This window comes from Aeromicrobium sp. PE09-221 (genome assembly GCF_002174305.1).
Lineage (GTDB): Bacteria > Actinomycetota > Actinomycetes > Propionibacteriales > Nocardioidaceae > Aeromicrobium.
This window is the reverse complement of sequence record NZ_MIJB01000016.1, coordinates 1-55637: the sequence shown is the minus strand read 5'-3', so window position 1 is coordinate 55637 and position 55637 is coordinate 1. Positions and strand designations below refer to the sequence as shown.

General features: G+C 68.4%; 56 protein-coding genes (1 of these 56 running past the window's edge). 18 read left to right on the top strand and 38 right to left on the bottom strand.

Annotated features, from left to right (window positions below; genetic code table 11):
• Window positions 1-863, bottom strand: partial view of an NAD(P)/FAD-dependent oxidoreductase gene (locus BHE97_RS09065; protein WP_087623714.1) — the 5' portion only. It extends 553 nt beyond the left edge of the window; only the first 863 of its 1416 coding nucleotides appear in the window; it begins with the start codon at window positions 861-863; its stop codon lies off the left edge, out of view.
• An 83-nt stretch (window positions 864-946) separates the two neighbouring features.
• Between BHE97_RS09065 and BHE97_RS09060 the strand changes: the two genes are divergently transcribed.
• The gene (locus BHE97_RS09060) at window positions 947-1147 is read left to right on the top strand and encodes a hypothetical protein (protein ID WP_140400070.1); all 201 of its coding nucleotides are present in this window, start codon (window positions 947-949) and stop codon (window positions 1145-1147) included.
• Window positions 1147-1458 (top strand): hypothetical protein, encoded by a 312-nt coding sequence (locus BHE97_RS09055; RefSeq protein ID WP_236757604.1) that lies wholly within the window; start codon window positions 1147-1149, stop codon window positions 1456-1458. The genes BHE97_RS09060 and BHE97_RS09055 overlap by 1 nt, the downstream gene beginning before the upstream one ends.
• Here the strand turns inward: BHE97_RS09055 and BHE97_RS09050 are convergent.
• Complete coding sequence (locus tag BHE97_RS09050) at window positions 1442-2704, bottom strand: cytochrome P450 (RefSeq protein ID WP_087623712.1); 1263 nt, start codon at window positions 2702-2704, stop codon at window positions 1442-1444. The genes BHE97_RS09055 and BHE97_RS09050 overlap by 17 nt on opposite strands.
• A gap of 152 nt (window positions 2705-2856) precedes the next feature.
• Here BHE97_RS09050 and BHE97_RS09045 point away from each other — a divergent pair, with 152 nt between their 5' ends.
• The 3 genes from BHE97_RS09045 (at window position 2857) to BHE97_RS09035 (ending at window position 5133) form a co-directional block, all read left to right on the top strand.
• Complete coding sequence (locus tag BHE97_RS09045) at window positions 2857-3810, top strand: iron-containing redox enzyme family protein (protein ID WP_087623711.1); 954 nt, start codon at window positions 2857-2859, stop codon at window positions 3808-3810.
• Entirely contained in the window at window positions 3794-4012 is a 219-nt protein-coding gene (locus BHE97_RS09040) for a CDGSH iron-sulfur domain-containing protein (RefSeq protein WP_087623710.1), read from the top strand. The genes BHE97_RS09045 and BHE97_RS09040 overlap by 17 nt, the downstream gene beginning before the upstream one ends.
• Before the next feature lie 119 nt (window positions 4013-4131).
• Complete coding sequence (locus BHE97_RS09035) at window positions 4132-5133, top strand: NAD-dependent epimerase/dehydratase family protein (protein ID WP_087623709.1); 1002 nt, start codon at window positions 4132-4134, stop codon at window positions 5131-5133.
• Window positions 5134-5193: 60 nt separating this feature from the next.
• Here BHE97_RS09035 and BHE97_RS09030 read toward each other — a convergent pair whose 3' ends face one another.
• A complete protein-coding gene (locus tag BHE97_RS09030) occupies window positions 5194-6381 on the bottom strand; it encodes an alcohol dehydrogenase catalytic domain-containing protein (protein ID WP_087623708.1) in 1188 nt (395 codons plus the stop codon).
• Between the two features lie 144 nt (window positions 6382-6525).
• On the opposite strand from BHE97_RS09030, the gene BHE97_RS09025 reads away from it, so the two are divergent.
• Complete coding sequence (locus tag BHE97_RS09025; protein WP_087623707.1) at window positions 6526-7011, top strand: hypothetical protein; 486 nt, start codon at window positions 6526-6528, stop codon at window positions 7009-7011.
• 97 nt (window positions 7012-7108) lie between these two features.
• Window positions 7109-7855, top strand: coding sequence for a flavodoxin family protein (locus tag BHE97_RS09020; protein WP_236757603.1), 747 nt, complete (start codon window positions 7109-7111; stop codon window positions 7853-7855).
• A 167-nt stretch (window positions 7856-8022) separates the two neighbouring features.
• Here the strand turns inward: BHE97_RS09020 and BHE97_RS09015 are convergent, their stop codons facing one another.
• Both BHE97_RS09015 and nrdR read right to left on the bottom strand, forming a co-directional pair.
• Window positions 8023-10935 carry a vitamin B12-dependent ribonucleotide reductase gene (locus tag BHE97_RS09015; protein WP_087623706.1) on the bottom strand — a complete coding sequence of 971 codons (2913 nt, stop codon included), beginning with the start codon at window positions 10933-10935 and terminating at the stop codon, window positions 8023-8025.
• 51 nt (window positions 10936-10986) lie between these two features.
• Window positions 10987-11493, bottom strand: coding sequence for a transcriptional regulator NrdR (nrdR, locus tag BHE97_RS09010; RefSeq protein WP_087623705.1), 507 nt, complete (start codon window positions 11491-11493; stop codon window positions 10987-10989).
• A gap of 345 nt (window positions 11494-11838) precedes the next feature.
• On the opposite strand from nrdR, the gene BHE97_RS09005 reads away from it, so the two are divergent.
• A complete protein-coding gene (locus BHE97_RS09005; protein ID WP_087623704.1) occupies window positions 11839-13023 on the top strand; it encodes a DUF6596 domain-containing protein in 1185 nt (394 codons plus the stop codon).
• A gap of 54 nt (window positions 13024-13077) precedes the next feature.
• Here BHE97_RS09005 and BHE97_RS09000 read toward each other — a convergent pair whose 3' ends face one another.
• The 3 genes from BHE97_RS09000 to BHE97_RS08990 form a co-directional block, all read right to left on the bottom strand.
• Window positions 13078-13473, bottom strand: a complete 396-nt coding sequence (locus tag BHE97_RS09000; protein WP_170931353.1) for a LysM domain-containing protein — start codon at window positions 13471-13473, stop codon at window positions 13078-13080.
• A gap of 273 nt (window positions 13474-13746) precedes the next feature.
• A complete protein-coding gene (locus tag BHE97_RS08995) occupies window positions 13747-14316 on the bottom strand; it encodes an NTP transferase domain-containing protein (RefSeq protein ID WP_170931352.1) in 570 nt (189 codons plus the stop codon).
• 22 nt (window positions 14317-14338) lie between these two features.
• On the bottom strand, window positions 14339-14695 hold the full coding sequence (locus BHE97_RS08990; protein ID WP_087623701.1) for a cupin domain-containing protein: 357 nt from the start codon (window positions 14693-14695) through the stop codon (window positions 14339-14341).
• Between the two features lie 147 nt (window positions 14696-14842).
• Between BHE97_RS08990 and BHE97_RS08985 the strand changes: the two genes are divergently transcribed.
• Window positions 14843-15799: a YihY/virulence factor BrkB family protein gene (locus tag BHE97_RS08985; RefSeq protein WP_087623700.1), complete on the top strand. Its 957-nt coding sequence runs from the start codon at window positions 14843-14845 to the stop codon at window positions 15797-15799.
• Window positions 15800-15851: 52 nt separating this feature from the next.
• Entirely contained in the window at window positions 15852-16562 is a 711-nt protein-coding gene (lexA, locus tag BHE97_RS08980) for a transcriptional repressor LexA (RefSeq protein ID WP_087623699.1), read from the top strand.
• Window positions 16563-16738: 176 nt separating this feature from the next.
• On the opposite strand, the gene galE is transcribed toward lexA, so the two are convergent.
• The 5 genes from galE to miaA all read right to left on the bottom strand — a co-directional run bounded on the left by galE (window position 16739) and on the right by miaA (window position 23058).
• Window positions 16739-17695, bottom strand: a complete 957-nt coding sequence (gene galE, locus BHE97_RS08975; protein WP_087623698.1) for a UDP-glucose 4-epimerase GalE — start codon at window positions 17693-17695, stop codon at window positions 16739-16741.
• A 25-nt stretch (window positions 17696-17720) separates the two neighbouring features.
• Entirely contained in the window at window positions 17721-19658 is a 1938-nt protein-coding gene (locus tag BHE97_RS08970; RefSeq protein WP_087623697.1) for an ATP-dependent DNA helicase, read from the bottom strand.
• An 85-nt stretch (window positions 19659-19743) separates the two neighbouring features.
• Window positions 19744-21144, bottom strand: a complete 1401-nt coding sequence (gene hflX / locus BHE97_RS08965) for a GTPase HflX (RefSeq protein WP_087623696.1) — start codon at window positions 21142-21144, stop codon at window positions 19744-19746.
• Between the two features lie 156 nt (window positions 21145-21300).
• On the bottom strand, window positions 21301-22125 hold the full coding sequence (gene dapF, locus BHE97_RS08960; protein ID WP_087623695.1) for a diaminopimelate epimerase: 825 nt from the start codon (window positions 22123-22125) through the stop codon (window positions 21301-21303).
• Window positions 22126-22137: 12 nt separating this feature from the next.
• Window positions 22138-23058 carry a tRNA (adenosine(37)-N6)-dimethylallyltransferase MiaA gene (miaA, locus tag BHE97_RS08955; protein WP_170931351.1) on the bottom strand — a complete coding sequence of 307 codons (921 nt, stop codon included), beginning with the start codon at window positions 23056-23058 and terminating at the stop codon, window positions 22138-22140.
• A gap of 61 nt (window positions 23059-23119) precedes the next feature.
• On the opposite strand from miaA, the gene BHE97_RS08950 reads away from it, so the two are divergent.
• Entirely contained in the window at window positions 23120-23395 is a 276-nt protein-coding gene (locus BHE97_RS08950) for an antitoxin (protein ID WP_236757602.1), read from the top strand.
• A gap of 129 nt (window positions 23396-23524) precedes the next feature.
• Complete coding sequence (locus BHE97_RS08945) at window positions 23525-24160, top strand: hypothetical protein (RefSeq protein WP_140400067.1); 636 nt, start codon at window positions 23525-23527, stop codon at window positions 24158-24160.
• A gap of 152 nt (window positions 24161-24312) precedes the next feature.
• On the opposite strand, the gene lgt is transcribed toward BHE97_RS08945, so the two are convergent.
• From lgt to trpC, 4 genes are read right to left on the bottom strand one after another with little or no spacing between them, the layout of a single operon-like run.
• Window positions 24313-25182, bottom strand: a complete 870-nt coding sequence (gene lgt / locus BHE97_RS08940; RefSeq protein ID WP_087623692.1) for a prolipoprotein diacylglyceryl transferase — start codon at window positions 25180-25182, stop codon at window positions 24313-24315.
• The gene (gene trpA, locus BHE97_RS08935; protein WP_087623691.1) at window positions 25179-25973 is read right to left on the bottom strand and encodes a tryptophan synthase subunit alpha; all 795 of its coding nucleotides are present in this window, start codon (window positions 25971-25973) and stop codon (window positions 25179-25181) included. The genes lgt and trpA overlap by 4 nt, the downstream gene beginning before the upstream one ends.
• Window positions 25970-27205 carry a tryptophan synthase subunit beta gene (gene trpB, locus BHE97_RS08930; protein WP_087623690.1) on the bottom strand — a complete coding sequence of 412 codons (1236 nt, stop codon included), beginning with the start codon at window positions 27203-27205 and terminating at the stop codon, window positions 25970-25972. Before trpB ends, trpA begins: the two co-directional genes overlap by 4 nt.
• A 40-nt stretch (window positions 27206-27245) precedes the next feature.
• Window positions 27246-28061, bottom strand: a complete 816-nt coding sequence (trpC, locus tag BHE97_RS08925; RefSeq protein ID WP_087623750.1) for an indole-3-glycerol phosphate synthase TrpC — start codon at window positions 28059-28061, stop codon at window positions 27246-27248.
• A gap of 330 nt (window positions 28062-28391) precedes the next feature.
• Between trpC and BHE97_RS20685 the strand changes: the two genes are divergently transcribed.
• Window positions 28392-28625: a DUF4190 domain-containing protein gene (locus BHE97_RS20685; RefSeq protein ID WP_236757601.1), complete on the top strand. Its 234-nt coding sequence runs from the start codon at window positions 28392-28394 to the stop codon at window positions 28623-28625.
• A gap of 54 nt (window positions 28626-28679) precedes the next feature.
• On the opposite strand, the gene BHE97_RS08915 is transcribed toward BHE97_RS20685, so the two are convergent.
• The 8 genes from BHE97_RS08915 to hisF form a co-directional block, all read right to left on the bottom strand.
• Window positions 28680-29102 (bottom strand): DUF2752 domain-containing protein, encoded by a 423-nt coding sequence (locus BHE97_RS08915; protein WP_170931350.1) that lies wholly within the window; start codon window positions 29100-29102, stop codon window positions 28680-28682.
• Window positions 29103-29189: 87 nt separating this feature from the next.
• On the bottom strand, window positions 29190-29693 hold the full coding sequence (locus tag BHE97_RS08910) for an RDD family protein (RefSeq protein WP_087623687.1): 504 nt from the start codon (window positions 29691-29693) through the stop codon (window positions 29190-29192).
• Window positions 29693-29893, bottom strand: coding sequence for an HGxxPAAW family protein (locus BHE97_RS08905; RefSeq protein WP_087623686.1), 201 nt, complete (start codon window positions 29891-29893; stop codon window positions 29693-29695). Before BHE97_RS08905 ends, BHE97_RS08910 begins: the two co-directional genes overlap by 1 nt.
• A 42-nt stretch (window positions 29894-29935) precedes the next feature.
• Entirely contained in the window at window positions 29936-30508 is a 573-nt protein-coding gene (locus BHE97_RS08900) for a Trp biosynthesis-associated membrane protein (protein ID WP_087623685.1), read from the bottom strand.
• Entirely contained in the window at window positions 30505-30858 is a 354-nt protein-coding gene (gene hisI, locus BHE97_RS08895; protein ID WP_087623684.1) for a phosphoribosyl-AMP cyclohydrolase, read from the bottom strand. Before hisI ends, BHE97_RS08900 begins: the two co-directional genes overlap by 4 nt.
• Window positions 30859-30987: 129 nt before the next feature.
• A complete protein-coding gene (locus BHE97_RS08890; RefSeq protein ID WP_201791387.1) occupies window positions 30988-32760 on the bottom strand; it encodes an ABC transporter ATP-binding protein in 1773 nt (590 codons plus the stop codon).
• On the bottom strand, window positions 32753-34576 hold the full coding sequence (locus BHE97_RS08885) for an ABC transporter ATP-binding protein (RefSeq protein WP_170931348.1): 1824 nt from the start codon (window positions 34574-34576) through the stop codon (window positions 32753-32755). Before BHE97_RS08885 ends, BHE97_RS08890 begins: the two co-directional genes overlap by 8 nt.
• A complete protein-coding gene (hisF, locus tag BHE97_RS08880; RefSeq protein WP_087623681.1) occupies window positions 34566-35327 on the bottom strand; it encodes an imidazole glycerol phosphate synthase subunit HisF in 762 nt (253 codons plus the stop codon). The genes BHE97_RS08885 and hisF overlap by 11 nt, the downstream gene beginning before the upstream one ends.
• 33 nt (window positions 35328-35360) lie before the next feature.
• Here hisF and BHE97_RS08875 point away from each other — a divergent pair, with 33 nt between their 5' ends.
• A complete protein-coding gene (locus tag BHE97_RS08875; protein WP_087623680.1) occupies window positions 35361-35978 on the top strand; it encodes a hypothetical protein in 618 nt (205 codons plus the stop codon).
• 119 nt (window positions 35979-36097) lie between these two features.
• Here BHE97_RS08875 and priA read toward each other — a convergent pair whose 3' ends face one another.
• Window positions 36098-36844, bottom strand: a complete 747-nt coding sequence (priA, locus tag BHE97_RS08870) for a bifunctional 1-(5-phosphoribosyl)-5-((5-phosphoribosylamino)methylideneamino)imidazole-4-carboxamide isomerase/phosphoribosylanthranilate isomerase PriA (protein ID WP_201791386.1) — start codon at window positions 36842-36844, stop codon at window positions 36098-36100.
• Between the two features lie 112 nt (window positions 36845-36956).
• Here priA and BHE97_RS08865 point away from each other — a divergent pair, with 112 nt between their 5' ends.
• Window positions 36957-37601, top strand: a complete 645-nt coding sequence (locus BHE97_RS08865; RefSeq protein ID WP_236757600.1) for a YitT family protein — start codon at window positions 36957-36959, stop codon at window positions 37599-37601.
• Between the two features lie 15 nt (window positions 37602-37616).
• Here the strand turns inward: BHE97_RS08865 and hisH are convergent, their stop codons facing one another.
• From hisH to hisD, 4 genes are all read right to left on the bottom strand, one after another.
• On the bottom strand, window positions 37617-38258 hold the full coding sequence (gene hisH, locus BHE97_RS08860; protein ID WP_170931347.1) for an imidazole glycerol phosphate synthase subunit HisH: 642 nt from the start codon (window positions 38256-38258) through the stop codon (window positions 37617-37619).
• 64 nt (window positions 38259-38322) lie between these two features.
• Window positions 38323-38925, bottom strand: coding sequence for an imidazoleglycerol-phosphate dehydratase HisB (gene hisB / locus BHE97_RS08855; RefSeq protein WP_087623678.1), 603 nt, complete (start codon window positions 38923-38925; stop codon window positions 38323-38325).
• The gene (locus tag BHE97_RS08850) at window positions 38922-40001 is read right to left on the bottom strand and encodes a histidinol-phosphate transaminase (protein WP_236757599.1); all 1080 of its coding nucleotides are present in this window, start codon (window positions 39999-40001) and stop codon (window positions 38922-38924) included. The genes hisB and BHE97_RS08850 overlap by 4 nt, the downstream gene beginning before the upstream one ends.
• A 1-nt stretch (window position 40002) precedes the next feature.
• A complete protein-coding gene (gene hisD / locus BHE97_RS20385) occupies window positions 40003-41295 on the bottom strand; it encodes a histidinol dehydrogenase (protein WP_236757613.1) in 1293 nt (430 codons plus the stop codon).
• A gap of 103 nt (window positions 41296-41398) precedes the next feature.
• Between hisD and ybaK the strand changes: the two genes are divergently transcribed.
• On the top strand, window positions 41399-41887 hold the full coding sequence (gene ybaK, locus BHE97_RS08845; protein ID WP_087623676.1) for a Cys-tRNA(Pro) deacylase: 489 nt from the start codon (window positions 41399-41401) through the stop codon (window positions 41885-41887).
• Here the strand turns inward: ybaK and BHE97_RS08840 are convergent.
• The 5 genes from BHE97_RS08840 to BHE97_RS08820 form a co-directional block, all read right to left on the bottom strand.
• Window positions 41831-42370 carry a hypothetical protein gene (locus BHE97_RS08840; protein WP_087623675.1) on the bottom strand — a complete coding sequence of 180 codons (540 nt, stop codon included), beginning with the start codon at window positions 42368-42370 and terminating at the stop codon, window positions 41831-41833. The genes ybaK and BHE97_RS08840 overlap by 57 nt on opposite strands.
• The gene (dnaE, locus tag BHE97_RS08835; RefSeq protein WP_087623674.1) at window positions 42367-45906 is read right to left on the bottom strand and encodes a DNA polymerase III subunit alpha; all 3540 of its coding nucleotides are present in this window, start codon (window positions 45904-45906) and stop codon (window positions 42367-42369) included. The genes BHE97_RS08840 and dnaE overlap by 4 nt, the downstream gene beginning before the upstream one ends.
• A 128-nt stretch (window positions 45907-46034) precedes the next feature.
• Window positions 46035-46838, bottom strand: coding sequence for an ABC transporter permease (locus tag BHE97_RS08830; RefSeq protein WP_087623673.1), 804 nt, complete (start codon window positions 46836-46838; stop codon window positions 46035-46037).
• Window positions 46835-47818, bottom strand: a complete 984-nt coding sequence (locus tag BHE97_RS08825; RefSeq protein ID WP_087623672.1) for an ATP-binding cassette domain-containing protein — start codon at window positions 47816-47818, stop codon at window positions 46835-46837. Before BHE97_RS08825 ends, BHE97_RS08830 begins: the two co-directional genes overlap by 4 nt.
• A gap of 72 nt (window positions 47819-47890) precedes the next feature.
• Window positions 47891-49114, bottom strand: a complete 1224-nt coding sequence (locus tag BHE97_RS08820) for a pyridoxal phosphate-dependent aminotransferase (protein ID WP_087623671.1) — start codon at window positions 49112-49114, stop codon at window positions 47891-47893.
• 155 nt (window positions 49115-49269) lie between these two features.
• On the opposite strand from BHE97_RS08820, the gene BHE97_RS08815 reads away from it, so the two are divergent.
• Window positions 49270-50244, top strand: coding sequence for a hypothetical protein (locus BHE97_RS08815; RefSeq protein ID WP_087623670.1), 975 nt, complete (start codon window positions 49270-49272; stop codon window positions 50242-50244).
• 78 nt (window positions 50245-50322) lie between these two features.
• Here BHE97_RS08815 and BHE97_RS08810 read toward each other — a convergent pair whose 3' ends face one another.
• Genes BHE97_RS08810 through BHE97_RS08800 form a run of 3 tightly spaced genes read right to left on the bottom strand, consistent with a single transcriptional unit; the run spans window position 50323 to window position 52233 of the window.
• The gene (locus BHE97_RS08810; RefSeq protein ID WP_087623669.1) at window positions 50323-51249 is read right to left on the bottom strand and encodes an RluA family pseudouridine synthase; all 927 of its coding nucleotides are present in this window, start codon (window positions 51247-51249) and stop codon (window positions 50323-50325) included.
• Window positions 51250-51277: 28 nt separating this feature from the next.
• Window positions 51278-51781, bottom strand: coding sequence for a signal peptidase II (locus tag BHE97_RS08805; protein WP_236757598.1), 504 nt, complete (start codon window positions 51779-51781; stop codon window positions 51278-51280).
• A gap of 50 nt (window positions 51782-51831) precedes the next feature.
• On the bottom strand, window positions 51832-52233 hold the full coding sequence (locus BHE97_RS08800) for a TraR/DksA C4-type zinc finger protein (RefSeq protein ID WP_087623747.1): 402 nt from the start codon (window positions 52231-52233) through the stop codon (window positions 51832-51834).
• Between the two features lie 61 nt (window positions 52234-52294).
• Here BHE97_RS08800 and ileS point away from each other — a divergent pair, with 61 nt between their 5' ends.
• Window positions 52295-55462 carry an isoleucine--tRNA ligase gene (ileS, locus tag BHE97_RS08795; protein WP_201791384.1) on the top strand — a complete coding sequence of 1056 codons (3168 nt, stop codon included), beginning with the start codon at window positions 52295-52297 and terminating at the stop codon, window positions 55460-55462.
• The last annotated feature ends 175 nt before the right edge of the window (window positions 55463-55637 follow it).

Sequence of the window (55637 nt, the reverse complement as noted above, 5' to 3'; positions counted from 1 at the left end):
AGCTGGAAGACCCCCGGTCCGTGCCGGAACCGGCGATAGGCCCGAGCCACCCGAGGACGCTGGACTCCACGCAACAGGTCGGCGGCGGCCCCTGGGGAGGTGTCGAGCATCCTGATGTCGTAGTCGGCGAGTTCGGCGGCGTCGGTGACTGTCACGCCGGTCTCCACCTTGCCGCCGTAGATGTGCAGCAGCTCGATCATCGCGGCGGCGATGGAGGCCGACCCCCCGACCGCAACCGGCCAGCCGAAGCGATGCGCGGCGGCACCGAGCGCCGTGCCGATCGCCGATGACATCGGCGATCCCAGCGGCCGGAAGGCATGGGCGGCGACCCCACCCCACAGGGCCCGGGCCTCCTCGGTGCGGAAGCATCGCGCCACCCAGGTGGCCGGGGCAACCGCCTGCAGGCCGAACCTCCCGAGAGCCAGCGGATGGCGCGGGACGTGCGTCATAGGCTGGAGGAACTCCTCGGCGATGGCATCGAAATGCCGGGTCAGCGGGCCGAAGATCCGCGCATAGGACGCACCATCAGGTCCGAGTCCGTCGGCGGTCTCGGCCACCGACCGCAGCACCGCACCGCCCCGCCCCGCGTCGAGCGGATGGGCGTACTGCACCTCGGGCCAAGCCCACTCCACCCCATGGGCGGTGAGGTCGAAGCGGCGGGCGAAGACCGTGTCGAGGGCCAGCGGATGGAAGCCCGAGCACTCGTCGTGCAGGAGCCCGGGCAGCGTGGCCTCGATCGTCCTGGTACCGCCACCAGGCACATCGGACGCTTCCAGGACCGTCACGTCTAGGCCCTCCGCCGCGAGGGTAACGGCGGCGGCGAGCCCATTGGGCCCGCTCCCGACGACGACAGCCTTGGCCATGCACTCACCCTAGGCGGTCTCCGTGTCCGGGGTCGAGCGGTCGTCAGGGCACGAGGGCGATCTTCAGACGTCCCGGTGCCGGGGTGGCCATGGTCTCCCACCAGTTCTCGCAGATCCCCTATCTCGGCGTCAGATTCGTCGCCCTGAGCGATGACCGGGCCGAGAGCTATCTGGCCTTCGGCACGCGCGTCGGTGAGACCCTCCCCTCGATCCGTCAATTGCGTGAGATCTCCCTCGGCGTCTCGCAGGATCTCTATCCCGCCGCACATGGCGCTGAGGGTTGATGACGGTCTTCGGTGGTGTGGCAGAGCGGCCGAGCGGGTACGTCCCCGACGACGCGATATCGACACGGGAGGTCCCCATGGGCATCTGCGACACCTGCGGCAACGAGTACGACAAGACCTTCACCGTCAGGCGCGGCGAGGAGACGGGCACCTTCGACAGCTTCGAGTGCGCCGTCTCGGCGATGGCACCGGTGTGCGGACACTGCGGCTGCCGGGTGTTGGGTCACGGGGTGGAGGCGGCCGGCGTGGTCTACTGCTGTGCCAGCTGCGCGCGGCGCTCGGCCGACGCCGATCTCAGCGATCGGGCGTGACGTCACGGGCCGGCGCGGTCCCCGCGGTGACCTGGACGCGGCACGCCGGCTGTGGCGGCATGCGCCGCACGCCGAGCGGCGGGCCGAGCACCGTCGCCGGCAGCGCCGCCACGGGTCCGGCCAGGGCGGCGAGGATCGCGAGCGTCACATCCTCGCCTGGACACCGGTGCCCCTCATACCGACTTCCTCCCCCTTGAGGAACCAGGTTGTAGGGCGTGACCGGCGTGATCCTGAAGCGGGTCGGGTCGAATACCTCGGGATCGCGCCAGGTCCGCGGGTCATGGTTCGTGCCCCACACATCCAGCACGAGAAGGGTCCCCGCGGGGATCGTGACATCGTCCCAGCGCAGATCCTCGACCACGCGCGTCGCGAGGAACGGAACGAAGGGATAGGTGCGCCGCACCTCCTGGGCCATCTCGAAGGCCGTGACCTCGCCGGAGAGGATCTCGGCTCGCAGCGCGGGGACCGTGTCGACAGCGCGAACCAGACCGTCGACGAGCCAGCTGACGGCCACGATCGGCCGCAGCAGATTGATGACCTCCACAGCGGCGGTATGGGCGGGCAGGAGCACGCCGTCCTCGTCCGTGTGGCGGGCGATCACCTCGAGCGGAGTCTGCCCCCCGGGGTGCGAACGACGTGCCTCCTCGACGAGAGCGGTGATCCAGGCATCGGTCCGGCGCCGCGCGCGGCGCGCCCTGGCCTGGCGGACGGTGAAGGCGCCGAAGCCGTCGACCATGTCGAGCATGTCGCGAGCCCGCCGTTCACGGTCGTCGTAGGGCAGCTGGACCCCTACCCACGAGCAAGCGGCCTCCAGCAACAGGGGTGCTGTCCGCGCGACCAGGTCGACCTCGCCTCGCCAGCGCGCGGCCTCCTCGCTCCATCGGCGGGCGGCCCCGTCCGCTACCTCGGCGACGGCTGCCGCGCCGAGGATGTCGTTGAACATCTGTTTGCGGTGGGCATGAGCGGAGCCGTCCAGCATGTGCACGGGACCCTCGCCGAACAGGGGACCCACCAGCCCGGTCGGCAGGGCGGAGGAGCGTCGGGTCGCATCGGTCTCGTAGAAGAACTCGGCCGCATCGGCACCACGGACGACCGTGATCTCCTCGTGCAGCAGTCGTGTGGAGATCACCGATGTGTCCCGGCGCCGACGCAGGTTCTCCCAGAAGAGGTAGCCGTCACGGCGCAGTCCCGCGACATGCGCGAGGGCTCCCGGCAGGGCGGTCAAGGTCGAGATGCGGTCGCTCATGTCCCTCAGGTGCCCCGGTGGAAGCCGATTGAACACCCCTGTTTCATCCTCGGGCGATCGGGGTACACGCTCCGTATGCGACGTACGACCGTCTTCCAGCAGTCCCGGTCCGGCGGCCGGGGCCTCCCCCTGTTCCCCGACGACGGCATGCCATGCTCCTGCCCACGCCACGCGGGGCGCTGAGCCGGTGGGTCGTCGGTGCGCTCCGCAACGGCGGTCCCGGTACGAGCGCGCCCGATGCCGAGCACCTCGATGACGAACAGCTCGCGCTGTGGATGCTCTACGAACTGCACTACCGCGGTTTCGACGATGCGCGCGAGGATGCCGAGTGGGATCCGGTACTGTTGGCGGCCCGCGCACGCGTGGAGCGCGACTTCGAGGCCCGGCTGCGCGCTCGTGTTTCATGGCCGGCGAGCGATGATCCGGTCTCGGCATCGATCGAACGGCTGATCGAGCAGGACGACGCGCCGTCGCTCGCGCGCTTCGTGCAGCGACGAGCCTCCGTCGAGCACGTACGAACGCTGCTGCGCCATCGCTCGATCTATCACCTGAAGGAGTCCGATCCCGTGGCGTGGGTGATCCCCAGGCTGGAGGCCGGGCCCAAGGCGCCGTTGGCGGCTCTGCAGTACGACGAGTACGGCGATGGCGATCCCCGGCGCCTGCACCATGAGCTCTTCGCCCGCGCGCTGGAGGCCGTGGGCCTGCGCAGCGAGTACGGCGCGTATGTGGATGAGGCGCCCTGGCAGATCCTGGAACTCAACAACGCGATGTCCCTCTTCGGCCTCCACCGGCGGTTGCGGGCAGCCGCCATCGGACATCTCGCCGCCTTCGAGGCCACCAGTTCGCTGCCGTCGCAGGCGATGGCCCGGGGCCTGCGACGCCTGGGCTTTCCCGAGCCGGCAGCGGCCTACTACGACGAACACGTCGAGGCCGACGCCGTCCACGAGCAACTCGCCCTCCGACTCATCGCCGATGTCCTCGTCGACGAGGAGCCCGGCCAGCGCGATCAGGTGATCTTCGGCGCAGCGACCTGTCTTGACCTGGAGGGACGGTACGCGCGCCACGTGATCGGCGGGCAGGAGGAACGCGATGATCCAGCGGCCTGACGGGAGTGATCCGGACATCCTGCTGTGTCCGAACGGACCGATGATCATGCGGGGACACCATGTGATCCGCACCGAAGAGGGCGACGAGGTGGAGACCGAACGGCCGTTCAGCGCCGTCTGCCGTTGTGGCGGGACGGCACGGCCGCCATGGTGCGACGGCACCCACAAGGTGCTGGCCCGCGGGCCGTCGCGTCTTCGTTGAGGAGTCGATCGGTCCTCGCCGATTCACCGGGCCCGCACGGGGCACCACCATGACATGAGTCTGTTGCAGCCCACCTTCACCGCCTGTCGCCTCGACGCCGTGCTCGAACGGTGGCCGCGATGAGGACGGCCGTCATCGGCGCCACCGGGAATGTCGGATCGGCGGTCGTCCGCGAACTGGCCGCTCGCGGGCACGATGTCGTCGGCATCGCGCGTCGTCGCCCGGACGTCCCCGCGGGAGGCTCCGTCACCTGGCGAGACGCGGACGTCTCGCAGGACGACCTCGCCCCCCTCCTCGATGGTGCCGACGCCGTCGTCCACCTGGCATGGATGTTCCAGCCCACCCACCGGCCGGAGATCACCTGGCGCGCGAATGCGGTCGGCACCCGCCGAGTGCTGGACGCCGTCGCGCTGGCCGGTGTCGAACGTGTCGTCGTCGCCTCCTCCGTCGCCGCGTACTCGCCCTGTCGTGGCGATGAGCGGGTCGACGAGCGCTGGCGGACCGATGGCGCCTCGAGCGCCGCCTACTCCCGCGAGAAGGCCTACACCGAGCGCGTCCTCGACGCCTTCGAGGAGGCACGACCCGACACAGCCGTGGTGCGCCTGCGCCCCGCCTTCGTCTTCCAGCGATCCGCCGGGAGCGAGCAGCGGCGCATCTTCGCCGGGCCGCTGGTGCGCCCTCGGCTCCTGGACCCGCGCTGGATCCCGGCGCTGCCGGTCCCTCGCGGCCTCCGCCTGCAGGCCGTGCACGCCGGTGACCTGGACAAGGCCTACGCCGAAGCGGTCGAAAGACCCGTCCGGGGTGCCTTCAACATCGCCGCGGACGATGTCGTGGACCGGCACGCCCTGGGCCGCATCCTCAGTGCCCGCACCGTCGAGGTCCCGTCCCGCCCGGTCCGAGCCCTGCTCGATGCCGCCTGGCGCGCCCGTCTGGTGCGCGCACCGGGCGACCTCTTCGACGCCCTGATGTCGCTTCCGCTGATGTCCAGCGAGCGAGCGCGCCGCGAACTGGACTGGCGGCCTCGCCACAGCGCGGCCCAGGCCATCACCGAGATGCTCGAAGGAGCGCGCGCCGGGCGCGGCTCGGGAATGCCACCGCTTCATCCCGACGGTGGCAGCTGACAGCTCGAAGCGGCGGAGGCCCGGCGGCCGGCCGGATCACCGACCGGCCGTCGTGGGTCCCTACTGGCCGAAGGGGTGGAACAGCACCTTGACGGCACCCTCCGCCTTGCGCTGGAAGATGTCATAGGCGTGCGGTGCCTGGGCGAGGTCGAGATGATGGGTCGCGAAGGATGCCAGTCCGAGCGGATCGGCGGAGTCCTCGGTCAGCGGCAGGAGATCGTCCACCCAGCGCCGGACATTCGCCTGGCCCATCCGCACCGTCAACTGCCGATCGAACATGCTCTGCAGCGACATCGGATCCATCGTGCCCGCGTACACGCCCGAGAGGGAGACGGTGCCCCCGCGCCGGACCAGTGACAGCGACAGGTTGAGCGCACCCATCCGGTCCACGCTGACCCGCGTCATCGCGGCCCTCGCCAGCGGCGCCGGCAAGTGTCCGACGAGCTTCTGCGCCGTCTCCGCGATACCCGATCCGTGCGCCTCCATGCCCACGGCATCGATGACGCCGTCGGCACCGCGACCGTCTGTTGCAGCCTGGACGACATCGACCGGGTCGACGCGGTCGATATCGGCCACCTCGATTCCCCGGTCCCGCAACCGGGCCAGTCGCTCGGGCACACGGTCGAAGCCGATCACCCGGATACCCTCCCGGGTCGCCAACCGGGCCGCCATGTCGCCGATCGGACCCAGGCCCACGATGGCCAGTGTCTGATCGGCGCCGACCCCGGCGTACCGCACCGCCTGCCACGCTGTGGGCATCACATCGGACAGGTACACGTACCGCTCGTCGGGGAGGTCGCCGGAGACCACGATCGGGCCGTAGTCGGCGTGGGGCACCCGTAGGTACTCGGCCTGTCCGCCCGGAACGCTGCCGTAGAGCCGACTGTAGCCGAACAGCGCTGCTCCCATCCCCTCCTCACGCACCTGCGTGACCTCGCACTGCGTCTGCAGGCCCCGCTCGCACATGAAGCAGTGCCCGCAGGCGATCTGGAAGGGCGCCACTACCCGGTCGCCGAGATCGACACCGGTCACATCGGGGCTCTTCTCCACAACGACGCCCATCGTCTCGTGCCCGAGGACATCGCCCGGTGTCATGAAGGGACCGAGGACCTCGTACAGGTGCAGGTCCGAACCGCACAGGCCGGTGGTCGTGACCTTCACGATGATCTCCCCCGCCCCACGCAGGGTCGGATCGGGGACCTCGTCCACGCGGACATCGCGGCGTCCCTGCCAGGTGACGGCCCTCATCGGCGGCCACCCTCGGGGCTCGTGCTGTCGATCATGTGCATCGTCGACTCCTCTCGTAGATTGGGGGGTACGTACCCAGTTCGGCAGCGACCCATTCACCAGACATCTCATGGGGTACACCACAGGAGTCGAGAGGAAACACCCGTGAATCCACTGAGTCACTATCTTCGTATCCATCTGGTCGGCGCCGCCGCCGGGATCGAGCTGGCCGCCCGAGGCCGCCAGCAGCTCGATCCCGCAACCCGAGCGATGATGGCCGAGCTACGGGAGGAGCTGAAGGCCGAGCAGCGCGAGCTACGCGAATTCGCCCGGCGCACTGACACGACCATCCCGACGATCGGGATGACCCTCGCCCAGGTGGGCGAGCGGCTCGGGAGGCTGAAGCCGAACGGGAGTCTCGTGCGCCGCACGCCACTGACGGATCTCGTCGACCTGGAGGCGATGCGCGATGCCGTCGCCGGGAAGATCGCCGGCTGGCAGGCGCTGATCGCCGCGGGTGACGAGAGGCTCGACACCGCACGTCTCGAGGAGCTTCTGGAGCTTGGTGAACGCCAGCACGACCGCCTGACCGAGGCGCACGCCCGGGCGGCTCACCGCGCGTTGAGCTGGCGTCAAAGCCCTCCTCACTGATCGTAGGGGCCGGCACTCGCAGCTCGGAGCAGTCACCGAGTGCATCGGCCGCGAAAGGGCACAGCGCAGGACCGAACGCGCACCGCGAGTGGTCCTCGTGCTGTCGCGCGTCGACCACCAGCGGCACGTCCTCGACCAGCAGCGACAGCCGTTGCAGCTCGGCGGCGCACTACCCTTGCCGGTCCGCATCGCCGTACCCGGACCGGCTGAGCCGGACGCGGGTGTGAACGTCGCCCGCACGGGGTACGCCGACTCCATGAGAGCCGTATTCGTCAACTGCACGCTCAAGGCCTCGCCGGAAGCCTCGAACACCGCCCAGCTGGCCGGGATCGTGGCCTCTGCACTGCGCGAACAGGGCGTCGAGATCACCGAGTTCCGTCTGGCCGATCTGCGTCTGGACCACGGCGTGGAGACGCGGCTGTCGAGCGAGGACGAGTGGCCGCGCGTGCACGATGCCATCGTGGAGTCACAGATCCTCGTCGTCGCCACCCCCACGTGGGTCGGCCGACCGTCCTCCTACGCCCAGCAACTACTGGAGCGCCTCGACGCGATGATCGCCGAGACCGGACCGGACGGCGAGCCGATCGCCTACGGCAAGGTCGCGGGCGTCGTGGTCACCGGGAATGAGGACGGTGCGCACCATGTCATCAGCGAGGTGAGTGGCGCGCTCGTGGACATCGGCTTCACCATCCCCGGCCAGGCCTGGACCTACTGGAATCGCGGGCCCGGTCCCGGTCCGGAGTACCACGAGACCGACGAAGGCCACGAGTGGTCGGCGCAGACCGGACGCACCATGGCGACCCGGCTCGCGCAGGTCGCCCGCGCCCTCGCCGCCGTCCGCTGATCACGAAGCAGGAAGGACTTACTTCAGATCCTTCTCAGTCTCGCCGAGACAGCACCTGAGAGGACCGACGGTCGTCATCAGCAGATTCACGAGCCGACGCCGGGCACGACGGCAGCCATCCCGTGATGACCGCCGTCGTGCCCATCTGGCCTGCGCCGCTGGCAGATTCAGCTGCAGCCGCTGGTGCTGCCGCAGCCCTCGCAGACATGGCACGAACCGGCGGGACGCATCTTGGTGCCGCAGGTCATGCACAGCGGACTGTCGATCGCGCCCCCGGTGATCTCCTCGAGGAGCTCGGCGGAGGTATGCGCCGAACTCGGAGCCGGCTTGGCCGACCCGACCTGGAGCTTCGCCGAGGCTGTATCCACATCGGACTCCGCCGAGACCTCCCGGGCCACCTGGGTCTCGGCGACAGGCCTGGACTCGTTGACCAACTCGGCGGCCGTGCTGCCGTCACCCTCGACGGGCTCATACGAACCGGTGTCGAGGTAGCGCTGACGCTCATCGGCCGAGTAGATGCCCAACGCCGAGCGCGTGTCGAAGTCCAGGTAGTCCAGCGCCAGCCGGCGGAAGACGTAGTCCATGATCGACTGCGCCATCCGGACATCGGAGTCGTCGGTCAGTCCGGCCGGCTCGAACTTGAGGTTCGTGAACTTGCTGACGAAGGTTTCCAGCGGAACGCCGTACTGCAGGCCGATCGAGACTGCGATGCTGAACGCATCCATCACGCCAGCGAGGGTCGAGCCCTGCTTGCCGAGCTTGAGGAACAATTCGCCCAGGTCACCGTTCTCGTGAGCACCGGAGGTCATGTACCCCTCGGCACCGCCGACGCTGAAGCTCGTCGTGATCGACTGGCGCTTCTTGGGCAGACGACGACGGATCGGCTTCTCGACCACGACGGTCTTGACCTCGACCTCCGCCTGCGCGGACGCCGATGTCGCCTTGTCCTGCGCCTTCTGGCTGGACAGCGGCTGACCGACCTTGCAGTTGTCACGGTAGACCGCCAGTGCCTTCAGACCGAGCTTCCAGCCCTGGAAGTAGATATCCGCGATGTCCTCGACGGTCGCGGTCTCGGGCAGGTTGACGGTCTTGCTGATCGCGCCGGACAGGAAGGGCTGAGCCGCCGCCATCATCCGGACGTGGCCCATGGGCTTGATGGCCCGCTCGCCGACCGCGCAGTCGAAGACCTCGTAGTGCTCGGGACGCAGACCCGGGGCATCGACGACGTGGCCGTGCTCGGCGATGTATTCGACGATCGCCTCGATGGTCTCGCCGGTGTACCCGAGACGCTTGAGCGCGACCGGGATGGTCTGGTTGACGACCTGCAACGAACCGCCGCCGACGAGCTTCTTGAACTTGACCAGCGAAAAGTCCGGCTCGATACCGGTCGTGTCGCAGTCCATCATGAAGCCGATCGTGCCGGTGGGCGCCAGCACCGAAGCCTGGGCGTTACGCCAGCCGCTCTTCTCACCGATCTTGAGGTTGTCGGCCCACTGCTTGGTGGCTTCCTTCTGCACCGCGATGTCCATGGCGTGCTTGGTGCGGATGTCGTCATTGGCGGCGAGGTGCTTGCGCATGACCCGCTGATGCGGCTCGGCATTGGCGGCATAACCCTCATAGGGACCCACCACGCCGGCGAGCTCGGCGCTGCGACGGTACGAGGTACCGGTCATCAGCGAGGTGATCGACGCCGCCAGCGCGCGGCCGCCATCGGAGTCGTAGGCCAGACCCGAGGCCATCAGGAGGGCGCCGAGGTTGGCGTAGCCGATGCCGAGCTGACGGAACTTGCGCGTGGTGTCGCCGATGGCCTCGGTCGGGAAGTCCGCGAAGGTGATCGAGATGTCCATCGCGGTGATGATCAGCTCGACGCTCTTCACGAAGTTCTCCACCGCGAAGGAGCCGTCCTCGTTCAGGAACTTCAACAGGTTCAGGCTGGCGAGGTTGCAGCTGGAGTTGTCCAGGTGCATGTACTCGCTGCACGGATTGGAGGCGGTGATGCGGCCCGACTCCGGGGTCGTGTGCCAGTCGTTGATGGTGGAGTCGTACTGGATGCCGGGATCGGCGCAGGCCCACGCGGCCTTGGCGATCTTCTCCCACAGCTCGCGAGCATCGACGCTCTCGATCACCTCGCCATCGGTGCGGCTCGTCAGACCGAAGGCCGTGTTGTTCTCGACCGCCTCCATGTACTCATCGCTCACCCGCACCGAGTTGTTGGCGTTCTGGTACTGGACGCTGGTGATGTCGCTGCCGCCGAGGTCCATGTCGAAGCCTGCGTCGCGCAGCACGCGGATCTTCTCCTCCTCGCGCTCCTTGGTCTCGACGAACTCGACGATATCGGGGTGGTCGACGTCCAGCACGACCATCTTGGCCGCCCGACGCGTGGCGCCGCCGGACTTGATCGTGCCGGCCGAGGCGTCGGCGCCGCGCATGAAGGAGACGGGACCGGAGGCGGTGCCGCCGGAGGAGCGCAGCAGCTCCTTGCTGGAGCGGATACGCGACAGGTTGAGGCCGGCTCCCGATCCTCCCTTGAAGATCAGGCCCTCCTCGCGGTACCAGTTGAGGATCGAGTCCATCGAGTCGTCGACAGCCAGGATGAAGCAGGCGCTCACCTGCTGCGGGCTGGAGGTGCCCACGTTGAACCACACCGGGGAGTTGAAGCTGAAGACCTGGTGAAGGAGCATATAGGTCAGCTCGTGCTCGAAGATCTCCGCATCGGCGTCGGAGGCGAAGTAACCGTTCTCCTTGCCGGCCTTGGCGTAGGTGAGCACCACGCGGTCGAGCAGCTGCTTGAGGCTGGACTCGCGCTGCTCGGTGCCGACGGCCCCGCGGAAGTACTTGGTGGTGACGATCGTGGAGGCGTTGACACTCCAGAAGTCAGGGAACTCCACGCCGCGCTGCTCGAAGACGTTCTCGCCGGTCTTCCAGTTGGTCTGCACCACATCGCGGCGCTCCCAGGTGACCTCGTCGTAGGGGTGCACACCCTCGGTGGTGTAGACCCGCTGCACCGTCAGGCCCTTGCTGGCCTGCTTGCGGGACCCGCCTCGTGCGGATCCTCGGCTGTTGCTGACCGTCTCCGTCATGCCTTGCGCTCCTGTTTCAACTGGTGGTGCTTCAACTGGTGTGGTGGTGTGTCAGTTCGGCCGTTCGGCGCCGGGTGCCGACCGGGCCGTCTCCTCGGCGAGCTCACCGTCGGTGGCGGCGGCGAGCAGGGTGGCGATCTCGGCGACGAAATCGTCGGCGGAGTCGAAGTCCTTGTAGACGCTCGCGAACCGCAGATAGGCGACCTCGTCGAGGGCCCGCAGCGGCTCCAGAACGGCGAGGCCGATCTCATGGGCCGGAATCTCCGCCGAGCCGCTGGCCCGGAGGGCGTCCTCGACCTGCTGGCCCAAACACGCCAGATCGTCGGCGGAGACCGGGCGCCCCTTGCAGGCTTTGGCCACCCCGGCGACGGCCTTGTCGCGGGCGAAGGGTTCGGTGGCTCCAGACTTCTTGCGCACCGTCAACTGCATCTGCTCCATCGTGGTGAAGCGCTTGTCGCAGGCCGAGCAGGCGCGGCGCCGGCGGATGGCGCCGCCGTCATCGGAGACACGGCTGTCCAGGACCCGGGTGTCATCGTTCTTGCAGAACGGACAACGCATCGCAGGACTCCTCTCGCTGTGGACGGCATGGTGGACACGGATGTGGAAAACTGACGGATCTGTGGGAAACGCCGATCGGCCTGTGGGTCTATATGTGGAGAACTACACGAGTGTAAGTACTACATCTTGTGTTTAGCCTACGTCGCGCGACGGGCTCATGCAAACAGCCTGACGGCCGGGTCTGACAGTCTGCGTTTGCGCAGGTCAGGGGGCCTCCGGGTGCGGCGCTCCGGCGTGTCGGCCAAGATCGAGTCGACCACGCCACCTGCGGGCGCGCCCCGACACCGAGAGGACTCGCATGAGCACCGTGTCACCCGAGCCCGCCCTCCAGGTCGACGCCCTCGCATGACCACCCTCGTCGAACGACGGATCGTCCGGACGTTCCGCGCCGTCCAGGCCGCGGCGGCGGCCTCGGTGTTGCACGACAGCGGCGGCGATCTGGACCTCGCCGAGACCGCCACAGACGCGGCCTTCGCCGCGGCGTCCGAGACGTGGCAGCGCGATGGCATCCCCGAGCGCCCGGATCACTGGGTGCTCGACACGGCCCGTCGCGCGGCACACGATCGCCTGGGCCGCACCGATGCTCCCCCGCCCGCGGCGCCGGCGACGGACGCCACAGAGGATCATCGGCTGGCGCTGGCCTTCACATGCTGCCATCCCGCCCTCCACCTGCCGGCTCGCGTCGCCCTCGCCTTGCGCTTCTGCGCCGGCCTCTCCCTCACGGAGATCGCGCACGCCTTCGGCGTGACCGAAGCCACGATGCGCCACCGCCTCGACCTGGCGAAGCGACCGATCACCCGGGGCGACATCCCCTTCGCTCTCCCGGCAGCCGGGGACCTGGACGACCGGCTCGACGCCGTCCTGGCCGTGCTCTATCTGATCTTCAACGAGGGCTACGTCGGATCGCGCAGCGCGACACTGACCGGCGACGACCTCTCCGGCGAGGCCATCGGACTGACCCGGACACTGCTGTCGCAGCTGCCCGACCGCGATGACATCCGCGGCCTGCTCGCGCTCATGCTCTTCATCCGTTCCCGCCGGCACGCGCGTATCGGCCTGCACGGGGATCTCATCGCACTCCCTCGCCAGGACCGCGAGCTGTGGGAGTCCGACATGATCGCCGAGGCCGCATTCCTCCTACACCAGGCGCGCCGCTCGCACCGACTGTCGCGCTACACGGTGGAGGCCGAGATCCAGGCCCTTCACGCCGCGACCATCGACGGTACACCGGCCGACTGGCGGGCTGTGCTGGAACACTACGACACCTTGCGCCTGATCGCCCCGGGGCCTTCGGTCGACCTCAACCGGGCCGTGGCGCTCGCGGAGGTCGAGGGGCCGGCCGTCGCACTGGAGATCGTGGACGGCCTGCCCGACGACTCGCATCTGTGGCACGCCGTTCGAGCCGATCTGCTCGAACGACTCGGGCGGATCGAGGAGGCCAGGCATCAGTGGCGACTGGGAGCCATGCGCGCCGAACCCGGGGCCGAGCAGGCCTATATGACCACCCATACGATCCGTCGCCCGATATGACGAACCCGCCGCCCGCCCTTCCCCGGGGCGTGGCGGCGGGTTCGGCGCCACGCGTCAGTCCGCGTAGACCGGGACGGCGAGCGACGTGCCCATCTGCAGGCCGCTCGCATTGGGGAGAGCATTGAGCCGCACGATCTCATCGACCGTGGCCCGCACGTCGCCCCCTGGGTTGGCCTCGGCCGCGATGCTCCACAAGGTCTGACCGGGCTGGACCTGCACCGTGGTGGTCGCGACGGGGGCGGAGTCGCTCGTGGCGGCGACAGAGGCCCCCATGGCGATCGCGCCGAGCGCCAGGACCAGGCTCGCCGCGACGAACACGACGACACGTCCGCGACGGGTGAGCCGCACCGGGGCGGACCGCTCGGGGGCCACCGGAGCGGGAACCGCCCTCAGGTGACGCTGCGGGCGCGGGGCGGTCAGGGCGAGATCCTGGTAGGCGATGGTGCTCATGATGTCCTCCGTGGGGAAGCCGAGGTCAAGGTCTGATGTGTCCGACCGAACCTCGTTCGGCGATGCCATTCGAGACGAACATCCGTTCGATCGAACACATGAGCGACTATACGCGAGCCCACTGACAAAACAAGCACCGATCGAACATCTGATCGAAATCCCGCACTGCGCACGGTCGACTCGCACCCCCTGACCGGACCGCCGAGTGGCGCATATCTCCCCATTCCAGGGGATATGCACCACTCGCGAGCGACCTAGCACCGCTCGCACGAATCAGCGCGTCTCCAGGTCGGCGGGCGTGTCGATATCGCGCACCACCTCATCGCCGACCGGCACGCGCTGGGGCTCGAGCACACCCAGCACCCGGCGCAGTGCCTGGTCGCGATGGTCGCCGAGGAGGGAGCCCCGCAGCTCGGCGGTACGCCATCGCGAGGCGAGCCACTGCTCTGCCCCCGAGCCGTCGACCAGGACGGTCCCGATACGTGGGCTCGGAAGGGAGACCAGATGGCGGGCGACCAGGGCCGCATGCCGCAGGTCCACCGCCAGGAGGAGCACCTCGTCGCCCTCCAGGTGCTCGATCGCCGCGGCCAGTGCGGCGACCGGTCCGCCGTACGCGGGCTTCTCTCTGACCTGGATGATCCCCTTCCATTCGTCCCGGGGTGGCCCCACGACGACGATGTCGCGGCATCCCGCTGAACGGGCGCCGTCGACCGCACGGCGCAGGAGCGACTCACCCTCGATCTCGATCGACGCTTTGTCCCGCCCGCCGAGACGCGTGCCACGGCCTCCGGCCAGGACCACGGCGTCGATCACGGGACCGGCGACCGTCCGCGAGTCGCTCACGCCACCTCGTCGATGCGCACGCTCACGACTCCTCAGGCACGATCGTGGTCAGCGGGACGATCGTGGTGAGCAGGACGGCAGAATCCTCGAGGGCATGGAGATCGTGGCGTTCGGAGGGGATGATCACCAGATCCCCGGCCGAGGCCTCGGTGGCCGAGCCGGGGCCCGAGAGCCGCACCCTCCCACGCAGCACCTGCAAGGTGGCCTCCCCCGGCGCCTGGTGCTCGCCGAGCGCGGTGCCCTCGACCATGGCGATGAGGGTCTGTCGCAGCTGATACTGGCGCCCGGGGTGCAGAGCCTGGGCGCTGCGGCCGTTATCGTGCCGCCGCGCCTCGGCAAGGTGGTCGTCGACGAGATCGGTGAGGCGAACGGCATCCATACGTTTCTCCTATGCCAAGCCGCTGCTGCGAGGTCGGTCGCGGTGGCGGTTGATGGGTTGTTCTTCAGGGTGTTGACGCTACGCCACGCGGGGCTCATCAGCTGTCTCTACCAGGCGGAGCACGTCCTTCCCCGATAGTTTCGGGACATGCGTTCGACGATCGCCACCGCGAAGCTCGCCTGGCAGCAGGCGTCCTCCCATCAGGCACCGCTCCTCGCCGCGGGCGTCGCCTTCTACACCTTCACCTCGCTGTTCCCGGCGGTCATCGCGGCGATATCGCTATACGCCCTGTTCGCCTCCCCGCAGACGATCGCCGACCAGGTCGACCGGATTCAGGACGTGCTGCCCGCTGACGCCGCGTCGATCGTCACCGACCAGATCCAGCAGGTCGCCGAGACCTCGACCGGTGCGCTCGGCGTCACCACGGTCATCGCCCTCGCGATCGCTCTCTACAGCGCATCGGGCGGCGTCAGCAACCTGCTCACGGCGGTCAACACGATGTACGGACTCGGCGACGACCGCAGCTTCGTCAAGCGCAAGGCCCTCGCCTACGGCATGACGGCCGCGGCGATCGCCTTCGCGGTCGTGGCCGTCGCCCTCGTCGCCGTCGCGCCTGCCATCTTCTCGATCATCGACATCGTGCCCGGCGTGCGCATCGCGGCGGAGGTGGTGCGCTGGCTCATCCTCATCGGGCTCGTGATCGCGCTCATCGCGATGATGTATCGCGTCGCCCCCAACCGACCGAGCCCGCACCGCTTCGTCACGCGCGGGGTGCTCGCGGCCTCCGCGCTGTGGATCATCGCCTCGGTCGGCTTCTCGGTGTACGTCAACAACTTCGGGAGCTATGGCGAGACCTACGGCGCGCTCGCGGGCGTGGTGGTCCTGCTGCTGTGGCTCTGGGTGGGGCTCTACGCGATCCTGTTCGGCGCCGCGCTCCAGGCCGTCGAGGAGAATGTCGTCAACCAGCGCACGCTCACCGAGGACCTCGGCAGCGCCCAGTCCCGCACCGATGCCGAGCGGGCCCAGCTGCAGATCGAGGGCGAGATCGACACTTTCATCAAGGTGCTCGACGACACCCAGGGTCGCCGCCACGACACGCACTGACCCATTCGAACAGATGTTTGATGTCACCCTTCGATCCAGCTATCGTGATGCTATGAGCGAGCGCAGCGATGATGTCACCGAACTGCCCGACGGTCCTCCCGATGCGAACGGGCTGACCCCGCGTCAGCGCAAGGTGCTGGAGTTCCTGCGCGACAGTCTGCGCGATCGGGGCTATCCGCCCAGCATGCGCGAGGTCGGCGCCGCCGTGGGCCTCGCGAGCACGTCCTCGGTCTCGCACCAGCTGCGCATGCTCGAGCGGATGGGCTACATCAAGCGCGACGCCAACCGTCCGCGCGCGCTGGAGATCCATCTGCCGGAGGTGCACCGTTCGCTCGGCAGCGCTGCTGAGGATCTCGCCGATGTCACCGATCTCGGCAATGAGCGTCCAGCGGCCACCTATGTCCCGGTCGTGGGCCGGATCGCGGCCGGCGGTCCCATCCTGGCCGAGGAGCGTGTCGAGGAGGTCATGCCGCTGCCGAGCTCGCTCGTCGGTGACGGCACCCTGTTCCTCTTGGAGGTCAGCGGCGACTCGATGGTCGATGCCGCCATCTGCGATGGCGACTATGTCGTCATCCGCCAGCAGCCGGTGGCCGAGAACGGGGAGATCGTCGCCGCCTTGATCGACGGTGAGGCCACGGTCAAGACCTTCCAGCGCAAGGGCGGTCACGTCTGGCTCCTGCCTCATAACGACGCCTATGACCCCATCGATGGCACGCACGCCACCATCCTCGGCAAGGTCACGGCGGTCCTGCGCCGGGTCTGACCCACGCTCGCCCGCGGTGGGCGGTGAGTGGGCGGCCCTTTCGCCGCAGGCGGCGGTGCTTCAGCGTCCATCCCCGTCGGCCGATGGATGCCTACTCACCGCTCTCAATCGCCGAAGGACGCTGACCCACCGCCTCGTGGGTGTGGCAGACGAGATAGTCCGCCATCGGACTCGCCTCAGTCGCGGCCGGCCTGCCAGGCGCTCGTCACCATCTCGTCCAGCGTGTGCCGCATCGCCCACTGCAGGTCGCGCGCCGCCCGCTCCCCCGAGGCCACGATCCGCGCCGGATCCCCCGGACGCCGGTCGACGACCTGGGGCTCGAAGTCGATACCCGTCGCACGCGCCACGGCGGTCATGATCTGCCGTACCGACACACCGTCGCCGCTGCCCAGGTTGTACACCGGCTCGAGGGGATCGCCGCCCAGCAGTTTCTGGGCGGCCACCACATGTGCCCGCGCGAGATCGGCGACGTGGATATAGTCCCTGACGCAGGTGCCGTCCGGGGTCGGATAGTCCGCACCGAAGATCTTCGGCCGGTGTCCCTCGCTGAGCGCGCGGATGACGAGCGGGAACAGATTGTGCGGGCTTGAGTCATACAGGTCCGGGGTTCCCGAGCCCACCACATTGAAGTAGCGCAGGGAGGTATGCCGCAGTCCGGTCGCCCGCGCCTGATCGGCGATGAGCCACTCACCCACCAGCTTGCTCTCTCCATAGGGGGACTCGGGGGCTGTGGGGGTCTCCTCGGTCACGAGAGCGATGTCGGGGGTGCCGTAGACGGCCGCGCTGGAGGAGAACACGATCGTGCCGATACCGTGCTCGGCCATCGCCCGCAACAGGCTGACCGTGCCCTGCACATTCTGCTGATAGGTATGCAGCGGCCTTTCGACGGAGACACCGGCGTACTTGAAGCCGGCCAGATGCACGACGGCCTCGATGTCGTAGTGGCCGAGCGCCTCGGTGAGCTTTTTGGTGCGGGTGATGTTGAGATCGATGAAGGGCACGTCCTGGGGCACGAACTCGCGATGGCCGCTCGACAGGTTGTCGACCACCACCGACTGCAGCCCCGCCTCACGGAAAGCACGCACGATGTGCGCACCGATGTAGCCGGCTCCGCCGGTCACCAAGATCGCCATGAGGTCAGCGTACTGAGGCTGTCGCTCAGGATGCGGCACGTTCCGCGGCTGCGGCGTCGAGTCGTCCCAATGCGGCGACCACGGTGGCGCGATCGGTGGTGCGCCACAACGGCGGCAGCGAGGACGCGAGGAAGGCTCCATAACGCGCGGTGACGATTCGCGGGTCGAGCATCGCGACCACACCGCGATCGTCAGCCCGGCGGATGAGACGGCCGGCGCCTTGGGCCAGCAGCAGAGCGGCATGGTGCGCGGCGACCTGCATGAACCCGTTGCCGCCGCGTTTCTCCACCAGACGCTGGCGAGCGCTCATCAGCGGATCATCGGGCCGAGGGAAGGGGATGCGGTCGATGATGACGAGTGTGCAGGTGTCGCCGGGTAGGTCGACTCCCTGCCAGAGGCTCAACGTGCCGAACAGGCAGGTACGCGGCTCATCGACGAACCGCCGCGCGAGTTCGGGGAGCTGCGCGTCTCCCTGGCAGAGCACCTCGATATCCGGCAGGGCCATGCGCACGTATTCCGCGGCGCGCTCGGCGCCCCGCCGCGAGGAGAACAGCCCGAGAGTCCGACCGCCGGCCGCCTTGACCAGGGCGGCGATCTCGCCGAGCTGATCCTCTTCCAACCCGTCCCGACCCGGGGCGGGGAGGTGGCGAGCCACGTAGAGCATCCCCTGTTTGGCGTAGTCGAAGGGCGAGCCCACGTCCAGTCCCCGCCACTGCGAGTCCTCCCAGAGCCCGAGCGACCGCGCGACCGGATCGAAGGAGCCGCCGAGGGCGAGGGTCGCACTGGTCAGCACGACGGTCTTCTCGCCGAAGAGCTTGTCCCGCAACGCCCCGGACACGTCGATCGGCGCGATGCGCAATTGCTGACCCGTGCGCAGCTCCCCGAGCCACAGCACATCGGTGTCACTGTCCCGGGCCATACGCTCGGCCACCTGCCGCAGCTCATCGACCGCGCTGCGCGCCTGCTGCCGTGCCGGATCGGGTTCCTCACCGGCCCGCTCCTTGCCGAAGGCGGAGAAACAGGCGCGCGCAGTGTCGCGGACCAGGTCGAGAGCGGCGCGCAGCGGTTGCGGCGCCTCCTCGATCCGGCCGGGTGAGATGTGGGTGAGCGTGTCGGCCAGGGCATCGGCGGCGTCGCTCAGATCGTCGGCCGCCGCCGGTTCGGTGAGGTGCGGGCGCGCACGCCGTGCCGCACGCTCGATACCGGCGGGATCCAGTTCCTGTGTGGCCGCCTGGGTGACGCGCGCGGCGAGCTCGTGCGCCTCGTCGATCACGACGGTGCCGAACTCCGGCAGCATCGGCACGCCGTCGATCGCATCGATGGCGAGCATCGCGTGGTTGGTGACCACGATGTGCGCCTGCTGGGCGTCCTCGCGGGCCCGTTCGGCGAAGCACTCGAGGGCGTAGGGACAGCGCTGCGCGCCGAGGCACTCCCGTGCCGTGACACTCACCTGACGCCAGGCCCGCTCATTGTGCGAGGGGGCTGCGTCACGGTCTCCCACGTGTCCCCCCTCGGCCTGCTGCTCGGCCCATTCACGCAGGGCCACGACCTCGGCCCCCAGGGTTCCCTCCGGCACCTCGACGAGCGTGCCTTGGTCGTCCGGGGCGCCCTCGCGGACACGATGCAGACAGGCGTAGTTGCCGCGTCCCTTGACCACCGCGTGGTGAGGGACATCGTCCAGCACCTCGCGGGCGGCCTCCTTGAGCGCCGGGATGTCCCGCTCCACCAGCTGATGCTGCAGGTTGAGAGTGGCCGTGGCGATCACCACGCGCTCGCCGTGAAGCAGGCTCGGCACGAGGTATCCGAGCGACTTGCCGGTGCCGGTGCCGGCCTGGACGAGCAGATGCCGCTCGGTGTCGAAGGCCTCCTGGACGGCCTCGGCCATCGCGATCTGCCCCGGCCGTTCGGTGCCTCCCACCGCATCGACCGCGGCCGACAGGACATCGCGCACGTCAGAGGCCATGGCGGCAGGCTACCGGGTCATCGCCCGGGGCTCGGTCGCGGTCCACAGGCACCCGATCGCACCCCGGCGGAATCGAGGGCCGCCGCTACTCGACGACATACGGAGCGAGATCGGCGGCGAGCCCGGCACCGACCCGCGCCGCCACGTGAGTGCCGTCGGAGCGGTGCTCCACCTCGTCGATCTCACCGGACTCGTGGATCCGGTTGAGCAGATCTCCGCGCTCATAAGGCAGTACGAGATCCACGGCGACCTCGGGCCGCGGCAGCTCGCCCTCGATGAGACCGAGCAGCTCATCGATGCCTTCACCCGTTCGGGCGCTGACCACGACGGCGTGGGGCTCCCGGGCGAGAATCTCGCGCACGACCGAGGGGTCGGCGGCATCGGCCTTGTTGACGACGATGACCTCACGGACGCCGTCGGCACCGATCTCCGCGAGGACCTCACGCACCGCACTGATCTGACCGAGCGGATCGGGATGCGAACCATCGACCACGTGGACGATCAGGTCGGCATCCGCGACCTCTTCGAGGGTCGATCGGAAGGCCTCGACGAGCTGATGCGGCAGATGCCGGACGAAGCCGACGGTGTCCGACAGGGTGTAGACCCGACCGTCGGAGGTCTGGGTGCGGCGGGTCGTCGGGTCGAGGGTCGCGAACAAGGCGTCCTCGACCAGGACGCCTGCGTGCGTGAGTCGATTCAACAAGCTCGACTTGCCCGCATTGGTGTATCCCGCGATCGCCACCGACGGGATCTGATGGCGCTGACGATTGGCACGCTTGGTGTCGCGGGTGGTCCGCAACTCAGCCAGCTCGCGACGCAGCTTGGCCGCCCGCGACTGGATCCGGCGGCGATCGGTCTCGATCTTGGTCTCACCCGGTCCGCGACCGCCGATACCCTCGCCGCCGGCAGCGCGGCCGCCGGCCTGGCGGGACAGATTGCCGCCCCATCCGCGCAGACGCTGGCTCTGGTACTGCAACTGGGCCAGCTCGACCTGCGCCTTGCCCTCCGCGCTCTTGGCGTGCTGCGCGAAAATGTCGAGGATCAGAGCGACCCGGTCGACCACTTTGACGTTGACCCGGTCCTCCAGATTGCGCAACTGGCTAGGCGCGAGCTCGCCATCGCAGATGACCGTGTCGGCGCCGGTCGCCTCCACCGCCTCGCGCAGCTCGTCGACCTTGCCGCTGCCGATGAACGTGGCCGGGTCGGGCCGCTGGCGCCGCTGGACCAGCGCGTCGAGGACCTCCGAACCCGCCGTCTCAGCCAGCAGCTTCAGCTCCGCCAGCGAATTCTCGGCATCGGCTGCCGTGCCATCGGTCCACACGCCGACGAGGACGACCCGCTCGAGCCGCAGCTGCCGATACTCGACCTCGGAGATATCGGTGAGCTCGGTCGAGAGCCCGGCGACGCGCCGCAGCGAGGAGCGTTCCTCCAGGTCCAGCGAGCCCGAGTCCACGTTCTCGTCGTCGCGTTCGTTTCGCTCGCTCATGCCGTCACCGCCTGAAAAAGACCACCATAGGCCGACGCCGGCATGAGCAGCCCCATTATTCCCTCGCTTCGCTCGCTCATGCCGTCACCGCCTGAAAAAGACCACCATAGGCCGACGCCGGCATGAGCAGCCCCATTATTCCCTCGCTTCGCTCGCTCATGCCATCCACTCCATCTCGCCGCGGGCCACGATCTCGGCAGGACCGGTGAGGACCACGTGGTCGTTCTCCTCCAATGTCACGTACACCGTGCCCCCCGGCACGTCGACGCGATACTCCGCCGGGCGGGCGGTGACCCCGTCGACCAGGGCGCTGGCGATACCGACGGCGCATGCTCCCGTGCCACAGGAACGTGTCTCCCCCGAACCCCGCTCGTGCACGCGCATACGCACGTGGCCGGGTCCGCGACGCGCCACGAACTCGATGTTGACGCCGTCGGGGTAGACCTCGCGGTCGAAATGCGGCTCAGTGAGCAGGGTTCCCGCCTGCTCGACATCCTCGACGAAGGCGACCGCGTGGGGGTTGCCGGTGTTGACCTCGCGAGCGGACACGGTGAGCCCCTCGCTCGTCCGGATCTCGCTGCATCCGCCGATGTTGAAGGATCCCATGTCGACGGTGATCTGGCCGTCCTCGCCGATGGTGACGAACTTGTCACCATCGCGCGTGGCGACCGCGAAGCGGTCGGTGTCGACGAGATGCCCGTCGAGCAGGTGTCGGGCGAAGACCCGCACCCCATTGCCGCACATCTCGCTCACGGAGCCGTCGGCATTGCGATAGTCCATGAACCACTCGGCCTCGGATGCCACGCCCGCCGCCGCCGACCGGATCACGCGCAGCACGCCATCGGCGCCGATCCCGCGGCGCCGATGGCACAGGGCGGCCACGAAGGCCGGGTCGAGGTCGCCGTGGACGGCGCCGTCGTGGTCGGGCAACAGCACGAAGTCGTTCTCGGTGCCATGCCCCTTCTGCCAGGAGAAAGTCATGAGATGTCCAGTCTACGGTGCCTCCACGAGGGCCATGGCGCGCTCGACCAGATCGGATGCGTCATAGGGCAGCCAGCGGACGCGCGGGTCCTTCCTGAACATGCGGTCCTGGCGACGGGCGAATCGGCGGGTGCCGGCGATCGTCTGCTCGCGCGCCTCGTCCTCGGTGATCTCGCCACGCCCGTGCGCGAGGAGCTGCTGATAGCCGAGCGCCCGGCTGGCGGTGAGACCGTCCTCGATGCCCTCCGCCCGCAGCCTTTCCACCTCCTCGACGAGGCCGTCGTCCCACATCTGCTCGACCCGGCGCCTGATCCGATCGTCCAGCACCTCGCGCGGCACGTCGAGTCCGATCATCACGAGATCGTCGTAGATCGACGTGTAGTCCGGCATCGTCGCGGTGAAGGGAGCGCCGGTGAGCTCACCGACCTCGAGGGCCCGCACGATGCGACGACCGTTGCTGGGCAGGATCTGTGCGGCGGCCGCCGGGTCGCGGCGGCGCAGCTCCGCATGGAGGGCCTCCGCGCCGAGCTCGCGCAGCCGCTGGTCCCAGCGCGCCCGGATCTCCGGATCGGTTCCCGGGAAGTCGAGCGGGTCGACCACGGCGCGCACATACAGCGACGACCCGCCGACGAGCACCGGCAGTGCTCCGCGACCGCGGATCTCGTCGATCGCACGTCGTGCGGACCGTTGGAATACGGCGACATTGGCCTCCTCGCGCACGTCCAGCACATCGAGGAGGTGGTGCGGCACGCCGGCGCGCTCGGCCGCGGTGATCTTGGCGCTGCCGATGTCCATGCCGCGGAAGAGTTGCACCGCGTCGGCATTGACGACCTCGCCGCCGAGGCGCCGGCTCACCGCCACCGCGAGGGCCGACTTGCCCGATGCGGTGGGGCCGATCACCACGATGACTCGATCCTGACGCTGAACGGGCACGTGGCCAGTCTCGCAGGTACCGTGAGACCGCAGACGTCCGTGGTCACAGAGGAGACAGACCGTGAGCTTTCTCAGCAAGATGCTCGGCCGAGGCAAGGTGGCCGGTGAGGACCTCGGCCAGAAGGCGCAAGATGCCAAGCAGCGGGCGGGCGAGGCGATGCAGGGCCGTGAGGACGATATCCACTCGGCCGTCGACAAAGTCCGCGATCTCGCCGACCAGGCGACCGGTGGCAAGTTCACCAGCAAGATCGACGAGGCCGCTGACCGTTTGAAGCAGGCCGCCGACGACATGTCCGTCGATGACGGAGAGGGCGAGCAGAAGAAGCCGGGCGCCTGACTCACCCCTCCCTGGGCGGTGACATAGCGTCCATTCTGGCCGACGACCGGTGACCTGGCGTCCGTTCTCTCGCGTCGAATGGACGCCCAGGCACCGCCCCGCGAGCGGGGCCCTGGCTACGCTCGGATCGTGACAACCCGATGGGCCTTCGTGCCGAGTGCGCCGCTGCTGGCGGTGCCCGACGACCCATCGCTGGCTCCCGTGCGCGACGCCGCGCGGTCGGCTGTCTCCCGGCTCATCGGTGACGCGACGGCGGTCACCGTCCTCGACGGCTCAGCGGACGGTGCCGCCTACGACGAGCGGGCCGGCGGCGACCTGCGGGACTTCGGACTCGATATCCGGGCCGGTGGTCAGCGCGGCGAGCTGGGCCTCGCGCACACGCTGGGCGCCTGGCTGCTCGACGATGCCGGATGGCGCGGACCGCGGGCCTACGTGTCCTCGCTGGCCGAGGTCCCGTCGGCCTTGCTGGTGGTCGCCGACGGATACGCCTGCGTGAACGACCTGTCCCCGCTCGGCTTCGATCCGCGCGGACAGAAGGCCCAGGCGGAGATCGTCGAGGTCCTCGCATCGGCCGTTCCGGAGGCTCTGTGCTCCCTCGACATGGAGTCGGCGCTCCGTCTCGGCTGCACGGGAGCACCGTCCCTCGCGGTGGCAGGGCGTATGGCTGCGGGCCGCGGTTGGCGAGGGGCCGTGACCTATGACGACGCTCCCCTCGGCATCGGCTACTGGGTCGCCACCTGGGAGAGCGGCGACCCCTCCGCCTGACGATCGATGCGCGTCCCGGACGTACGCGTCCGGTACGCTGTGTCACTCATTCGGAGGCGTCGGTCCGTCCGCCGCTCACGAAGGATGTGCTTGCGTGGTCGCCATAGCAACCAATGATGCACATTCTGAGTGACTCGGAGTGTGGTTTTCGTTCACCGGTCGGATGAGGAGTCGTCGGCCGGCTCCTCGGCGGTGGACGGATCGGTGCCGAGCACCTCGGGCGAGTCCTGTGCTCGCCGACGGGCCCAGAGGAAGAGGACCAGCCCTCCCGCGAAGACCACGATCGTCGTCCAGATGTTGAGCCGGAAGGGGCCGAGGTGGTTGACGGTGTCGATCCGCAGCGCCTCGGTGACGAGGCGGCCGATGGTGTACAGCATCACGTATAGCGCGAAGGCGCGTCCGTGGGTCAGGCGATAACGACGATCGAGCCACACGATCAACGCAGCGGCCAGCAGATTCCAGACGAGCTCGTAGAGGAAGGTCGGGTGGAAGGTCGCGAACTGCAGGTATCCCTCGGGGCGGAACTGCGGGGCGATCTCCAGCCCCCAGGGCAGATCCGTCGGGCGGCCGAAGAGCTCCTGATTGGCGTAGTTGCCGAGTCGCCCGACCCCCTGTGCGACCAGCAGGCCGGGTGCCAGCGCGTCCGCGACCGGCCAGAAGGCCACCTTGTAGCGGCGACAGGCGATCCAGGCCCCCAGGGCACCGAGGGCGATCGCGCCCCAGATGCCGAGTCCGCCGTTCCAGATCTTCAAGGCGTCCAACGGATCGCGACCCTCGCCGAAATACAGCTGGGGGTCGGTGAGCACGTGATAGAGGCGGCCTCCGATGATGCCGAAGGGCACCGCCCAGATCGCGATATCGCCGATCGTTCCGGGCCTGCCGCCCTTGGCGCGATAGCGTCGTTCGCCGATCCAGATCGCCAGCACCGCGCCGAGGATGATCGCCAGAGCGTAGGCTCTGATCGGCAGCGGTCCCAGATGCCAGACGTTCTCCGCCGGGCTCGGGATCGAGACGGCGATCATCGCTCCATCCCCGCACGCAGATCGACCACCAGATCACGCAGAGCGCTGAGGGCGTCATCGGGACCGGCGTGGTCGAGGAGGCACCGCACGAGCGCGGAGCCGACGATGACCGCATCGGAGAAGGCCGCGACCTCCCGGGCCTGTGCGCCGTTGCTGACGCCCAGCCCGACGCCGACCGGCTTGTCCGTGACCTTGCGCAGTCGCGAGACGAGCGGCTCGGCGAGCGCACTGGTCTGGTCGCGCTGCCCGGTCACGCCCATAACGGCAGTGGCGTAGATGAATCCGCTCGCGGCCTCGGCCGTCATCGCCAATCGCTCATCGGTCGAGGACGGGGCGACCAGGAAGATCCGGGAGAGGCCGTGCTCGCCCGAGGCCTCGAGCCACTCTTCAGCCTCATCGGGGATCATGTCCGGGGTGATGAGTCCCGCTCCCCCGGCGGCGGCGAGGTCAGCGGCGAAGCGCTCCACCCCATAGCGTTCGACCGGGTTCCAGTAGGTCATCACGACGGTCGGCGCGCCGGTCGCGGCGCTCGCCTTCACGACATCCAACACGTCCCCGACACGGGTGCCCCCGGCCAGCGCGATATCGGCCGCCGCCTGGATCGTGGGGCCGTCCATGACCGGGTCACTGTACGGCAGACCGACCTCAACCAGGTCGACTCCCGCCTCGACCATCGTCTCGATCGCCCGGATCGACAGCTCCTTGGACGGGAAGCCCGCGGGCAGATAACCGACGAGTGCCGCGCGGTCCTCGACCCGGGTGCGCTCGAACAGGGCGTCGATCGCGCTCATTCCTCGGTCCCTTCGTCCAGTACGACCGGCTCCTCGATGAGCCCGAAGTACTGTGCCGCGGTGTGGACGTCCTTGTCGCCGCGACCGGACAGGTTGACCAGGATCGTGGCATCGGAGCCCAGCTCCTCAGCCAGGACGATCGCCCCCGCCAGCGCATGTGCGGACTCGATCGCCGGGATGATCCCCTCGGTACGGCACAGCAGCTCGAAGGCCGCCATCGCTTCGGCATCCGTCGCCGGGCGGTACTCCGCGCGCCCGGTCGCGGCGAGGTGGGCGTGCTCGGGTCCCACGCCCGGATAGTCCAGTCCGGCCGAGATGGAGTGCGATTCGAGGGTCTGGCCGTCCTCATCCTGGAGCAGGTACGAGCGGGCGCCGTGCAGCACGCCGATGTCGCCGCCGGTGATGGTGGCCGCGTGCCGGCCGGTCTCGATGCCGTCTCCCCCGGCCTCGATGCCGACGAGACGCACCTCCTCGTCGGCCACGAAGCCGGTGAACAGGCCGATCGCATTGGATCCACCTCCCACGCAGGCGACGGCCACATCGGGCAGGCGGCCCAGCAGCTCCAAGGACTGGGCACGTGCTTCATCGCCGATGCCGCGGGTCAGGTCACGCACCATGGCCGGGAAGGGATGCGGACCCGCGGCGGTGCCGAACAGATAGTGCGTGGTGTCGACCGTGCTGACCCAGTCGCGCAGCGCCTCATTGATCGCATCCTTCAGCGTGCGGCTGCCGGTGGTGACCGGCACCACCTCGGCGCCCAGCATCCGCATACGGGCGACATTGAGCGCCTGACGCTCGGTATCGACCTCGCCCATGTAGACGGTGCAGTCGAGATCGAGATAGGCGCAGGCGGTCGCCGAGGCCACCCCGTGCTGGCCGGCACCCGTCTCGGCGATCGCGCGCGGCTTGCCGAGACGCTTGGCCAGCAGCGCTTGACCGATGACATTGCGGATCTTGTGGGCCCCGGTGTGGTTGAGGTCCTCACGCTTGAGCAGGATGCGCGCACCGACCGTCTCGGAGAATCGGTGCGCCTCGTACAGCGGGCTGGGGACATTGGCGTATTCGCGCAGCATCCGGGCCAGCTCGGCCGTGAAGGTGGGATCGGCCTTCGCGTCCTCCCACGCCTCGGTGATCTCATCGAGCGGCGCGATGAGCGCCTCGGGCATGAAACGGCCGCCGAAACGGCCGAAGTGTCCGCGGGCGTCGGGTTGGGCAGGGGGCGAGACGGTCATGGGCGGGCCTTCGGTGGGACGTGGAGCGGGACGGGAGGGCTCAGGACACGTGCCATCGGTGTTGCAACGCCGGATGCTGTCCGGCCGCCACGAGATCCGCGACCGACTGGCGCGGGTTCTCTCCCCGCACGAGCGTCTCGCCGACCAGCACGACATCGGCGCCGAAGCGCGCGTACTCGATGACATCGTGCGGTCCCCGGACACCGGACTCGGCGACCTTGACGACCGAATCGGGGATCTTGGGAGCGACCCGTTCGAAGGTGCCGCGATCGACCTCGAGGGTCTTGAGATCGCGGGCGTTCACGCCGATCAGATCGGCATCGGCGGCGACAGCACGCTTGACCTCGTCCTCATCGTGGACCTCGACCAAGGGCGTGAGCCCGATCGAACGCGCCCGTTCGATCAAGCTCTCCAACGCCGGCTGCTCGAGCGCCGCGACGATCAGCAGAGCCATATCGGCACCGGCGGCTCGCGCCTCCCAGAGCTGATAGGACGTGGTGATGAAGTCCTTGCGCAGGACCGGGACGTCGACGGCAGCGCGGACCGCCTTCAGATCGGCGATCGAGCCGTTGAACCGGCGCTCCTCCGTCAGCACGCTGATGGTGTGGGCGCCGCCACGCGCATAGTCCGCGGCGAGCGCGGCGGGGTCGGCGATCGGAGCGAGATCGCCCTTGCTCGGGCTCGCCCGCTTGACCTCGGCGATGACCGAGACACCGTCGGCGCGGTAGGCGGGCATCGGGTCGAGGGCCGGGTTCTGGCGTCCGGCACGCTCCTTGAGCTCCTCAATGGAGACCTGTGCCTGGCGGGCCTCCAGGTCGATGGCGACTCCGGCGAGGATGTCGTCCAGTACGGTCACGTCCATCCCCTCCTTTCGCGTGGTGACACCGGGGCGGTCCTCACCAGGGTAAACCCGCGCGATCGGACCGGTCAGCGCGCCCCGTCGCCACGGACGATCACCCGGCACCAGACAGCGGGACTCTTTCACCCTAGGCTCTTCCCATGAGCACTCAGTACCCGCCGCCGGGCGGCGACCAGAACCCTAATGAGCCCTCCTCCGATCTGCCGTCCTACGGTTCCGCCGAAGGCACGGCCGGCGGGTACCCGCCGCCACCGCCGGGAGGAGGGTACAACGCACCGGGGGGGATACGGGGCGCCACAGGGCAACAACACCAAGGCGCTGTGGTCGATGATCCTGGGCATCCTGTCGATCGTCTGCTGTGGTCTCTTCACGGGTATCCCCGCGTTCATCCTCGCCAACATGGCGCGCAAGGAGATCGCCCAGACCGGCCAGGCGGGCGGCGGCATGGCGACGGCCGGCTGGTGGCTCGGCCTCATCAGCATCGTGCTCTCGGCGATCTCGCTGGTGCTCTACGCGACCGGCGTGTTCACCTTCGACTTCAACTCCAGCACCACCTACTGAGCACGATCACGAGGCCGGGAGGATCGACATTCGCTCCTCCCGGCCTCGCCGTGTTCACGGGGCGAACCAGGCTCCCGCCGGGGTGAGACGGAAGATCCAGAACGCCACGGCGATGGCTAGGACGACCCACGCCCAGGTGGCGGTGGAGGGCAGGAGCGGCACATCGTGCCCGCGAGCACGGCGGACAAGCCATACCGCCCACGCCAGGATCGCCGCGGCCACCAGGCCCAGCGCGAAGACATTGCTCGAGACCGCGGCGGTCCATTCACCGTCGGTGGCGAGGTTGACCGCTCGCAGACCGCCGCAGCCCGGACAGGGGATGCCGGTCAGGAAAAGGAACGGACAGGTGCCGTAGGAGCCCTGCTGGTGGGGATCGCGCAGGTGGAGCACCGCGATGGCGGCCGCCCCGAGGGCCCCGGTGAGGAGAGGACCGCGCAGCAGCTGCCAGCGGCTGCGCTCCATCGTCGCGGTGGCCATGCGTGTCACTCTAGTACCCGGGCCAGTACTCGCTGAGTGTGACATTTGGACGGCCGAATCGCGCATTCCACCGTCCCAACGTCACACTCAACGGGGAGCGGGGTCGCGGACGACGACGGATCCGGCGAGCAGGTCGTGCCACGTGCGGCGGCGAGGATCGACGATCGCCCAGAGATAGGTGCCGAGGCAGAGGGAGCCGAGAATGACCGCCGCCAGCCAGCGCAGGACCCCGCGGGCGGCGCCGAGGGGCTCTCCGCCACGCACGTCGACCGTGGCGAGGTCGAGCCTGGACTTGCCGATCGATCGACCGGTGCGTCCCTGTCGCAGTCCCTGGTTCCAGAGCGCCGCGAGCACCTGGACGATCACGCCCAGGCCCAGCAGCAGCAGGCCGATCGCGGGAGCGGACTCGAGAGCGACGGTTCCGTCGGCCTGTTCGGTCCAGGTGCCGCGCGCTGCCACGATCCACAGGCCTGGCAACCACGCGACCGCACCGGCCAGCACGGCCACCGCGAGATCGAGGATCCACGCCCCGGCCCGGGCGGCCAGCGGGGCGAGCGCGAGCGGGGGCTCCGCGGACGGGCCCCCGGACATCAGTGCTGCTTCTGGCGGTCGATGCCGAGACCGGCCATCGACATGATCTTGCCCAGCGGGGCGGCACCGACGGCGAGCACGCAGCCGATCGTGAAGATCGTCCAGTTCGGCTCGGGGATCAGGGCCACCGCACCCACAGTGAAACCGACGAGGCTCGTGATGACGGCGGTCCAGGCGGCGGGCGACGATCCGTGCGACATGTGCTGGCTCCTCGAGATTGGGGGTCTGACGTCGGGCACAGCCTACTCGGTCGGGTCCCTGCCGTCGTCGAATGCCTTCCACATGTCCGTCTCGTCCTCCGTGGTAGCCCGACCGGCGGGCGACTCGTAGCGCGATGACATGGTCGGCCAGGACCCGGCGAATCGCGCGATCGCCAGGCCGCATGCCAGGGCGAGCGCGAGCGCCGCGGCGGTCGCCCAACGCCAGGGAGAGACGGCGATATCGTCCGGTGCGTTGTCGCCGGTGAACGACGCCGACTCACGGACCCCCGAGGTCAGGGCACTGCTCACGGCATTCCCCGATCCGGCCACCACCCAGACGAGACATCCCGCCGCGACGAGGGCCACGAGGACCCCGAGCACCTGCCGCACCCGGCGGGAGCCGGCCAGCACCGCGAGTCCGGAAGCGAGGAGGACGATGCCGAGCGCCGAGACCACGGGCATCGCCTCGGATCCGGCCACGGCGATCTGGTCCTCCGGGAGTCCCTCGGCACGCACGACCGTCTCCCCCCACGTCCGGGTGAGGCTGGCGAAGACGCCGCCCCCGGCCACGACGAGGCCGAGGACCACCGGGGCGTAGAGACGGCGGGGATTCATCGCAGCCGATCGGCGTCGAAGCAGGTGGCGGCACCGGTGTGGCAGGCCGGTCCGATCTGGTCGACGACGACCAGCAGGGTGTCGCCATCGCAGTCCAGCCGGACCTCGCGCACGGTCTGGGTGTGACCCGACGTCTCACCCTTGACCCAGTACTCCTGACGGCTGCGGCTCCAGAAGGTGGAGCGGCCCGTGGTGAGAGTGCGGTGCAGCGCTTCGTCGTCCATCCAGCCGAGCATGAGCACAGCACGGCTCGTGGCATCCTGGACGACGGCGGGCACCAGCCCGTTGTCGTCGCGCTTCAGCCGGGCGGAAACCTGGGGGTCGAGGGAGGTCGAGGGCACGGCATCCATTGTCCACCCCGCTCCTGAGCCGCCCAGCCCTCGGTCGGCGTCGGGTGGACGGAGAATGTGACTCTGTGGCTGCTATCACGACCACGGAATCACATCCTGTGTCGGTCGAATCGTGGCCGCGCCGAGGGGTCAGCCGTCGAGGGAGGCCTGGGCGACCCAGCTCGCGTGCAGACGCGCGTACACGCCCCCAAGTGCCACCAGCTCAGCGTGCGTGCCGTCCTCGACGAGGCGTCCGCCGTCGAAGACCAGCACGCGGTCGGCGTTCTCGGCGGTCGAGAGCCGGTGGGCGATGGTGACGCTCGTGCGTCCGGCGAGCAGCCGGTCAAGCGCGCGTGTGGCGCGGAGCTCGGTCTGCGGGTCGACCGCGCTGGTGGCCTCGTCGAGCACCAGCAGATCCGGATCGGCCAGGGCCGAGCGGACGAGCGCGACGAGCTGCCGTTCACCCGCCGACAACGACTCGCCACGCTGCCCCACGGGCGTGTCGAGACCGCGGGGCAGGCCCGCGTACCAGTCAGCCAGGCCGAGAGCGGCGATCGCCTGCACCAGCTCCTCGTCATCGGCCTCGAAACGGCCGTAGCGCAGGTTCTCGCCGAGCGTGGCATCGAAGAGGAAGCCCTCCTGCGGCACCATCAGCACATGCCGTCGCAGGTCGGCGAACCCGACCTGACTGATGTCGACCCCGCTCAGCAGGACCTGCCCCCGCGTGGGATCCATCAGCCGGGTCAGCAGCTTGGCGAACGTAGTCTTGCCCGATCCGGTCTCCCCCACGACCGCGACCCGTTGCCGCGCGGGGATCGAGACCTCGATATCGCGGAGCACGGGAGGGCCTCCCGGATAGGAGAACTCGACCTGCACGAAGCGGGCATCGAGATCGCCATCAGGGAGCCGCGTACCCGACGATCCGGGATCGACCACATCGGCCGGCGTCTCCAACAACTCGATCACCCGACGCCACGAGGCGATCGCGTTCTGCGCATCGGCGATCACCTGGGTGGCCTGCTGGGCCGGGCCGGTGAACAGACCGACGAGGAAGATGAAGGCCACGACCGTGCCCATGGTCAGCTGATCGAGCATGCCCAGCCACAGCCCGATGCCGAGCACCGCGGCGTTGGCGATGCCGCCGACGATGATGGCCGAGCCGAAGGTGCCCGCCGTGATCGTCTGAGCTCTGACGTTGTTGCGGTAGTTGGTGCGCACCGCCTGGTCGATGCGCTCCTGTGTGCGCTCCTCGACTCCATAGGACCGGACCACGGCCGCGCCGACGACGGGCTCGGCGATGACCGCGAGCATGTCCGCGATGCTGGCGCGCACCCGGTCATAGGCCCGCGACATCGCCGAGGCGAAGAATCTCAGGGCGAGCGCCAACGGCACGAAGGCCACGAGCACGACGAGGGTGAGCTGCCAGGACAGTGCCGCCATGACGACGAGGGCAACGAGCATCTGACCGACGCTGGTGATCATCATCATGCCGGCGAACTGCAGAAACTGCGATATCTGGTCGACATCGGATGTCACCCGCGACACCAGCGCGCCGCGGCGCTGCGTGTTCTGCGTGAGCGTGGAGAGATCGTGGACGTGCCGGAAGGCCGAGATCCGCAGCTCGGCCAGACCCCGCTCGGTCGAGGTGAAGATCCGCACCTTGGACCACCAGCCGGTGACCATGATCGCGAGGATCACCACGGCGGCGATGCTCACGGACCGGATGATCGCGTCGGTGTCGACGCCGCCACCTCCAGCGAGACCGTCGTCAATCGCCCGGCGGACCACGAGCGGCACGATCGCTCCGCCGGCGGTGCTGACCAGGGCGAGCAGCATCGTCAGTCCTAGTCCCTCGGTGATCGAGGGCGACATCGACAGTCCACGGCGGATGACCTTCAGCCCGCCGTCGCGCGGCTCACTCATGGTCGACCTCCTCACGGGCCTGGTCATAGGCGTCGACGATATTGCGATAGGCACGCGAGCGATCGCGGAGCTCGGCATGCGTCCCGCGGTCGGCGATCTTGCCGTTGGCGAGGAAGATGACCTCGTCGGCGAGACCGATGGTCGCCTTGCGGTAGGCCACGACCAGCACGGACGGGCCGGATCCGGATTCGCTGCGTTCGGCGAGAGCACGCAGGATGCGTTGCTCGACATCGGGGTCGAGGGCGCTCGTCGCGTCGTCCATCACCAGCAGGCGCGGCTCCCGCGCGAGCGCGCGGGCCAGCGCGATGCGCTGTCGCTGACCACCGGAGAGGCTCGTGCCGCGCTCCCCGAGCTGCGTATCGAGCCCCTGCGGCAGATCGGCCACGAAGCGGTCGGCTTGCACATCGCGCAGCACCGACCAGATACGGTCCTCGGGGATCTCCCGGTCGAGCACGATATTGGCCCGGACGGTGTCGTCGAAGAGGAAGGTCGACTGCGCCACGAGGGCCGCAGTGCTCGTGAGCGCCGCTTGCGAGAGCTCCTGGACCCGGACTCCGTCGTAGCGCACCGCACCGGCATCGGCGTCGACGAGACGAGTGACGAGCGATGTCAACGTGCTCTTGCCGCTGCCGGTCGACCCGACCACGGCCACCACCCGGCCCGCGGGGACGCTGAACTCGACATCGCGCAGCACCGTGGTGTCGGGCTCGTCGGGATGGGCGTAGTCGAGACCGGTCACGTCCAGGCGCACGGCTCCGCTGCCGGGCAGCGCCCGCTCGCCGTAAGGCATGTGGTCGTCATCGTCCAGCACGCGGCGGACCCGGTGCCAGCCGATGACGGCGCGCGGCAGCTCCCCCAGCACCCAGCCGAAGGAGCGCACCGGCATCGCCACGACGGTGAACAGGAAGGCCACCTGGACCACGTCACCGGGCGCCGCCGCGCCACTGGCGATCCGCTGGGCGCCCACGCCGATGACCAGCAGCACGCCGAGATTGGGCAGAGCCTCGATGACGGGGTCGAACACCGCACGAACCCGGCCGACCGCGACATTGGCGTCGCGGAGCCGCTCGCTGACCCGCGCGAACCGGGCCGTCTCGTCGCCCTCGCGACCGAGCGACTTCACCACGAGGGCACCGTCGAAGGACTCGTGGGCGACGGCCGACACATCCCCGCGCAGGCTCTGCGCGAGGGCCAGCCGTGGCCCCTGCCAGCGCTGATAGACCGCGTTCACGACGAAGAGCAGCGGGAAGACGACCAGGCCGATGAGCGTGAGAACCGGGTCGGCGGCGGCCATCGTGCCGATCGCCGCGAGGAGCATCGCGATGACGCCGAGCGCCATCGGCAGCGGCATGAACACGCTCCACGTCGCCTCGACATCGGCATTGGCGTTGCTGAGCAGCTGCCCGGCCGGGTGCCGGTGATGCCAGCGCAACGGAAGCTGGAGGTACTGGCGCGTGACCCGCAGCCGGTCGTCGCGCACGAGGCGGTAGAACACGACGCCGCCGGCGAGCCGACGCCCGATGACGCCGATCATCCGCAACAGCGCCGCGACGATGAAGAGGATGATCCCGGTGTAGAGCCCCCCTCGCGCCACCTCTCCGTCGGCGAAGGAGGGCGTGATGACGTGATCGGTGGCCCAGCCCAGCACCCAGGCGTCCGCGACCGTCATGACGCCGAAGAGCAGCGAGAGCACCACGGCGAGCGCGAACATCCACGGCTCGCGCCGGATGCCGACGCCCATGACGCCGAAGCCCCGGCGGGTCAGCCGGCGGGTGTCGTCACTGCCGAGAGAGTCCAGTGGGGCGTCAGCGGACATCGTGACCCGCTGAGCGCAGCGCCTCCTTGACCTGACCGACGGTGAGCTCTCCGAAGTGGAACACGCTGGCCGCGAGGACCGCGTCGGCGCCGGCATCGACCGCGGGCGCGAAGTGCTCGGCACGCCCGGCGCCCCCGGAGGCGATGAGCGGGACGTGCGTGGCCGCGCGAGCCGCCCGGATCATGTCCAGGTCGAAGCCCTGCTTGGTGCCATCGGCATCCATCGAGTTCAACAAGATCTCCCCTGCCCCCAGTTCGGTCGCGCGGCGCACCCACTCCACCGCGTCGATACCGGCCGAGCGGCGGCCACCGTGTGTGGTCACCTCGTAGCCGCTGGGCTGGTCAGGGCTACGCCTGGCGTCAACGCTCAGCACGAGCACCTGATTCCCGAAGCGGTGAGCGATCTCCGCGATGACCGCCGGGCGGGCGATCGCGGCGGTGTTGATGCCGACCTTGTCCGCACCCGCGCGCAGCAGGCGATCGACGTCCTCGGCGGTGCGGACCCCGCCGCCCACGGTGAGCGGGATGAAGACCTGCTCGGCGGTCTGACCGACGATGTCGTACGTGGTGGAACGGTCCGAGCTCGAGGCCGTGATGTCGAGGAAAGTCAGTTCATCGGCGCCCTCGGCGTCGTAGACCCGGGCCATCTCGACCGGGTCTCCCGCATCGCGCAGATCGACGAAGTTGACGCCCTTGACGACGCGGCCGGCGTCGACGTCCAGGCAGGGGATCACGCGGACGGCTAGGCTCACAGTCCGAGACTATCGGTGCGAGCAGGAGGAACGATGAGGAAGGTCATGGCCCTCGCGGCCGCGGCACTGGTCCTGGCGGCGTGCGGCGATGGCGGTGGGGACGACGACCCCGCCCCGACGACCCCGGCTCCCAGCACGTCGGAGCCGAGTGAGGAGCCCTCTCCCGAGCCGAGCGAGGACCTTCCCGAGGCCAGTGAGCTGCTGCTCGCCCCCGGCGCCATCGGCGACGCGAGGGTCGGGATGACGATCGAGGAGGCGCTGTCCACAGGTCTCTTCGTCAACGAGGGGCCCGAGCGGTGCGAGGGAGCTCCTGACCAGGGTCTGGCCTGGAAGCCGCCCTTGGACGACACCTTCGATGTCTATGTCGCCGACGGCCGCATCGCCTCGATGGGGGTCAGGGCGGAGGGCCCGACGAATGCCGAGGGCCTCGGGGTCGGCAACACCCTGCTGGACTTCCGCGGCGTCTACGAGACCGCTGAGATGCGCGAGGCCGGCTACGGTCAGACCGGGCTGTTCCTGAGCGACGGCGACAACTGGCTCGGCATCCTCTTCGATTCCCCTCTGGACACGATCGAGGAGACGACTCCCGTCACCTTCATGGAGGTCACGGGCAGCGACAGCCGACCGAGTCTGCAGCGCGACGGCTGCTGACCTCACCCGGGCGGTGAGCAGTCGCCCATCGAGTGCCGCTGCGTCGTCGAACCCCGGTGGTCGAGGGCACGCCGCTACCGAGCGAGCTATCCACCGGCGATGGTTGACCCGACGGTCGCTCAGACCTCCGCGACGGCCGCGAGTGCCTCGGGAAGGGTGAACGAACCGGCGTAGAGAGCCTTGCCGACGATCGCTCCTTCGACACCGATGGTCGTGAGCGAGGCGATCTGGCGCAGGTCCTCGACGCTGGAGACGCCACCGGAGGCGACGACGGGCTTGTCGGTACGCTCGCACACCAGCTGCAGGAGATCGAGATTGGGGCCGCGGAGCGTGCCGTCCTTGGTGACATCGGTGACGACGTATCGGGCGCAGCCGTCGCGCTCCAGGCGGTCGAGCACCTCGAAGAGATCACCGCCCTCACGAGTCCAGCCGCGGGCCGCGAGCTGGGTGCCGCGCACGTCGAGGCCGACGGCGATGCGGTCCCCGTATTCGCTGATCGCGCGCCGGCACCACTCGGGATCCTCCAACGCGGCGGTACCGAGGTTGACCCGGCGGCAGCCGGTGGCGAGAGCGGCCTTGAGCGAGGCATCGTCGCGGATGCCCCCGGAGAGCTCGACCTTGATGTCGAGACGTCCCACGACCTCCGCGAGCAGCTCGCGGTTGTCTCCCTTGCCGAAGGCGGCATCGAGATCCACCAGGTGGATCCATTCGGCACCGTCGTTCTGCCATTGCAGAGCGGCATCGAGTGGGGCGCCGTAGGCAGTCTCGCTGCCGAGCTCGCCTTGCACCAGCCGGACGGCCTGGCCGTCGGCGACATCGACCGCGGGGAGAAGTTCGAGAGTCACGCGCTCGATCGTATCGCCCATCCGGCCTCCACCGACTTTTGGCCGCTCGTGGCCCGTTGTACCGGTGAGTAACGGGCCACAAGCGGACACAAGTCGAGCCTGTAGAGTAGGCCGGTCGCCCAGAGGAGGAATGGTGGAGGCACCGCGCCGCGAGAACACCCACGACGAGATCGAGCCCAGCGCCGTGACGCTGCCCCACACCCCCGTCGAGGACCTCCTCGGTGTGCTGACCGGGACCTTCCTGGCTGCCTTCGGTCTGCACCTGCTGCACGCCGCGGAGGCCGTCACCGGAGGCACCGCGGGCCTCGCACTGCTGGTCACCTATGCGACGCCGCTGCCCTTCGCGATCGTGTACGCACTCGTCAACGTCCCCTTCTTCGCCCTCGCGGCCTGGAAGAAGGGGTGGCCCTTCACGGCCAAGTCCATCGTGGCGGTCGCGTTGGTCTCGGGCTTCGCGGAACTGCACGCGCGCCTGCTGCCACTGACGGAGACCGGACTGGCCTATGCGGCGATCGCCGGCAACCTGCTCGCCGGCGTCGGACTTCTCATCCTCTTCCGGCACGGGGCGAGCCTCGGTGGGTTCAACGTGCTGGCGCTCATCGCACAGGAGAAGCTCGGGCTGCGGGCTGGCTACGTGCAGATGGGACTCGACACCGCGGTGGTCATCGCCGCCCTGGCGGTGGTGCCCCTCGGCAATGTCGCGCTCTCCGCGGTCGGCGCGGTGGTCCTCAACATCGTGCTGGCCTTCAACCACCGCCCCGAGCGCTACCGGGCCTGAGCCGCGCCTCCTAGGTCAGAGCGTCGCGATCCAGTTCTCGAGGAGTTTCCGGCCCGCGTCGCCGGACTTCTCCGGGTGGAACTGCGTCGCCCACAGCGGGCCGTGCTCGACCGCCGCCACGAATCGATCCGGCGGATAGGAGGTCCAGGTGGCCCGCGGCGGAGCCAGCGGCCCGCCCTCGGACACCTCCCACCGCCGTACGCCGTAGGAGTGCACGAAGTAGAACCGCTCCTGCTCGATGCCGGCGAACATCCGTGATCCCTCGGGGGGCTCGACGGTGTTCCAGCCCATGTGAGGAACGATCTCGGCCTGTAGCCGCTCCACCGTGCCCGGCCATTCACCGCACCCGCGGGTACGCACCCCGTGCTCGATCCCCTCGGCGAAGAGGATCTGCATGCCCACGCAGATCCCCAGCACCGGACCTCCCGCGATCAGCCGCCGTTCGATGATGCGCTCACCGCCCACCTCGCGGAAACCCTCCATGCATGCGGCGAAGGCACCCACACCCGGCACGAGCAGTCCATCGGCCCGTTCCGCGGCCTCGGCATCCGAGGTCAGCTCGACCTCGGCCCCCGCCCGCTCGACCGCGCGGACGGCCGAGCGCAGATTGCCCGAACCGTAGTCCAGCACCGCGACGATGGGTGCCCCTCGTGTCACAGCACGCCTCCGGCGTTCCTCTGGGTGATCGGGCAGCCGCGAGGCACGAGCGGCGTATCGAGATTCACAGCGCGCCCTTGGTGCTCGGCACGCCGGTCTCGCGCGGGTCGAGGGCGACCGCCTCACGCAGGGCGCGTGCGAGGGCCTTGAACTGGGCCTCGGCGATGTGGTGCGGATCGCGGCCACCGAGCAGCGTCATGTGCACGGTGATGCCCGCATGGTGCGCGATCGACTCGAAGACGTGCGAGGTCAGCGAGCCGATATACCGATCGCCGATCACCGCCGTGATCTGGCGCTCCGGCTCGCCGGCGTGCACGAAATAGGGCCTCCCTGACACATCCACGACGCAGGCGGCGAGCGCCTCGTCCAAGGGGATCGTGGCATTGCCGTAGCGCCGGATACCGGACTTGTCGCCCAGCGCCTCGCGCAACGCGTCGCCGATGACGATCGCCGTGTCCTCGACGGTGTGGTGCGCGTCGATGTGCAGATCGCCCTCGGAGCGCACAGTGAGATCGATCAGCGAATGCCGCGAGAGCGCCGTCAGCATGTGATCGTAGAAGCCCACGCCCGTGCTGATGTCGGCGCGGCCCGTGCCGTCGAGGTCGAGCTGGACCGAGACGCGGCTCTCCGATGTCTGACGCTCGATAGTGGCGGTGCGGTTGCTCACCGGGGATCGACCTCCGAAAGTGCGGTATAGAAAGCGTTCATCTCCACGGGCGTGCCGACCGAGACGCGCAGCCAGCCCTCGGGACCAGTCTCCCGGATCAGCACGCCGCGGTCCACGAGACCCTGCCAGATGGCGTGCCGGTCGGCGAACCGCCCGAAGAGCACGAAGTTGGCATCGGACTCGGCGACCTCATGTCCTCTGCAGCTCAGCCAACTGGACAGCTCGTCGCGAGCGGCGCGCAGGGCATCGACCTGGGCCAACAGTTCGTCACGGTGGCGCAGAGCCGCGAGCGCCGTGGCCTGGGTCACGGCGGACAGGTGATAAGGCAGCCTGACGATGCGCAGAGCGTCGATGATCGCCGCATCGGCGGCCGCATAACCGAGCCGGCCCCCCGCGAGCGCGAAGGCCTTGCTCATCGTGCGGCTGACGATCAGGCGCGGGTGGGCCTCCAACAGTTCCAGCGCCGTCGGCGTGCCGGCGCGGCGGAACTCCGCGTACGCCTCGTCGACGACCACGACGCCGGGAGCGACGGCCAGGACCCTCTCGACGGTCGAGAGCGGCAACGCCGTCCCGGTCGGATTGTTCGGCGAGGTGAGCAGCACGACATCGGGGCTCTCCGCCTCGATGAAGTCCACGGCGAGGTCGGGGTCGACCGTGAAGTCGTCGTCGCGCGGCGCCGTGATCCATCGCGTGTGCGTATCGCGCGCGTACTCGGGATACATCGAGTACGTCGGCGCGAAGGACACCGCGGTACGGCCGGGCCCGCCGAAGGCCTGCAGGATCTGCAGCATGACCTCATTGGAGCCGTTGGCGGCCCACACCTGCTCACCGGAGAGCCCGTGCCCGAGGTAGTTCGCTAGCGCCGCGCGGAGCTCAGTCGCCTCGCGGTCGGGATACCGGTTCAGCCCGAGGACGGCCTCGCGCACCGCGACCGCGATATCGTCCGCGATCGCCGCACTCGGCGCGTACGGGTTCTCGTTGACATTGAGCATGATGACATCGCTCAGCTGCGGAGCACCGTACGGTTCGTAGGGGCGCAGATCCTCGCGGATCGGCACCCAGGAGGGCAGTGCCACGTCAGCGCTCCGTCCGGATCGAGACCGCGGCGCCGTGGGACGGCAGATCCTCGGCCTCCGCAAGTGTGACGACCTTCTGCCCCACCTCGCCGAGGGCCTCGGCGGAGTAGGTGACGACGTGCATGTTCTTGCAGAAGGCACGCACCGACAATCCCGAGGAGTGACAGGCGCACCCCGCGGTCGGCAGCACGTGGTTCGAGCCCGCCGCGTAGTCGCCGAGCGAGACAGGAGTGAAATCGCCGACGAACACGGCACCCGCGTTGATGATGCGCGCCGCGACGGCGGCGGCCTCGCGGGTCTGGATCTCCAGGTGCTCCGCGGCGTACGCATTCGCGACGTCGATCGCCTGGTCGATATCGCGCACCAGCACCGTGGCGGACTGTCGGCCCTCCAGCGCTGTCGAGATGCGCTCGTCGTGCTTGGCCTGGGGCACCTGACGGGTCAGCTCGGCGTCGACGGCATCCGCGAGGGACTCGCTGTCGGTGATCAGCACGCTCGCGGCGAGCGGATCGTGTTCGGCCTGGCTGATGAGGTCTGCCGCGACATAGGCGGCTTCGGCGGAGTCATCGGCGATGATCGCGATCTCGGTGGGTCCGGCCTCGGAGTCGATCGCGACGACGCCCTGCAGGTACCGTTTGGCGGCGGCCACGAAGATATTGCCCGGCCCGGTGATCAGGTCGACCTTGGGGCAGTCCTCCGTGCCGTAGGCGAACATGGCGAGCGCCTGCGCTCCGCCGGCCGCGTAGACCTCGTCGATGCCCAACAACGCGCAGGCCGCGAGGATCGTGGGGTGTGGCAGGCCCTCGAAGTCGGACTGCGGGGGGCTGGAGAGGGCGATACCCGGCACCCCGGCGACCTGAGCCGGCACCGCGTTCATGACGACAGTGCTGACGAGCGGCGCGAGCCCACCCGGGACGTACAGTCCGACACGCTGCATCGGCACGATCCGGCGCTCGACGCGGGCCCCCGGAGCCACCTCGGTGGTGACGGACCTCTCGAGCTCGGCCTCGCAGGTCGCGCGCAGGCGGGAGATCGACTCCTCCAGACCCGCGCGGATCGCTGGATCGAGCTCTGCCAGCGCCCGGCTCATGGCCTCGGCCGGCACCCGGAGCCGCTCGGGCCGGACGCGGTCGAACCGCTCGCCGGCCTCCAGCACGGCGACGGAGCCACGCTCACGGACATCGGTGCAGATCGGTTCGACGGCAGCGAGCGCATGCTCGACATCGACCTCCGCGCGCGGCACCGCATGACGGTACTCGCTCGCAGTCGAGGGGTCGACAGAGCGCAGGTCCAGACGTCGAAGGTTCACGACAGAAGTCTACGGAACCGCAGCGGCACCGGACCTCGCGCCACCGCCGCCGTTCCGCGAGAGGCCGGCGAGGCCCTACCGTGGGCAGGTGGCCAAGAGGACGAGCACGGAGAGCACGCCCGCGTTCACCGCACTGCGGCGGGCGGGCGTGCGCGCCACGGCACACTCCTATGAACACGATCCCCGAGCCGAGTCCTTCGGCCTCGAGGGTGCTGAGGCACTCGGGCTCGACCCCGCCCGCGTGTTCAAGACCCTGGTGATCGATATCGGGGGCCGTCTCGCCGTGGCGGTCGTCCCCGTGTCCGCCCGGCTGGACCTCAAAGCCAGCGCGGCCGCGCTGGGGACCAAGCGGGCGACCATGGCCGACCCGGAGGCCGCGCAGCGCGCCACCGGCTACGTGGTGGGTGGGATCTCGCCCTTCGGCCAGCGCACCCGGTTGCGGACCGTGGTCGACACGAGCGTCAGAGCGTGGCCGACCGTCTTCGTGTCCGGCGGACGTCGCGGGCTCGAGGCGGAGGTGTCACCGGACGATCTGATCGGCATCACCGATGCCATCGTCGCTGCCATCGCCCGCTGACTCGCGCGGCGCCGCGGGGCGTACATAAACCGAGGCGGCAAGGCCCAGCAGCCCGCCGATGACCCACGACAACAGCGGCGAGAAGGCGTCGAGGGCGAAGCGCAGCGGGACGCGATCGCCGACCTCGATGCCCGTCACACCCGCCGGGTCCGGCGGACCGAAGGCCAGTCCGACACGCGAGCACAACAGTGCGGCCACCAGACCTGCCACCACCACGAGCGGCACGAGGATCCAGCCGTCCGGTGATCGCCACCGCTCGAGGGCCCAGCCGCCGATCAGACCCACCACGCCCCCGATCACCACGAACCAGGCGACGATGCCGAACTGCTGAGCCGCGGCGGCCTCGTCGAGCACGAGTCCTTGTTCGGTGTACAGCCACTGCGCCGGCTCGGCGATCAGCAACCACAGGAATCCGCAGGCGATTCCCACGAGCGCCGCGAGGAGGACGACCAGGACCGCGGCACTGAGCCGCGTCCTACTCATCCGAGGCACCCGGGACCGAGCAACTCTTTGAGATCCGCGAAGAGCGCAGAGCTGGTCGACACACGCAACGAGGTGTCCAATCGCATGGTCTTGACGGTGTCACGGCCCGCCAAGCGCAGATGCACCTCCGTCACGCCCGGATGGGAGGCGAGCACGCTCTTGAACGAGGCGACCGTCTCCGGGGTGCACAGGCCGACTGGCATCGTCACCGTCAGTGGAGCATCGGTCCTGCCCTGGGTCATGGACGGCCGGGTGATCTCCTGCGCGGACAGGTCGATGCCGTCGTCGCTGCGCCGCAGCCGGGCCTTGACCACGACCACGGAGTCCGGCACCAGCACCGGGGCGGCGAGATTGTAGGCGGCGGGGAACACCATCACGTCGACCGAGCCCTCGAGGTCCTCGATCGTGACCGAGGCCCAGGTGTCGCCCTTCTTGGACAGTCGACGCTGCACATTGGTGATGAGACCGCAGATCTTGACCGAGGTGCCATCGGGGCGCTCGGTGTCCTCGATCAGATCGCCGATCGAGACATCGCTGCTCGCGCGCAGGACGTGCTCGAGGCCCGCCAGCGGGTGATCGGACACGTACAGGCCGAGCATGTCGCGCTCGAAGCTCAGCAGCTGGGTCTTGTCCCACTCGCCGACATCGGGCAGGACGATGCTGACGACCTTCTGGTCGTCCTCCCCTCCCCCGAACAGCGAATCCTGGAACTCCGAACCCTTCTTGAGCGCCGCATAGCTGTCGACCGCGTCCTCCGCGATCGCATTGAGCGCCCGGCGCCGGTGATTCAGCGAGTCGAAGGCACCGGCCTTGATCAGCGAGTCGACGAGCCGCTTGTTGCAGACCTGCCCGGGCACCTTGTCCAGGAAGTCCGTGAAGCTCGTGTAATGCCCCTTCTCCTCACGCGTGCGCACCATCTCGTTGACGACATTGGTGCCGACATTGCGCACCGCCGTCAGGCCGAATCGGATATCGGTGCCGATCGTGGTGAAGTTCTGGAAGGACTCATTGACATCGGGGGGCAGCACCTTGATGCCGAGCCGGCGGCACTCGCCGAGGTAGATGGCCGACTTGTCCTTGTCGCCCTTGACGCTGGTGAGCAGCGCGGCCATGTACTCGGCCGGATAGTGGGCTTTGAGGTAGGCCGTCCAATAGGACACCACACCGTAGGCGGCCGAGTGGGCCTTGTTGAAGGCGTAGTCGGCGAAGGGCACGAGGATGTCCCACAGCGTCTTGATGGCCTCCTTGGAGAAGCCCTTGTCCAGCATGCCGCCCTCGAAGCCCACGAACTCCTTCTGCAGGACCTCGCGCTTCTTCTTGCCCATGGCGCGGCGCAGGTTGTCGGCTTGTCCGAGCGTGTAACCGGCCAGCTCCTGGGCGATGCTCATGACCTGCTCCTGATACACGATCAGGCCGTAGGTGGTGCCGAGGATCGGTTTGAGCGCCTCGGTGAGCTCGGGGTGGATGTAGTCGATCTTCTGTCGGCCGGTCTTGCGCTTGGCATAGTTGGTGTGGCTGTCGGCGCCCATCGGGCCGGGACGGTACAACGCGATGACGGCCGAGATGTCCTCGAAGTTGTCCGGCTGCATCATGCGCAGCAGCTGGCGCATGGGCCCGCCGTCGAGCTGGAAGACGCCGAGCGTGTCGCCGCGCCCGAGGAGCTTGTAGGTCTCCGGATCGTCGAAGGGGATGTCCTCCAACACCAGCTCATGATCGCGGTTGGCCTTGATGTTCTCGACCGCATCGTCGAGGACCGTCAGGTTGCGCAGGCCCAGGAAGTCCATCTTGACCAGCCCGAGCGATTCGCACATCGGGTAGTCGAACTGGGTGATGATGGCGCCGTCCTGCTCGCGCTTCATGATCGGCACGATGTCGAGCAGCGGCTCGCTGCTCATGATGACGCCGGCGGCGTGGACGCCCCACTGGCGGATCTGCCCCTCCAGGCCGAGCGCAACGTCGAAGACCTTGCGGACATCGGGGTCGTTCTGGTGCAGCTCGCGGAAGTCCTTACCGTCGCCGTACCTGCTGTGTTTCTCGTTGAACAGCTCCGACAGCGGCACGCCCTTGCCCATGACATCGGCCGGCAGTGCCTTGGTGATCTTCTCGCCCATCGCGAAGGGGTAGTCGAGCACCCGGGACGCGTCCTTGATCGCGGCTTTGGCCTTGAGCCGGCCGAAGGTGGCGATCTGGGCCACGCGCTCCTTGCCGTACTTCTGGGTGACGTATTCGATGACCTCGCCGCGACGACGCTCGTCGAAGTCGATGTCGAAGTCGGGCATCGAGGGTCGCTCGGGGTTGAGGAAGCGCTCGAAGATCAGGCCGTGCTGCAAGGGGCACAGGTCGGTGATGCGCAATGCGTAGGCGGCGATCGAGCCGGCACCCGAACCGCGGCCCGGGCCCACACGGATGCCGTTGTCCTTGGCCCAGTTGATGAAGTCCGCGACCACGAGGTAGTACCCGCAATACCCCTTGGTACGGATGACGTCGAGCTCCTTCTCCGTGCGCTCGCGCACGTCATCGGAGAAGTCGTCGCCGTAGCGCGCCCGGATACCGTTCCAGACCTCCTTGACGAACCAGGACTCCTCGGTCTCGCCCTCGGGGATATCGGCACGGGCCATGTAGCCGCCGGTGGACTCGGTGAAGTTGATATCGCAGCGCTCGGCGATGAGGAGGGTGTTGTCGCACGCCTCTTTCATTCCGTAGGTGTCCTCCCACACCTCGCGCATCTCGGCGGCCGACTTGATGTAGTACCCGCCGCCGTCGAACTTGAGGCGCTTGGGATCGCTGAGGGTCTTGCCGGAGGCGATGCAGATCAACGCATCGTGGGCCTGGGCGTCATCGGGGTGGGTGTAGTGCGAGTCATTGGTGGCCACGGGCGGGATGCCGAGCTCGCGGCCCAGCCGGAGGAGATCGTCGCGGACCACCTTCTCGATCCCGAGGCCGTGGTCCATCAACTCGAGGAAGAAGTTCTCCTTGCCGAAGATCTCCTGGTACTCCCCCGCGGCGCGTCGGGCCTCCTCGTACTGTCCGAGTCTCAACCGGGTCTGCACCTCACCGGAGGGGCATCCCGTCGTGGCGACGATCCCCGAGGCGTACTCCTGCAGCAGCTCACGATCGGCACGTGGCTTGTAGTAGAAGCCTTCCTGGCTCGAACGCGAGGAGATGCGGAACAGATTGTGCATGCCCTCGGTGCTGGTCGCGAGCATGGTCATGTGCGTGTAGGCACCGCCACCGGCGACGTCGTTGCCGTTCTCCTCGGCGGTGTCGCCCTTGCCCCACCGGACGCGGCGACGCTCACCACGATGCGTGCCCGGGGTGAGGTACGCCTCCATGCCGATGATCGGCTTGACCCCGTGGTCACGGGCCTTGGACCAGAAGTCGTAGGCACCGTGCACATTGCCATGGTCGGTCATCGCGATGGCCGGCATCCCCAGCTCGGCGGTCCGCTCGAACAGCCCGTCGAGCAACGCGTGCCCGTCGAGCATCGAGTACTCGGTATGGACGTGCAGGTGCACAAAGCTCGAGTTGCTCGGCATCGCGGTGGTGGCCTCCAGACATGACGTGGCTCGGTGCCCACGAGGGCGGCGTCGGGGAAGGTCTTCAGCCTACGCCCACGCACTTGGTGGATCGGCGAGGCGCTCCGGGCACGGGCGGAGCGCCTCGCTCACTTGCCGGTCGTGCGCTGGTACTGACGCACCGAGAGCGGCACGAAGACCAGCAGGATGAGGACGATCCAGAGCAGTGTGTACAGCACCGGATGCTGCATCGACCACACCTCCGGCACGTGCATCCCGTCGGGGACGTTGCCGAAGAGCTCACGCACCCCCTGCGTGATCGCCGAGACCGGGTTCCACTCCACGACATGGCGCAAGCCCGAGGGGAAGGACTCCAAGGGCACGAAAGCATTCGAGACGAAGGTCAACGGCATGATCACCAGGAAGGAGGCGTTGTTGATGACATCGACACTCGGCACGATCAAGCCGATGAAGGCCATCACCCAGCTGATCGCGTAGGCGAACACCAGCAACAGCGCGAACGCCGCGGCGGTCTCGAGGATCGACCCGTGCGCCCGCCAGCCGACGAACAACCCCGTGATCGCCATGACGGCGAGCGAGACCACGTTGTAGACGACATCGGAGGTCGTGCGTCCCACGAGCACCGCCGAACGGGACATCGGCAGGGAACGGAACCGGTCGATGAAGCCCTTCTGCATGTCCTCGGCGAGCGCGGCCCCGGAATAGGTCGCACCGAATACGACCGTCTGCGCGAAGATACCGCCGATCAGGAACTCCTTGTAGTCCAAACCGGGGCCTGCGTCGATCGCCCCGCCGAAGACATAGGCGAACAGCAGCACGAACATGATCGGCGACATCAGGACGAAGACCATGATCTCCGGAACCCGCTTGATCTTGATCAGATTGCGCTTGGCGACGACCCAGCCGTCGGTGGCGACCCGCAGTGGGCTCATCGGGAGACCTCCTCGGTGGCGTCATCGGTCTGGCTGTCGCCCGCCTCGGCCACGTGACCGGTGAGCTCGAGGAAGACATCGTCGAGGGTGGGGCGGCGCAGACCGATGTCCAGCAGGGCGATATCGGCCTCCGCGAGACGGTCGAGCAAGACGCGCAGCTGACCAGCACCGTCCCCGCTCACCGCGGCGGAGAGCCCGCGATCACGACGGATGACGTCCCCTGCCGCGATCTCGCCGAGCAGGCGGGCCGCATCATCGGTCCGAGCGCCGTCGGCGACGACGAGCTCGATCCGCTCCCCACCGGTCTGGGACTTGAGCTCATCAGCGGTGCCCTCGGCGATCGCACGCCCCTGATCGATGACGACGATGTTGTCGGCGAGCAGATCGGCCTCCTCGAGGTACTGCGTCGTGAGCAGCAGCGTGGCTCCCGAGCCGACGAGATCCCTGATCACATCCCACATCTGCTGCCGACTGCGGGGATCGAGGCCGGTGGTCGGCTCGTCCAGCACCAGGACGGGCGGCTCCGCGACCAGGGCGCCGGCAAGATCAAGCCGTCGGCGCATGCCTCCGGAGTAGGTCTTGGAGGGCCGGTCGGCCGCATCGGTGAGTCCGAAGCGCTCGAGCAGCTCCCTGGCCCGAGCGCCGGCACGTCTGGCACTCATGCCGTAGAGGCGCCCCACCATCTGCAGGTTCTCGAAGCCGGTGAGGTACTCGTCGACCGCGGCGTACTGGCCCGACAGTCCGATACGGCGGCGCACGCCGTTGGGATCGGCGAGGACATCGACACCCGCGACCTCGGCCTGGCCGTCATCGGGCTTGAGCAGGGTGGTCAGGATCCGGACGGCGGTGGTCTTGCCCGCGCCGTTCGGGCCTAACAGCCCCAGCACGGTGCCCTGAGGCACCGTGAGATCGAGGCCGGACAATGCCTCGACCTCGCCGTATCTCTTGACCAGGCCTCGTGCCTGGATCATCTCGCCCATCAGGGTCTCCTCACCGTGACTCGTGCTGTAGACGCTAGACCCCGCCTCCGACAGAATCGATCGGCGCGCGATTCACCGAGGCTGGTAACTCGAGAGGAAGTTGCCCAGTCGCTGGATGGCCTCGGCCAGGTCCCGGGACCACGGAAGCGTCACGATGCGCAGATGGTCCGGCTGCGGCCAGTTGAAGCCGGTGCCCTGTGTGATGAGGATCTTCTCGCTGACCAGCAAGTCGAAGGCCAGCCGCTGATCGTCCTCGATCGGATAGACCTCGGGATCCAGGCGCGGGAAGGTGTACAGCGCCCCTCTCGGGCGGACGACGCTGACACCGGGGATCTTCTCCAGCTCCGCCACCGCGGTGTCGCGCTGCTCCAGCAGTCGCCCACCGGGGAGGATGAGTTCCTTGATGGACTGATATCCGCCGAGTGCGACCTGGATGGCATTCTGGGCCGGGACATTGGGGCACAGTCGCATCGAGGCCAGCAGCGTGATGCCCTCCAGATAGTCGTGAGCGCGTTCGAGCGGGCCGGTGACGACCAGCCAGGCCGAGCGGTAGCCGCACACGCGATAGGCCTTGGAGAGGCCGTTGAAGGTCAGCGTGAGGACATCCGAGGCGATACTGGCCAGGGGGATGTGCACGGCATCGTCGTAGAGGATCTTGTCGTAGATCTCATCGGCCATCAGCACGAGATTGTGCCGTCGGGCCAGGTCGGCGATGCGCGTGAGCGTCTCACGGCTGTAGACCGCCCCGGTCGGGTTGTTGGGGTTGATCACCACGATCGCCCGGGTGCGATCGGTGATCTTGGACTCCAGATCGTCCAGATCGGGGTTCCAGTCGTTGTCCTCATCGCACAGGTAGTGCACGGGCACGCCCCCCGCGAGATTCGTGACCGCGGTCCACAGCGGATAGTCGGGGGCCGGGATCAGCACCTCGTCGCCGTTGTTGAGCAGCGCCTGCAGGGCGATCTGGATCAGCTCGGACACGCCGTTGCCGAGCCACACGTCGTCGATGTCGATCGCCGGGAAGCCCTCCTGCAGCTGGTAGTGATGCACGACCGCGCGGCGGGCGGGCTGGATGCCGCGCGAGTCGGAGTAGCCCGCAGAGGTGGGCAGTGCGGCGATGACGTCCTGGAGGATCTCGCTCGGCGCGTCGAATCCGAAGGGCTGCGGGTTGCCGATGTTCAGCTTGAGGATGCGATGCCCTTCGGCCTCCAGGGCCGCGGCGCGGGCGCTGACGGGTCCTCGGATGTCGTAGAGGACATCGCGCAATTTCTCGGACTGACGCACCACGGGACTCATGACCACATTCTGTCACCTCCCCCACCAGGCCCGAGAACCCGTTGAGTGTGACGTTTGGATGGTGAATTCGTCGTTTCTGCCGTCCAAACGTCACACTCAACGGGTTCCTGTGGATGACGGGAGCGGGACCGAGTCGTTTCGCTGACGATCGTGGGATGCAGAACCCCTATTTCCCGGTCGTCCGGACGTCGACCCTCCGAGCCTCCGGGGTGAGCAAAGCGACGGTCCAGGGTCCTCAGTGGCAGCGACGTGCGCGCGGACTTCTCGTCCCAGCGAACACCGGACTCGACGCACTGACCGGACGGCTCGGGGACGCTGCCGCTCTCGCCACGGAGGGATGTGCCATCGGAGGATGGGCTTCGTTCGCCGTGCAAGGCAACCCATGGCTGAGCGGTCCCGATCCGGAGCAGGTACGCGACGTCCTCGTCCACTGTCCTCCCGGACGCCAATTGCGCGCTCGCACGGGGATCCGACCTTTCCGAGGGCTGACCTATCCCGATGAGATGCTCGACCTCGACGGACTCACCGTGACGACGATGGCCCGCGCGGCATTCGACGAGATGCGGCTCGCGCGATCGCTGCGCGAAGCGGTGATCGCACTCGATATGGCGATCAGCACCGCGCACGGAGCACCTCATACCACCCTCGCCCGGGTGGCAGCCGTGGTCGGAGCGCATCACAAGGTCAAAGGCCTCCTGCGAGCCCAGGAAGCCCTGCCGCTTGCTTCGAGGCGCTCAGCCAGCCCTCTGGAGACCTCGACGAGGTTGGTTCTCACGCGGGACGTGGGGGTCGAGCGAGTAGCGGTCAACGTGCCGGTCTTCTCCCCGGCGGGAGATCTCCTGGGCATCGTCGACCTCCTCGATCTCGATTCGGGGCTGATGGTCGAGACCGACGGCGAACACCATCGGGACCTGATCCATCACACCAAGGACAACTGGCGCGAAGAGAAACTGGAACGTGCTGGCGCGGTGGTAAGCCGGGTGACGGCCTGGGACCACCGCGATCGGCTCGCGCTCTCGGCTCGGTTGAACGAAGCGCGCCGAGCCGCCGGTCGCATCCACGACCACCGTTGGACGCTCGCCCAGCCCGACTGGTGGCGCAAGTGGGAGCCCGCCCGTCGCTGGGACTGAGAACCCATTGAGTGTGACGTTTGGACGGCAGAATCCTGGTTTCTGCCGTCCAAACGTCACACTCAACGGGGTCGTGGGTCAGGCGAGGTCGCGGACGATGTCGAGGGCTCGCTGCAGGTCATCGGGGTACGGGGACTCGAACTGGACGTACTCGCCGGACCGCGGATGAACGAAGCCGAGGCGCACCGCGTGCAACCACTGGCGGTCCAGGCCGACCCGCACGGCGAGGGTCGGATCTGCCCCGTACTGCAGGTCGCCGACACACGGGTGCTTCAAAGCGCTCATATGCACGCGGATCTGATGCGTACGTCCGGTCTCGAGCTTGATCGTCAGCAGCGAGGCATAGCGATGCGCCTCGAGGGTGTCATAGTGCGTGATGCTCGGGCGCCCGTCACCACGGACCGTGAACTTGAAGTCGTGTTTGGGATGTCGGGCGATCGGAGCGTCGATCGTGCCCGTGTGCGGATCCGGATGTCCCTGCACGAGCGAGTGATAGGTCTTGTCGACCGTCCGATCGCGGAAGGCTTGCTTCAGCACCGAGTAGGCCTGCTCGGACTTCGCGACGACCATGAGACCGCTCGTGCCGACATCGAGACGCTGCACGATGCCCTGGCGCTCGGGCGCGCCCGAGGTCGAGATCCGCACCCCCGCCCCGGCCAGATGCCCCGAGACCGTCGGCCCCTCCCAGCCGACGCTCGGATGCGCCGCGACACCGACCGGCTTGTCCACCACCACGATGTCGTCGTCCTGGAAGACGATGTCCATGCCCTCGACGACCTCGGCCACCACCTCCGCGACCCGCGCCGAGGGGATCTCCGCCTCCAGCAGTACGCCAGCGGCGACACGCTCGGACTTGACCGGAGCCACACCGTCCAGCAGGACGAGACCCTCCGCGATGAGCTCGCCGCCGCGGGTACGCGACAGCCCGAACAGTCGCGAGAGCGCGACATCGACTCGCTCCCCCGCCAACCCCTCGGGTACGTAGACCGCCCTGCGCTCGCTCACTGCTCAGCCTCCCCGGCTTGGACCGCACTCATACCTCGCCCTCCTCGGTATCGGTCGCCGGGCGCTTGGCTTGCTCGCGGGTGCCGTCCAGGCCGATGCCTTGGAAGGCACGGATGACGATCATCACCGCGGCGATGTTGAGTGAGAGGTCGGCGATATTGAACACGAACCAGTCGAAGAGCTTCAGGAAGTCCACCACGTGCCCGTGCAGAGCCCCCGGTGCCCGGAATATCCGATCGGTCAGATTGCCCAGCGCCCCGGCCAGGAAGAAGCCGAAGGCCACCGCCCACCACCGGTCCCGCAGACGGCGGGCCATGAACAGGAGCGCGACCGTGGCGATGATCGCGATCATGCTGATGACGATGGTGAACTGCGCGCCCGTGCCGAAGGCGGCGCCCGGATTGCGCAAGAAGCTCAGCCATAGCACTCCGGGCACGACGGTGATGCTGTCGGAACCCTCCAGATAGGCGACCGCGAGGACCTTGGAGATCTGGTCGACACCCCAGACGAGGGCAGCGACGATCGCGAACAAGCCGATACGCGACCGGCGGGGACTCTGGGGTGTGGCGCTCGCTGCGTTACTCAGCGGCGCTCTTCTTTCCTCTTGCATTCCATGCACAGCGTAGCCCGTGGGAAGGCGAGGAGCCGCAACTTGCCGATCGGTTGGCCGCAGTTCTCGCAGATCCCATAGGTTCCGTCGCCGAGTCGTTCGAGCGCCTTCTCGGTCTGGCTGAGCAGTTCCTGCTGGTTGGCGGCAAGCGACATCTCCGCATCGCGCTCCAGGCTGGTCGAACCCACATCGGCCTGGTCGTTGCCGGCACCGTCGACTCCCGAGGCGAGCAGATCGCGCAACTCCGCCGCGGAGGTCTTCAGCTCGGCGGCGAGTCGATCCAGGCCACCGAGAAGCTCTGCGCGGACCTGCTCGATCTCCTCATCGGTCCACGGATCCTCGTCGGCGCGGACCGTCAATGACGTACTGGGCATGCGGGGACAGTAGACCGGAGCCGCCACCGAGGCAAGTCCGGGGGTCCGTAGAATCGATCGTGTGACTTCGAACGCCCCGACCCCGCCCGATTCCGCCCGGAGCTATCGCCCCGTGCCGGCCCAGATCGACCTGCCGGGGGCCGAGCGCGAGATCCTCGACTTCTGGCGCGAGAACGGCACCTTCGCCGCCTCCCTCGACACTCCTGCCGATGCCCCGCGTTGGACCTTCTATGAGGGCCCTCCCACGGCCAACGGCACGCCGGGTACCCACCATGTCGAGGCACGTGTCTTCAAGGACGTCTTCCCCCGGTTCAAGACGATGCAGGGCTATCACGTCGACCGCAAGGCCGGCTGGGACTGCCACGGACTCCCCGTGGAGATCGCGGTGGAGAAGGAGCTGGGCTTCAACGGCAAGCCCGATATCGAGGCCTTCGGCATCGCCGAGTTCAACGCCCGCTGCCGCGAAGCGGTCCTGCGGAATGTCGACCAGTTCGAGGAGATGACCGACCGGATGGGCTATTGGGTCGACATGAGCGACCCGTACCGCACGATGGACCCCGAGTATGTGCAGAGTGTCTGGTGGGGACTCAAGCGGATCTTCGATCAGGGCCTGCTCGTCGAGGACTACCGAATCGCCCCCTACTGCCCCCGATGCGGGACCGCGCTCAGCGATCACGAGGTCGCGCAGGGCTATGAGGACGTCGTCGACCCCTCGATCTACGTACGCTTCCCGCTGACCTCGGGACCGTGGTCCGGCACGGATCTGCTGGTGTGGACCACCACCCCGTGGACGGTCGTGTCGAATACCGCGGTGGCGGTGCACCCCGAGGTCACCTATGTCATCGCCACCGATGGCGATGACAGCGTCGTGGTGGCCGAGGATCTCGTCGCAAAGGCCCTCGGCGAGGGCTGGGAGGTCGCCCACCGGATCACCGGCCGCGAGATGGAGCGCTGGACCTATCAGCGCCCGCTGAAGCTCGTCGACTTCCCCGAGCCGGCGCATTTCGTGGTGCTGGCCGAGTACGTGACCACCGAGGACGGCACCGGCCTGGTGCACCAGTCCCCCGCCTTCGGCGCCGACGACATGGCGGTCTGCCGCGCCTATGGGCTGCCGATCATCAACCCCGTGGCCCAGAACGGGCACTTCACCGACGACATCCCGGTGGTCGGCGGGCAGTTCTTCAAGGACGCCGATCCTCTCCTCGTGGAGCTCCTGCGCGAGCGCGGGCTCCTGTTCCGGTCGATGGACTACGAGCACTCCTATCCGCACTGCTGGCGCTGCCACACGCCGCTCATGTACTACGGACTGCCTTCGTGGTACATCCGCACCACCCAGCGCAAGGACGATCTCCTCGCCGCCAATGAGTCCACCATCTGGTATCCCGAGCGGGTCAAGCACGGCCGCTACGGCGACTGGCTGGAGAACAATATCGACTGGGCGCTCTCGCGCAACCGCTTCTGGGGCACACCGCTGCCGATCTGGCGCAATGACGAGGACCCCTCCAAGCTGATCTGCGTCGAATCCCTGGCCGAGCTGTCCGAGCTGACCGGACGCGACCTGTCCGAGCTCGATCCCCACCGGCCTTTCATCGACGACATCACCTTCACCGTCGACGGCGAGCCGGGCACCTACCGTCGAGTGCCTGAGGTCATCGACGCCTGGTTCGACTCGGGTTCGATGCCTTTCGCCCAGTGGGGCTACCCGCACGTCGACGGCTCGAAGGAACGCTTCGAGCGAGCATTCCCCGCGCAGTACATCTGCGAGGCGATTGACCAGACCCGCGGCTGGTTCTACTCGCTGATGGCTGTCAGCACACTCGTGTTCGGTCAGAACAGCTACGAGAATGTCGTCTGCCTCGGTCACATCCTGGCCGAGGACGGCAAGAAGATGAGCAAGCATCTGGGCAACATCCTGCTGCCCATGCCGCTCATGGACGAGCACGGCGCCGATGCCCTGCGCTGGTTCATGGCGTGCTCCGGTTCGCCGTGGTCGGCTCGCCGGATCGGCAATGCGGCGCTGACCGAGATCGTGCGCAAGGTGCTGCTCACCTACTGGAACACCGTCGCCTTCCACGTCCTCTACGCACGCGCCGAGGGGTGGTCCCCGGGCGCATCGCGGGCCCCCGCGGCGACCGAGCGCCCAGTCCTCGATCGCTGGCTGCTGTCGCAGACGCATCGGCTCATCGGCGATGTCACCGAGGCCCTGGAGGATTTCGACACCCAGACCGCGGGGCAGCGCCTCGCGACCTTCATCGATGATCTGTCGAACTGGTACGTGCGACGTTCGCGCAAGCGCTTCTGGCGGGGGGACACGGCCGCGCTGGCCACCCTGCACGAGGTGCTCGACATCGTTACACGACTCCTCGCTCCGCTGGTGCCGTTCATCGCCGAGCGGGTGTGGCGCGATGTCATCGTCCCGGTCACGCCGGACGCCCCTTCCTCGGTCCATCTCGCGGCCTGGCCGGTGGCCGACGCCGTGTTGATCGAGGACGGCCTCGCCGAGCGGGTCGACCTCGCCCGCCGGGTCACCGAGTTGGGTCGCGCGGCGAGGGCCGAAGCCAAGGTCCGCACCCGGCAGCCCCTGCGTCGCGCACTCATCGGCTCGGCACCCTATGAGGCCTTGAGCGCGGATCTGCGCGCCGAGGTCTGCGAGGAGCTCAACATCCGCGCGATCGAGTCCCTCGCGAGCGTGGGCGGCGACCTCGTCGACTACAGCGTGAAAGCCAATTTCCGGGCTCTCGGCAAGCGTTTCGGCAAGGGCACTCCCGCGGTCGCAGCGGCGGTGGCGAGTGCCGATCCCGTCACCTTCGCCGGACTCGGTGAAGGGACGGTGACGATCGAGGTAGAGGGCGAGAGCGTCGAGATCGGCGCCGACGATGTGATCATCACCGAGCGTCCTCGCGAGGGCTGGGCCGTGGTGAACGAGCAGGGCGAGACCGTCGCACTGGACCTGGAGCTCGATGACGAGCTGCGGCGGGCCGGTCTGGCTCGTGAGATCGTGCGCGTGATCCAGGAGGCCCGCAAGAACTCGGGTCTGGAGATCACCGATCGCATCGAGGTGCGCTGGGATGCCGAGGAGACCGCATCGGCCGCGATCGACGCCTACGCCGACAGCATCGCCGAGGAGGTGCTGGCGGCAGCCTTCGTCCAGGACCCCGCCGTGAGCGATGAGGACTCGGCCGTGCGCGATGACGACCTGTCCCTCGCCTTCACGCTGACTCGCGTCTGACCGGCGAGCCGCTCTTACCGGTTTGTGGTCCTGGAATCGGGCCTGGCGCTGCTGACCTATCCGAAGGATGTGCTTTGGTGGTCGCGATGACGGCCGCGAAAGCACATCCTTCGCGGGCGATTCATGCAGGAGCCCAGAGACACAGCAAGGGCCCCGCACCGATCGGTGCGGGGCC

Excerpts from the sequence above, each read along its gene's own strand:
- dapF (WP_087623695.1), bottom strand. The coding sequence starts at position 22,125 with ATGACTTTCTCCTGGCAGAAGGGGCATGGCACCGAGAACGACTTCGTG.
- BHE97_RS09040 (WP_087623710.1), top strand. The coding sequence starts at position 3,794 with ATGATCCAGCGGCCTGACGGGAGTGATCCGGACATCCTGCTGTGTCCG.
- BHE97_RS08890 (WP_201791387.1), bottom strand. The coding sequence starts at position 32,760 with ATGAGTGAGCCGCGCGACGGCGGGCTGAAGGTCATCCGCCGTGGACTG.
- BHE97_RS09050 (WP_087623712.1), bottom strand. The coding sequence starts at position 2,704 with ATGAGCGACCGCATCTCGACCTTGACCGCCCTGCCGGGAGCCCTCGCG.
- nrdR (WP_087623705.1), bottom strand. The coding sequence starts at position 11,493 with ATGCGTTGTCCGTTCTGCAAGAACGATGACACCCGGGTCCTGGACAGC.
- BHE97_RS09005 (WP_087623704.1), top strand. The coding sequence starts at position 11,839 with ATGACCACCCTCGTCGAACGACGGATCGTCCGGACGTTCCGCGCCGTC.
- lgt (WP_087623692.1), bottom strand. The coding sequence starts at position 25,182 with ATGATCGCCGTCTCGATCCCGAGCCCGGCGGAGAACGTCTGGCATCTG.
- BHE97_RS08915 (WP_170931350.1), bottom strand. The coding sequence starts at position 29,102 with ATGGCCACCGCGACGATGGAGCGCAGCCGCTGGCAGCTGCTGCGCGGT.
- trpB (WP_087623690.1), bottom strand. The coding sequence starts at position 27,205 with ATGACCGTCTCGCCCCCTGCCCAACCCGACGCCCGCGGACACTTCGGC.
- BHE97_RS09055 (WP_236757604.1), top strand. The coding sequence starts at position 1,147 with ATGACGGTCTTCGGTGGTGTGGCAGAGCGGCCGAGCGGGTACGTCCCC.
- BHE97_RS20685 (WP_236757601.1), top strand. The coding sequence starts at position 28,392 with ATGATCCTGGGCATCCTGTCGATCGTCTGCTGTGGTCTCTTCACGGGT.
- BHE97_RS08800 (WP_087623747.1), bottom strand. The coding sequence starts at position 52,233 with ATGCCCAGTACGTCATTGACGGTCCGCGCCGACGAGGATCCGTGGACC.
- priA (WP_201791386.1), bottom strand. The coding sequence starts at position 36,844 with ATGGGCGATACGATCGAGCGCGTGACTCTCGAACTTCTCCCCGCGGTC.
- BHE97_RS08900 (WP_087623685.1), bottom strand. The coding sequence starts at position 30,508 with ATGAATCCCCGCCGTCTCTACGCCCCGGTGGTCCTCGGCCTCGTCGTG.
- BHE97_RS08875 (WP_087623680.1), top strand. The coding sequence starts at position 35,361 with ATGAGGAAGGTCATGGCCCTCGCGGCCGCGGCACTGGTCCTGGCGGCG.
- BHE97_RS09000 (WP_170931353.1), bottom strand. The coding sequence starts at position 13,473 with ATGAGCACCATCGCCTACCAGGATCTCGCCCTGACCGCCCCGCGCCCG.
- BHE97_RS08820 (WP_087623671.1), bottom strand. The coding sequence starts at position 49,114 with ATGAGTCCCGTGGTGCGTCAGTCCGAGAAATTGCGCGATGTCCTCTAC.
- BHE97_RS08970 (WP_087623697.1), bottom strand. The coding sequence starts at position 19,658 with ATGGCCTCTGACGTGCGCGATGTCCTGTCGGCCGCGGTCGATGCGGTG.
- trpA (WP_087623691.1), bottom strand. The coding sequence starts at position 25,973 with ATGAGCGCGATCGACGCCCTGTTCGAGCGCACCCGGGTCGAGGACCGC.
- BHE97_RS08990 (WP_087623701.1), bottom strand. The coding sequence starts at position 14,695 with ATGGATGCCGTTCGCCTCACCGATCTCGTCGACGACCACCTTGCCGAG.
- hflX (WP_087623696.1), bottom strand. The coding sequence starts at position 21,144 with ATGAGCGAGCGAAACGAACGCGACGACGAGAACGTGGACTCGGGCTCG.
- hisI (WP_087623684.1), bottom strand. The coding sequence starts at position 30,858 with ATGGATGCCGTGCCCTCGACCTCCCTCGACCCCCAGGTTTCCGCCCGG.
- BHE97_RS08885 (WP_170931348.1), bottom strand. The coding sequence starts at position 34,576 with ATGTCCGCTGACGCCCCACTGGACTCTCTCGGCAGTGACGACACCCGC.
- lexA (WP_087623699.1), top strand. The coding sequence starts at position 15,852 with ATGAGCGAGCGCAGCGATGATGTCACCGAACTGCCCGACGGTCCTCCC.
- BHE97_RS08840 (WP_087623675.1), bottom strand. The coding sequence starts at position 42,370 with ATGAGTAGGACGCGGCTCAGTGCCGCGGTCCTGGTCGTCCTCCTCGCG.
- dnaE (WP_087623674.1), bottom strand. The coding sequence starts at position 45,906 with ATGCCGAGCAACTCGAGCTTTGTGCACCTGCACGTCCATACCGAGTAC.
- BHE97_RS08825 (WP_087623672.1), bottom strand. The coding sequence starts at position 47,818 with ATGGGCGAGATGATCCAGGCACGAGGCCTGGTCAAGAGATACGGCGAG.
- BHE97_RS08985 (WP_087623700.1), top strand. The coding sequence starts at position 14,843 with ATGCGTTCGACGATCGCCACCGCGAAGCTCGCCTGGCAGCAGGCGTCC.
- BHE97_RS09015 (WP_087623706.1), bottom strand. The coding sequence starts at position 10,935 with ATGACGGAGACGGTCAGCAACAGCCGAGGATCCGCACGAGGCGGGTCC.
- BHE97_RS08905 (WP_087623686.1), bottom strand. The coding sequence starts at position 29,893 with ATGTCGCACGGATCGTCGCCCGCCGCCTGGACCGCCGTCATCACGAGC.
- BHE97_RS08815 (WP_087623670.1), top strand. The coding sequence starts at position 49,270 with ATGCAGAACCCCTATTTCCCGGTCGTCCGGACGTCGACCCTCCGAGCC.
- BHE97_RS08910 (WP_087623687.1), bottom strand. The coding sequence starts at position 29,693 with ATGTCCGGGGGCCCGTCCGCGGAGCCCCCGCTCGCGCTCGCCCCGCTG.
- galE (WP_087623698.1), bottom strand. The coding sequence starts at position 17,695 with ATGGCGATCTTGGTGACCGGCGGAGCCGGCTACATCGGTGCGCACATC.
- BHE97_RS09030 (WP_087623708.1), bottom strand. The coding sequence starts at position 6,381 with ATGAGGGCCGTCACCTGGCAGGGACGCCGCGATGTCCGCGTGGACGAG.
- BHE97_RS09045 (WP_087623711.1), top strand. The coding sequence starts at position 2,857 with ATGCTCCTGCCCACGCCACGCGGGGCGCTGAGCCGGTGGGTCGTCGGT.
- BHE97_RS09035 (WP_087623709.1), top strand. The coding sequence starts at position 4,132 with ATGAGGACGGCCGTCATCGGCGCCACCGGGAATGTCGGATCGGCGGTC.
- BHE97_RS08830 (WP_087623673.1), bottom strand. The coding sequence starts at position 46,838 with ATGAGCCCACTGCGGGTCGCCACCGACGGCTGGGTCGTCGCCAAGCGC.